Origin of the sequence: Flavobacterium seoulense (genome assembly GCF_000695795.1) — a bacterium.
Taxonomy (GTDB): Bacteria; Bacteroidota; Bacteroidia; order Flavobacteriales; family Flavobacteriaceae; genus Flavobacterium; species Flavobacterium seoulense.
In genome coordinates, this window is record NZ_JNCA01000018.1 from 57,672 (window position 1) to 100,639 (window position 42,968).

Annotated in this window: 25 protein-coding genes (1 of these 25 only partly in view); 15 read left to right on the forward strand and 10 right to left on the reverse strand. The window is 34.0% G+C overall.

The window, feature by feature from the left end; genetic code table 11:
* The 3 genes from FEM21_RS10285 to FEM21_RS10295 form a co-directional block, all read left to right on the forward strand.
* Positions 1-119, forward strand: partial view of a mevalonate kinase family protein gene (locus FEM21_RS10285; protein WP_035660161.1) — the 3' portion only. The gene continues 820 nt to the left of window position 1, outside the view; the window shows 119 of its 939 coding nt (coding positions 821-939); its start codon lies beyond the left edge, outside the window; its stop codon occupies positions 117-119.
* Between the two features lie 38 nt (positions 120-157).
* On the forward strand, positions 158-1,114 hold the full coding sequence (locus FEM21_RS10290) for a geranylgeranylglycerol-phosphate geranylgeranyltransferase (RefSeq protein WP_035660163.1): 957 nt from the start codon (positions 158-160) through the stop codon (positions 1,112-1,114).
* Positions 1,115-1,228: 114 nt separating this feature from the next.
* The gene (locus FEM21_RS10295; RefSeq protein ID WP_035660165.1) at positions 1,229-2,137 is read left to right on the forward strand and encodes a pseudouridine synthase; all 909 of its coding nucleotides are present in this window, start codon (positions 1,229-1,231) and stop codon (positions 2,135-2,137) included.
* A 151-nt stretch (positions 2,138-2,288) separates the two neighbouring features.
* Here FEM21_RS10295 and FEM21_RS10300 read toward each other — a convergent pair whose 3' ends face one another.
* The 7 genes from FEM21_RS10300 to FEM21_RS10330 are packed head-to-tail and all read right to left on the reverse strand — an operon-like array spanning position 2,289 to position 17,528.
* Positions 2,289-4,040 carry a RagB/SusD family nutrient uptake outer membrane protein gene (locus tag FEM21_RS10300; protein WP_051627553.1) on the reverse strand — a complete coding sequence of 584 codons (1,752 nt, stop codon included), beginning with the start codon at positions 4,038-4,040 and terminating at the stop codon, positions 2,289-2,291.
* Positions 4,041-4,070: 30 nt separating this feature from the next.
* Positions 4,071-7,256: a SusC/RagA family TonB-linked outer membrane protein gene (locus FEM21_RS10305; protein ID WP_035660166.1), complete on the reverse strand. Its 3,186-nt coding sequence runs from the start codon at positions 7,254-7,256 to the stop codon at positions 4,071-4,073.
* Between the two features lie 23 nt (positions 7,257-7,279).
* Positions 7,280-8,743, reverse strand: a complete 1,464-nt coding sequence (locus FEM21_RS10310) for a fasciclin domain-containing protein (RefSeq protein WP_160171313.1) — start codon at positions 8,741-8,743, stop codon at positions 7,280-7,282.
* Between the two features lie 42 nt (positions 8,744-8,785).
* Entirely contained in the window at positions 8,786-10,504 is a 1,719-nt protein-coding gene (locus FEM21_RS10315) for a fasciclin domain-containing protein (RefSeq protein ID WP_035660170.1), read from the reverse strand.
* Between the two features lie 11 nt (positions 10,505-10,515).
* Positions 10,516-12,012, reverse strand: coding sequence for a RagB/SusD family nutrient uptake outer membrane protein (locus FEM21_RS10320; protein WP_035660171.1), 1,497 nt, complete (start codon positions 12,010-12,012; stop codon positions 10,516-10,518).
* 19 nt (positions 12,013-12,031) lie between these two features.
* Positions 12,032-15,307, reverse strand: coding sequence for a SusC/RagA family TonB-linked outer membrane protein (locus FEM21_RS10325; protein WP_035660172.1), 3,276 nt, complete (start codon positions 15,305-15,307; stop codon positions 12,032-12,034).
* A gap of 1 nt (position 15,308) precedes the next feature.
* A complete protein-coding gene (locus FEM21_RS10330; RefSeq protein WP_035660173.1) occupies positions 15,309-17,528 on the reverse strand; it encodes a fasciclin domain-containing protein in 2,220 nt (739 codons plus the stop codon).
* Positions 17,529-18,167: 639 nt separating this feature from the next.
* Between FEM21_RS10330 and FEM21_RS10335 the strand changes: the two genes are divergently transcribed.
* The 12 genes from FEM21_RS10335 (at position 18,168) to FEM21_RS10390 (ending at position 37,562) form a co-directional block, all read left to right on the forward strand.
* Complete coding sequence (locus FEM21_RS10335) at positions 18,168-18,905, forward strand: SDR family NAD(P)-dependent oxidoreductase (protein ID WP_035660175.1); 738 nt, start codon at positions 18,168-18,170, stop codon at positions 18,903-18,905.
* Between the two features lie 162 nt (positions 18,906-19,067).
* Entirely contained in the window at positions 19,068-20,066 is a 999-nt protein-coding gene (locus FEM21_RS10340) for a GntR family transcriptional regulator (RefSeq protein WP_035660177.1), read from the forward strand.
* 3 nt (positions 20,067-20,069) lie between these two features.
* Positions 20,070-21,551 carry a xylulokinase gene (locus FEM21_RS10345; protein WP_035660180.1) on the forward strand — a complete coding sequence of 494 codons (1,482 nt, stop codon included), beginning with the start codon at positions 20,070-20,072 and terminating at the stop codon, positions 21,549-21,551.
* 15 nt (positions 21,552-21,566) lie between these two features.
* Entirely contained in the window at positions 21,567-22,892 is a 1,326-nt protein-coding gene (gene xylA, locus FEM21_RS10350; RefSeq protein ID WP_035660183.1) for a xylose isomerase, read from the forward strand.
* Between the two features lie 385 nt (positions 22,893-23,277).
* A complete protein-coding gene (locus tag FEM21_RS10355) occupies positions 23,278-24,384 on the forward strand; it encodes a PKD domain-containing protein (protein ID WP_051627554.1) in 1,107 nt (368 codons plus the stop codon).
* A gap of 24 nt (positions 24,385-24,408) precedes the next feature.
* Positions 24,409-25,776: a glycoside hydrolase family 88/105 protein gene (locus FEM21_RS10360; protein WP_035660185.1), complete on the forward strand. Its 1,368-nt coding sequence runs from the start codon at positions 24,409-24,411 to the stop codon at positions 25,774-25,776.
* A 20-nt stretch (positions 25,777-25,796) separates the two neighbouring features.
* On the forward strand, positions 25,797-27,167 hold the full coding sequence (locus FEM21_RS10365) for a sulfatase-like hydrolase/transferase (protein ID WP_035660187.1): 1,371 nt from the start codon (positions 25,797-25,799) through the stop codon (positions 27,165-27,167).
* Positions 27,168-27,223: 56 nt separating this feature from the next.
* Positions 27,224-28,681, forward strand: coding sequence for a glycoside hydrolase family 28 protein (locus FEM21_RS10370; RefSeq protein WP_035660188.1), 1,458 nt, complete (start codon positions 27,224-27,226; stop codon positions 28,679-28,681).
* An 18-nt stretch (positions 28,682-28,699) separates the two neighbouring features.
* Entirely contained in the window at positions 28,700-32,329 is a 3,630-nt protein-coding gene (locus FEM21_RS10375; RefSeq protein ID WP_035660190.1) for a DUF4450 domain-containing protein, read from the forward strand.
* A gap of 8 nt (positions 32,330-32,337) precedes the next feature.
* Entirely contained in the window at positions 32,338-33,411 is a 1,074-nt protein-coding gene (locus FEM21_RS10380) for a glycoside hydrolase family protein (RefSeq protein ID WP_051627555.1), read from the forward strand.
* A 10-nt stretch (positions 33,412-33,421) separates the two neighbouring features.
* Positions 33,422-35,554, forward strand: a complete 2,133-nt coding sequence (locus FEM21_RS10385) for a hypothetical protein (RefSeq protein ID WP_035660194.1) — start codon at positions 33,422-33,424, stop codon at positions 35,552-35,554.
* A gap of 229 nt (positions 35,555-35,783) precedes the next feature.
* Entirely contained in the window at positions 35,784-37,562 is a 1,779-nt protein-coding gene (locus FEM21_RS10390; protein WP_201448288.1) for a rhamnogalacturonan lyase, read from the forward strand.
* A gap of 117 nt (positions 37,563-37,679) precedes the next feature.
* Here FEM21_RS10390 and FEM21_RS10395 read toward each other — a convergent pair whose 3' ends face one another.
* The 3 genes from FEM21_RS10395 to FEM21_RS10405 all read right to left on the reverse strand — a co-directional run bounded on the left by FEM21_RS10395 (position 37,680) and on the right by FEM21_RS10405 (position 42,882).
* Complete coding sequence (locus tag FEM21_RS10395) at positions 37,680-39,101, reverse strand: PepSY-associated TM helix domain-containing protein (RefSeq protein ID WP_035660199.1); 1,422 nt, start codon at positions 39,099-39,101, stop codon at positions 37,680-37,682.
* Between the two features lie 74 nt (positions 39,102-39,175).
* Positions 39,176-40,417 carry a DUF4374 domain-containing protein gene (locus tag FEM21_RS10400; protein ID WP_035660212.1) on the reverse strand — a complete coding sequence of 414 codons (1,242 nt, stop codon included), beginning with the start codon at positions 40,415-40,417 and terminating at the stop codon, positions 39,176-39,178.
* A gap of 26 nt (positions 40,418-40,443) precedes the next feature.
* Positions 40,444-42,882, reverse strand: coding sequence for a TonB-dependent receptor (locus tag FEM21_RS10405; protein WP_035660201.1), 2,439 nt, complete (start codon positions 42,880-42,882; stop codon positions 40,444-40,446).
* Between the last annotated feature and the right edge of the window lie 86 nt (positions 42,883-42,968).

The window sequence follows — 42,968 nt, forward strand, 5'->3', positions numbered from 1 at the left end:
ATTATTTAAAATTGTGTGGTTCTGGCGGCGGTGGTTATATTTTAGGTTTTACCGAAGATTTAGATCGTGCTAAGACAGCCTTAAAAGATTACAAATTAGAAGTAGTTTACCAATTTTAAAAACACTTAAACAAGTATATAACTATAAGAATTGAAAAATGCTAAACAGAAAAAACAAACTCTTAGTGATGAAAATTATCAGTTTGTTCTCTGTAGTTAGAGGTTATAATATTCCGGTAATAATTTTAGCACAGTACTTATCAGCTATATTTATTCTTGCTCCGGAGATTAGAGCCTTAGATATTATACTTGATTTCAATCTTTTTTTAATTGTTTTTGCTTCCTCTGTAACTATTGCTTCAGGTTACATTATCAATAATTTTTATGATAGTCAAAAAGACCTGATTAATAGACCTAACAAATCCATGCTAGACAGATTAGTAAGTCGAAGCACTAAATTAAAGGTTTACTTTTCATTAAATTTTCTAGTAGTTTTGATTGCCTCTTTTATATCATGGAGAGCTTTTTTGTTTTTTTCAACGTATATTTTCCTGATTTGGTTTTATTCTCATAAGGTAAAAAAGTATCCATTTATAGGAAATCTTATGGCTGCTTTTCTTGCCGTACTTCCTTTCTTTGCTATTTTATTATACTATTACACCAGACTTCCTTTATACGAAATAGAAAATTACAAAAACCAGTTCATGGTAATTTCAGCTCATGCTACTTTTTTATTCCTGTTATTACTCATTAGAGAAATGATTAAGGATTTGGAAAACATTACAGGAGATTTGGCAAACAATTACAGAACCATTCCGATACTTTTTAGCGAAAATGCATCTAAAAAGTTCATCACAGCATTAACCTTAGCCACTATCGTTCCCGTATATATTTTAATCGAAATATACGATGTGGGTTACATGGACATTTACTTTTATGTATGTTTGATAGTGCTGATTTTCTTTTTATTGTATTTATGGAAATCAAATAAAAAAGCCCAGTTTTTACTATTACACAATGTATTAAAGTTTCTTATTGTTGCTGGTGTATTCTGTATTGTACTCATCAATCCGAGTATACTGTGGCATGGAAAAAAAATATTACTTTCTATTTGAAACAAAATTATCTCCAATAGAATCTTATTATTAATGAGTTAGTTCTGTTTTATAATTCGTAATTACTCATTCGCAAACATATAAATACTATCTTTGCAAAAATTATCAATTATTATGAATAATAAGGAAGGCAATAACAAAAGAGGAGGTTCTAGACCTAATAGTTCCAGACCAAGTTCTAACAAGCCAAAACCTGCGATGCCTAAAAGAGCTCAAGGACCTAAAAAAGCAAAAATAAATACTAAAGCCGCTGAAGAAGCTGCTAAAAAAATAGAGAAAAAGCCAAATCAGGCTCCTAAAAGAGCAAAGGCAAAAGACGAAATTCGTTTGAATAAATACATCGCTAATTCAGGTGTTTGTTCTCGTCGTGATGCCGACATTTACATTCAATCTGGGAACGTAAAAGTAAATGGCGTTCCTGTTACTGAAATGGGTTATTTAGTAAAACCAGGAGATGAGGTGAATTTTGATGGAGTAAAATTGACGCCAGAGAAAAAAGTATATATTTTACTAAACAAACCTAAAAACTTTACCACAGCTCTTGACGAAGGTCAGGAATTTAGAAACGTATTAGAATTAGTAAAAGGTTCTACTACTGCTAAAATTGCTGCTGTAGGAAGAATGGATAAAAATACTACCGGCCTTTTATTATTTACAAATGACACTGATTTAATTAGAAAGTTTTCATTGCCCAATCAAAAGTCATCTAAAATATATCAGGTCTCTTTAGACAAAAATTTAAAATTCGAAGATTTAGAGAAAATCAGTAAAGGAGTTGTTCTTGATGGACACCGCGTTTTTGTTGAAGAAGTAAGTTATATTGAAGGAGAAGCAAAAAGCGAAATTGGATTAAAACTAAAAACTTCCAATGTAAAAGTTGTACGTTCTATTTTTGAACATTTTGATTATGATGTTTTACGTATCGACCGAGTAGCTTTTGCAGGTTTAACTAAAAAGAATTTACCAAGAGGAAACTGGAGGTTACTTACTGAACAGGAAATTATTAACTTAAAGAATATCTAATTTTTTTAAAAAAATACTGAAATAATAAAAGCCGCTTCAAAACTAGGATTTGAAGCGGCTTTATTTTTGGTTGGTTAATTTGTTTTTTTTGACTTTACAAACCGTCTCAATTTTTATTGAAACGGTTCCTTTTTAAATATTATAATTAAAATTACCAGTTAAACGGTAAATACCAATTAGCTGGGTTCATTAATTTAGCTTTTACATTGTCTGCTTCAGCATTGCCTTCTTTGCTTAATTTATCATAGATTTTATTAGCTAAGTAAGAAGGATCGTTACGACGTCTTGCAATACGCACTAAATCTTCCCAACGGTTTCCTTCATAAGCTAATTCTAAAGCTGCTTCATTGATAATATTATTCTCTGTAGTAATGACATCATCACCTATTGCTCCAACTGATATTAATCTAGCACGTCCACGAACACCTACACTACGATGCCAAGGTGCTCTATAGTTAGGTGCATCTCCCTGACGGGCATCAAAATCATAAGGAAAACCTAATTTAGTTTGTTGAATATTAGTTACGTCTGTAGGAATTGTACCGTCAGGATTATATATTGTATAAGTTTCCTTAAGTCCTTGGTTTAAAACAGCAAAAGCAACTTTCTGTTGATTGTCTCTATTAGCCGCTTCTGCATAACGCAAATGTAATTTAGCAGCACGGTATAAAAACCAATCACCTTCTCTCTTAAATTGATCTGCTGCAGCCTCAAATTTGTAAATATATTTCATAATTACTGGATCAGTTCCTACCATCTTATAAGTAAACTTAGGTCCGCGCGCATCATAAGGATAACCAAATCTAGAAGTGTTAGAATTCCACCTATCCATTGCACTTTGAGATGGTTTAGCTAAATAATCCCCTGCTGTTTTAGAGAAAATAGCAATAAAAGGATTAGCCGGAGCAAAATCACTATCAAAAGGCAGAGACCAAATCCATTCAGTATTCCACATTATATCTCTATCTCTTGCGAAAATAGATCGCCAACCTTTAGTATTACTATCAACCAGACTGGTAGCATCAGTTTCATAATCTCTTCTGTAACCTACAGCTAAATCGTCGTTATTAACTACATCAGGAATTCTTACACGATAATAATCATAAGAATTTGCTCCGGAAGTAGGAGTGCTCTCCATTACATTTTTATAATGAGAAGCCGCTGATAAATAATTGCCCTTCCAAAGTTGTAAATCACCTAACAAACATTCTTTGTTGATAAAGAATTTCATAGTATCATATCCATCAACTGTAATTCGTAAACTACTTTGAGTATCATATATATCTTTATAAGTCAAAGACTCGGTAAATGTAACCAGTTTATCTAAAAGTTGATCGAATGGTAATCTTGGATATTTTGAAATATTTTTAACATCTTCCAGATTATTAATTGGCTCAGTGATGTAAGGAACACTTCCAAAGTGAATCCCTAATTGTAAATAAACCCACGAACGAAGACAGGCAACATCGGCATAACGTTGATCGTATTGCGATTGTGTAAATCTTTTTTTAGCTAACATCATATCAAAATTAGCCAGAGCATCATTACAATTTTGAATTACTACATAAAAATCCTTTGGACTGATGTATGGATTCGCAATTGAAACGTTGTGATTTGAAAGTTCTTTTAAAGCAGGACTTGAATTTCTTGTTGTAGTCATTAAGTCAGCACGCATTTCGTTAAGAATTACATACTTCTCAGCCAGACCCATAAATTTACCATAAATCCCTACTACGGCAGCATCAGCATCAAAAACATTACGATACATTTGCTCTCCTGATAATTTATCTTCAGGTTCTACATCCAGATAATCCTGACAAGAGCCCAGACTAAATAGTAGTATCACAGCCGAAACCATCGATACAATACTCTTTGTTTTTTTTGTTCTAATAGTTGTTATCATCTCTCTATTTCTTTCTATAATATAAAATAATTAAAGTCCTAAACGCAATCCTAATTGATAGGTTTTAAACTGTGGTGCTAACCCGATATCTGTTCCCTGACCAAATATAGACGAAGTTGCACTAAATTCAGGATCATAACCCAGATAATCAGTAAATGTGAATAAGTTTTCAGCACTAGCATAAAGCTTTATATATTTTATATAGTTATTCGTTATTGGAATATCATATCCTAATACCAGCGTTTTCAATCTTAAATAAGAACCATCTTCTATCCAACGATTAGAAAACTCAGCATTCCCCATTGGATCCCCCCAAGTCGCCTTAGGCATATCTGTTTGTTGTCCTTCTGCTCTCCAACGATTAGCAACTGCTTCACTTTGGTTTTCGTAACCACTCATTTTTTCTAAGTTATAGCGTACTCCGTTATAAATATCATTCCCAACTGAGAAAGTAAACAATCCTTGCAAATTGAAACGTTTGTATGTAAAATTAGCTGAAAAACTACCTGCTATATCCGGATTTGGATTTCCAATCACCATGCGGTCATTGTTATCAATAATATTATCGCCGTTAGTATCAACAAAACGCATATCTCCGGCAGTAAAAGGAACTAATTCGCCATTAGTCAAACGTCTGTTAAGTCCTGCAGCATTTGCTTCTGCAGTAGTACTATAAACACCATTAGATTTTAAACCATAGAATAAATTAGCATCTTTACCAACTGAAGTCAAATAAGTAGCTCCAGCAAATTGAGTTAAGATATCACCATTAGGCAAAGCCTGAATTTCATTTTTATAATGGCTTACATTTACTCCTAAATCTACATTAAAATCATTAGATTTAATTACTCTGGCATTCAAAGATAACTCAGCTCCTAAAGTACGCATAGCCCCGCTGTTAGATACTACATAATCAAAACCTGTTACATTAGGAACTGTTTCATAAACAACCATGTTTCTTGTTCTGTTATAATAAGTATCAAAAGAAGCATTAACACGTTCATTGAAAATTCCTAAATCAGCTCCTAAATTTAATCTCTTAACTGTTTCCCATTGCAAATTAGGATTACCAATATTACCACTTACTAAACCTTGCATTCCAAGCAAGTTTTGAGAAATATAATATTTTTGAGCTGTAAAATTCCCTATATCATCGTTTCCGCTGTGACCAATACTTGCTCTTAACTTAAGATAATCTATAGCTTTTAAATCTTTCATAAAACCTTCAGAAGAAACTAACCAGGCTCCAGTTAAAGAAGTCATCAAGGCTAATTTATTTTTTCCATTAGCTTTATCTCCAAAACGGCTTGAACCATCTACTGCATAACTGGCAGTCAGGAAATATTTATTACGATAATTATAATCTGCATTTGCATAAATATTTAACCAATTCCATTCTCCTAAAACTCCACCTACCTGACGTAATAAGTTAGAACCTGCTCCAACAGAAGTAAAATCATCAGTAGAAGAATTATAACCTAAACCTAAATCACTTTCTGATTTGTTAGTTTGTGTTCGAAGTCCAAAACGAACATCTAAGTTATGATTCTCAAAGAAATTTTTATTATAACTACCGTAAGTATCCGTATAAATACTTCTATACCCCTGAATCTCACTTCCGGAACGATTTTTCCCAATAGCTGTAGGTAATATTACATCCGCTACACCAGCATCAGGAATAAAAAAAGATTCTCTTTCTTTGTTTAAAGTCAAACCGAAAATTGTTCCAATATTCCATTCTTTATTTAAAGCATAATTAAATTTTAAATTACCAAAAAAACGATAATTATTATTTCTACCAAAACCATTAGCAAAAATAGCCATAGGGTTACTTACATTAAAATAATCTACATCTGCGTAGTTTGGAGAAAACTCTCCGGCATCATTAACATCATTAACTGCTAAAAATGGTGATTTAGTCAAAGCTAGATATAGCGGACTTGTTTTGTATGCAAATCCTTGATCCCATTGATTTTGAACATTATTGATAAAAGACAAATTAGCATCAACTGTCATTCTTTCTGTTAAACGTAAAGCTGCATTTAAACGGGTACTATAACGTTTAGTGTCAGTTCCATCAATAATTCCTTTACTGTCTAAATAACCAACAGATAAACCAAACTTAGCAATTTCATCCCCTCCACGAATTTTAAGAAAATAATTTTGATTTACACTTGATTTAAAAATTTTATTTTGCCAATTGGTATTATTATGAAATTTATAATAACCTGGAGTATTTACGTCATCATTCATATAAGGCAAATTAGAAATTTGAGCCCCCGATAAACCACGAGTAGCCTCTAATTGAGATAAATGAGTACGATAAGCGTTGGCACTCAATAACGGTAACTCATCAGGTGTTTGATTAACACCTCCAAACATTGTAAAATCAATTTTAGTGGTTAACTCTGTTGGACGAATAGTTGTAATTTTAATTACCCCATTAGCACCTTTTGTACCATAAAGAGAAGATCCATCCTTAATTACAGTAATATCTTCAATATCCTTCACATCAATATTAGTTAAAGGAGATGAAACATTGTTTTGTAAAATCCCTGAACCATAATCTTCATCATCATATATCATTCCATCAACTATAATTAAAGGCTTATTAGTTGCATATAATGAATTAAAACCTCTTAGAGTTAAATAAGCACCAGCTGCAGGAGTACCTGAATTTCTAACAAAATTCAAACCTGCTACTTTACCTTGTAAAAAACTACCAACTGATTGATTAACTGGGTTAGACCATTGATCTTTATCAAAATTAACTACTGTTGCACTATTTGCATTATTATATTGCATTTTATCCCCTGTTGCCATATCAGCCATTTGATAGGTCTGAGAATAATTAGCTTCTTTTAAGAATATTTCAATTCCCGATGTACGCTTCTTTAAAGCATATACTTTAGTTTGAAAACCTTCTCCGCTAACCTGAAGTAGTGCCTCTTCATTAGGTACTCTAATTTCAAAACTACCATCATCATTTGAAATTACTCCCGAAAAATCTTTAACAGCGATGTTAATCCCTGATAAAGCTTTAAAAGTTTTGGCATCTTTAACAACACCTTTAACTAAAATTCCTTTTGTTATTACTTTTTTGGTTGAAATTGCGGTTGAAGTTGAATCCTGAGTCTTCTGAGCATATAATGGCGCATAAAGTTCCCCAGCAAAAAAAAGACTCACTAAGCAGCTTAGTTTTATAATTTTTAGCATAACTATTTTTTTATAGAATATTATTATTTTGTTTGAGGAACGAATCTTAAATAATCAAGGGTAAGCTCACTAGTACTACTTGTACCTGCTATTAGAGAAATCAAGTCAATATTACCCGCTTTAGCTAAAGTAAATTCTCCTAAATACAATTCTTCATATGAATTAGCTGGTACATTCATATAAGCAAATTCTTTTATTACTCCTTGCATAACACCATTTAGAAACACATTGCTTCCTCCAACTCGTAATTTTTGCGAAACTACTACACTTCTATCATTATAGGCTTTCCAATAAACTTTATAAGTAGTACTAAATAAATCTTTAGCATTGTAATTTAATGTAAAAAGACTCACTCCTGGATTTTGGACCCTAATATCATTAAAAAATATTCCCGAAGCATCAACCCTGTCTCTAAACAAAACTCTGGATCTTAAATTTGAAGGACTAAAACTTGTAATGCTTTCACCTTCAATTTTTGTTGTAACTAAGCGTTTCCCTAGATCAACATCAACTTTTTTCATTATATAAACAATCCCGTTACTTAAACGAACTTGTTGTACAATTTGTGTTTTATCCACTGGAATTTGCACACCAAATCTTGAAGTTAAAGTTGCTGGTAATTCATTTAACTCATATTCTTTAGCAAAAGCCATATCCCTTAATGTAAAATATTTAGAATAAATAGCTGTTGAATCTTTCGACGGATCATTAGATGTTTTAATCAAATACGGTTTTAACTTATTTACTTCAGCATTATAACCATCATTTTGCATTAAAAAAACGGTGTACAGATTATTCTCGTTATTCAAATTATACACATTTTTTAGGTATGAATTTGTCAACGAATCTGAAAGATAACCCGCACCGTTAGTCTCTGAAACGGCCTTTCCAATACTATCTGATTTATAGATATTGAATTCTTTTAAACTTAACAAATAATCACTTATCCCAGAAGCTCCTGCTTGCGATTTAATGAATTGCCAAATATTTAATTTTGGAGTTAATGCTTTATCAATTATATGAAACACCCCATTTTTTGCATAGTTATCAGGACTAACGATAGTAGCCTCATCAATAGTTGTGCTTCCTTTAAATGTTACATATTTATTAGTAAACATTTTAATTCTTTCTTCTTGTTTTTCACGTATCGAAGAATAAGTTGTAAAAGTAATATGATTACGTATAAATGCTATCAGACTTGCCGGATCATTCAGTATTGCATCATCTACTTGATTGATTGCTTCATTAGTTGGAACAAAAACAGTAAAAGTTTTTGATTGTTCTAAAACTTTATCGTACCCTGTTTGCTCTAATAACTGAGCAAATTCAGATCCTTCAGGCCTACTTTCAATAGCTTCTTTAAGATTAACCGTTAGATTTTCATCGCCATTATCCAGACGGTCATCCCAAGGGTTAGAACAAGAGATTATTGCTAGCATTAAAACACTAGCAAATAATCTTTTATAATTGAATTTTAATTGGGTCATTTTTACGTGATTAAATTTGTAATTGTTTTGTGTCATGAATAACTACTGATAAATTAAACCAGAGCCACCTGCTTGAAATTTAGGATACAACTGATTCATTTCTACTGGACGAAACTCAACTAAATCAAACCAAGCGGAATCTCCAGCATTAAATTGACTTTGTAATGTTAAAGTATGTCTTGCTGTAGTGGTCACATCAATTGTACCCACTAATCTACAATTTACTCTATTAGACCAAGGTTGAGCATAACGTTTATAGCCTTGAGATTCTAATACTGTTTCAGGTGTACCTGCAGTATCCGTATTACCTCCTTCATGTAAGTTTATCTGTCTTGGGAGTTCTACCCCATCAAAAAACACTTTTACATTTCCTAATTTACTAGCTTTCTGTCTGTAAGAAATCCAAACCTTATATTTCCCTTTAATAATAACCGGTGTTTTGAAAGCGATATTCTGACAGGTAGCATCCCTAAATCTATAAATTTCAAGAACATCTGCTCCCCAACATCCAGCTACTCCATTTGTTATAGCAGTTCCATTAGCAGCTTTATTATAAGAAATACGAGAAGCTCCATCCGTTGTTTTTCCATCCCAAGTAACATCAATACCTGCTTCACTTAGAGGTACATCTTGAAAAGCAGCTCCTGGTTTTCTCCATATAGAAGTTAATCTTCTAAACTCGGCTATATCAGTAAATTCAAAATATACTGGAGCTGGTAAACGTTTCTTAATAGCAAAATTTCCTTCAACAAAATGCAATACTCCATTTGAAGCAGTAACATCGCTCACTGCTCTGTCAATAGCAACTCCTTTTTCCAGAATTCCATTGAAAATATCATCGTTTAACAAGATAGTATCTTTACTTAATTTTGCACTAATTACTTCAAGAGGAGCCTTAGTTACCAATGCAGGAGATACTGCTATATCAGCTAAATACTGTAAGCCAGGTAAAATTCTATAACTAATAAAAAGATTCAAACTATCTTTCTTATCCATAGGATTATTTAAATGGCTATATCGGGCTTTCAATTGATCTAAAGTAGTATAACCTGCCTCAGCAAATACCTCATTTGTTTGTGCTAAAACAGATAAATAACTAGATACATTATTTTCATCCTTAGTCAAAGGCTTATTCAATTCATCAAACCATCCAGTAGCCTTTAAAGCTTCGGTGAATAAAGATAAATTTGGATTTTCTGCAATAGTTTGTGCCAATGTTTTATTAGCCACAAGCAATACTTTATCAATAATATGAACTACTCCGTTTCCTAATTCAATATTTGAAGCTACAATACTGGCTGATTTATTTACAGTTACACTAGAAACTCCATTTTTATTAGATGCTCCTGTAATTAAATACTGTCCGTGCAAACTAGGAGTTGCTATTTTACCATCAGTAAAAGAAGTAGTAGTTACTTTTTGATCTAAAATATGCAGTCTAGCTATATTTTGTAAATCTTCTAATGGGATTTCACTCAATGAAGTAGCTCCTACATCAGTTAAATATTGTTTAACCGCTTCGTTTGTCGGAATAAAAACGGTATAAGTACCGTAAGTATTCATAAAGGAAGCATAATTAGTCATATCTAATATCTCTAAAAACATCGAATAATCAGAGTTAGCTCTTAAATATTCCGTAATATTTAGAGTTTCATCAGTTTTTTCTTTAATCTTTTCTTGTGAACAATTTTGAAACGCAATAGCGATAAAAAACACTAAAGTAAGTCTCAACAGGCTAGGTAATCTTAGAATTCTTTTCATGACTTATTTTTTTATTTATAAAATGGGTTTTGTACAAGCGCTTTATTAGTAAAAAGTTCGAAAGTATTAATAGGTAAATAGTGACTGTTTGGATCTCTTAATTTTGCAAGTACCGATTGTTGTTGTTCAGGAAGTGCTCCTGAAATTCCTGCCTCAAGTAAAATATCTAATCTTGCATAATTATTTCTTTTTGCATTACGTAGTAAATCAAACCAACGTTTTCCTTCATAAGCAAATTCACGGGCACGTTCATCTAAAAGATAATCAGTTATCTGAACCTTAGCTCCACCACTTAGGTCTTCAGCAGTTAAGTCAAGAGCGTTACGGTTTAAACGTAAATTAGCAATAATATCAAGAGCTTCCTGACCTTGCTCTAACTCATTGAGTGCTTCGGCTTTCATTAATAGCACATCGGCAAAACGATAAATAAACCAGTGCGTATCAGCATCCTGCAAAGCTTTAAATTCGTTGAAATCAAAACCTATATATTTATAAATCAAATTAGCACCCGGAACTACTGAAGCACGTTCACCACGAACATCTCTGTTTGTTGGATTATCAAGATCAATCCCAAAAACATCTTCTAAAACTAAATCACCAGCTAAAAATTCTGGCCTTTGTCTAAAGATATTATAAAATGGTCCTAAATTAGTTTTTGTATATTGTAACTCCAAAATACTTTCAGCTGAATTACCATTTGCATATACCGTAGTAAACCAGTTGCTGGAAGCAGGTATCAATCTAAACCTTGGAGAAGCAATTACTTTATTTGCCGCATTAACTGCCTCTTGAAACTTATCAGTCCATAAATAAACATCGGCTTGCATAGCATTAATAGCATAAGTAGTAATACGTCCTCTGTTTGAGGCATTATCACCATAATCTTCTACACCATATTGTTCAGCTAACTCTAAATCTTTTATTACCTGAGCAAAAACTTCAGCTTGGGTTGAAACAGGTATTTGAAAATTATCGGCATCACTCTTAGTTGCATCTAATTTCAAAGGAACATCTCTAAAAGTACGTGCCAATGTAAAATACAAATAAGCTCTAATAGCTAATGCCTCAGAAAGGAAATTATTCAGTTTAGTTTGAGTTAAAGTTGGATCCAGATCTTTAACAGCAGGTGCCAAATCAATTACTGTATTACAATAATTAATAGTGCGGTAAAAAGCTGCCCAGCTTGTTAATTCATTAGATGCAATAATATTAGAGTTCATAATATCTCTTTCATCCTCAGTAACATTTCCTCCCGGAGCAATCATATCGGCTCTTAATTCACCATACATAAATAAGTATTGAGACATTGTTAAATCACTCACTCCTGGAGGCGAATTTAACATAGAAGAATAAATCCCTATTACAGCAGCCTGAATATCTTCTTTTGTTTTCCAGAAGTCTTCACGCACAATTCCGTCTTGAGGTCGTAAATCTAAATAATTATCGCACGAACTTGCCGAAACGAAAAGTATGAAGATTGCTAATATTGTTTTTATTTTAGTTTGCATAAATCAGATATATATTTTATTAAAAACGAGTTGTTAGACCAAATGAAAAACGTTTTGTAGGTGGTGTGCTAGCATTATCAATTGACATACCAAAAGCACCTCTTCCCATACTTACTTCAGGATCCTGACCTCTGTACTTTGTAAAAGTATACAGGTTATCAGCGATTACATTAATCCTTACATCATCTAAATTCAATTTTTTCAATAGATTTTTACCAAAACTATAACTAAGACTCACTGAACGAAGACGAACAAAAGAAGCATCTTCAACATAACGATCTGAACCCAACCAGTTGTATCCTGCTCCATAAACCGCTCTAGGCATATTAGTGACATCTCCTGGATTACGCCATCTCGCTAAAACGGCTGTACTTTGATTACTCCAACCATACATGTTAGTAGTATTCATATCTGTACCATTAACAATATCAAAATCAAAACGATACGTAAAGAAAAGATTTAACCTCCATTGTTTGTCAAAAATTATATTTGGACCAAAACCTCCTGAAAATTTAGGATTGCTATTTCCTAAATACACTACGTCACGACTATCAATATTACCATCTTTGTTAATATCTTCATAAATAGCATCTCCTGGTTGAAATGTATAATCAGTAACCGGATAGTTAAAACGCATAAATACTTCCTGACCATTAGGACCTATAATTACATTGCCACTGGCATCTCTTGCCTTTGTAGCTTCAAGATCAGTATATACTCCTTTAAAGCGATAGCCATAAAAAGAACCAAAAGGATTGTCTACTTGAAGAAAACGTTTAAATTGTCCATTTCTATCTATGTTTCCACTTTCAGTGGGAACATATTCAGATATTTCGGTAATCATATTTTTATTATTCGAAATATTGAAATTGAAATCTACTTGCCATTTTCCTGACTTATATGGAGTAGAATTAATTCCAATTTCCCATCCTTTGTTTTTCAAAGTTCCTACGTTTTGATCCGATAAAGTTGTATAACCCGAAACTGAAGTAATATCAAGGTCTTCAAAACGAAGATCTTTAGTTACGGTTTCATATATTTCGGCATCCACACTCAAACGTTTATTGAACATTTGAAGGTTGAATCCTAAGTTTTTACCAATTTTTGTCTCCCATCGTAAATTAGCTAACTCCATATTTCCAGGAACAACACCGTTTAGACCAAGATACTGTGTTTGATAATTATTATAAATATTATAAAAAACATAATCATATTTAGGAGCTCCTCCCGATTGTCCATAACTCAATCGCATACTTAAGTCATCGATACTTGTAAACTTTTGCATAAAAGGCTCTCCTGAAATTCTCCAACGAGTAGAAATGGAAGGGAAATAACCATACTTATTTTTACCAGCAAATTTTGAATTACCATCACCACGCAAACCTACATTTATCAAATAGCGATCTAATAAACCATATTGAGCACTAAACACCGCTCCTACACTTCTGGCCTGAGTATTACTAGTATATAGTGTACCGTTTGGTGTTCTGGAAGGATTTGACGGATCAGTCAATAAAGACGAAGCCGTATTTGATGTCAATGCCTGATGAGAAGTATATTTAAAATCATTTGTTTGCAATGATACCAAAGCCTGAAAGGTTTGTTTTTCTCCTATGTTTGGCGTATAGATAAAATTGGTCTTTGTTATAATGCTTGACTGATCAGAATCAGCATCACCAGCTCTGTTTACAACTGTTTCAGTAAAAGGACGACCTGTAGCATTTTGAGGCAGGAAAGACTTGTTTTTTCTGGACAAATAATCAAACTGTAAATCAAAAGTTGACATAAACACCTTAGGAACAATACTTACATTCAAATTAAAGTGAGGAACAATACGATCTTCTGATATATCATTAGTGGCAAGCTCAGCCATAGCAAGTGGATTGTATGTACCACCATAAGTTCCCTGAACGTTAGCAGCCGGTGTAAAATAATTAGGTGTAAGATTTCCTAGCTCATCATACTCATAAATACTCATATTAGGCATTTTAGTATAAGCAACCCCTCTTAATTTGTCCTGACTATCATTTGAATTCACATAATTGCGTTGAGTATCTGTATGAGTATAAGACAAATCGGTTTTAAATTTAATACGGTCAGACACTACATAATCCAGGTTCAAACGAGCATTTAATCTTTCTAATCCGGTACCTATAGTAACCCCTTTTTGTTTATAATATCCTACTGATGTAAAATATCTTGCTTTTTGGCCTCCTCCCTGTAAAGAAAGGTTATGATCTCCTGTCAAACCAACTTGAGTAATTGCATCTACCCAATTAGTATTTTGACTATAATTTTTATAATAATAAACATCCTGTGGATCGTATTGAAATTCTTTAACTGTCAAAGTATTCAAAGGCACTCCATTTCTATTCATAAATTCTTCAGGTATCAATTGCGAGTATTGATCACCATTCAACATAGGAATAGTAGGTGGCAATTTAGAGTAAGTTCCTCTAAAAGTATATGTAATTTTTGGAGCTCCTACAGATCCACGTTTAGTAGTTATTAATAAAACCCCTGCAGCCGCACGAGAACCCCAAATAGCGGTAGCAGCAGCATCTTTTAATATCGTTATAGTTTCAATATCGGATGGTGCAATATTAATTAAGGCGGCATATCCTTGCTCATCAGCTGATCCAAAGTTAAAATCATCAGGTACTGAAGTCTCATAAGGCATTCCATCAACTACAATCAAAGGATCAGAAGAACCAGTAATAGAAGATGTACCACGAATACGAATTTGCATTCCCGCTCCTGGATCCCCACTACTAGCAACAATGTCCACCCCTGATAAACGTCCTTGCAAAGCTTCATCGATTGAAGCCGCTTGTGTACCTTCTAAATCAGCCGCATTAATACTAACCGAACTCGTTGTACGGTCTCGATCTGCAATACGCATTAATCCATTATCAGACGATTTAGCTGAAGTAACAACAATCTCTTTTAACGATTCAACACTTGAAACTAACGTTACCTTAATAGATACTTTCCCATTAATAGCAACAGTCTTAGATTTGTAACCAATTGTAGATATTAACAATTTGTTATTAGGATTTTTAACTTTAATAGCAAAATTTCCATCAATATCCGTTACAGTACTTCCTACTGTACGATTTTCCCCATCTTGCTCAGCAATCGAAGCCATAGGAATTGTTTGGTTATCTGAAGCATCAAATACCTGTCCTCTTACTATATAAGGAGCATTGGCTTGTTGTGCTAATGCAGGTAAAGTTGCCAGAAGAATAAAGGCAAAAGTAAAACTGCGTAATATATTTATAATTTGTTGTTTCATTTTATTCCGGAAGTTTAAGATAGTTATCTACTAAATGAATTAAGGATCTATCAGCTAAATTGTTACTTTGAGCTTTAACATAGTTTGCTGTTCTCATACTATTTAAATCTCTAAATGATAAAGTACCTGAAGTACTCGCAACATTAACATAGGTTTTTTCTCCCAAACCATCTTTTCTAAGTGTTTCAAATTGACCAGTTGTTAACCCATCATCAGAAGCTGTCTTATCGACCAAAATGTGAAAACTAATAAAATCGGCAACCTTATCCTTATCTCCTTGTAAAGCAGGATTATCTGATGCAGGTAAAACACCATCTAATTTAGCTTGAGCTATTGCAGCATTATTTGGAATAATAAAAGTATATGAGGTACCTAAAGCAACTCCCTGAATAGCATCTGTAGCGGCATTATAAAGTGTCGAATTCTTAAGATAATTATAGAATGCAGAAAATTGAGAACCGGCTACTCCGGCTAATGCCTTAATTTTTTTACCTTGTGGGTCTTCTGCAAACTGAGGGATATTATCGATATAATAAGTTACACCATTTTGTTGAATATCCTTACCTGTTATTGTAACTTGAGTTCCCTTTTCTTCATTACCTGCAGCAAATATTTTACCATTATTCCATTTAATATATTCTCCTGGGAAATCCAAATCTCCTGTACGAATAATACCTGAAGTAGTCATTATATTATCTAACTCACCGTTAGGCGTTGCTACAATACAATTATATAGTACACGATATAAACGTGCTCTGGCAGGACCGGCTGTTATTCTTTGTTGTGTAGTTGGGTTAGTATACACCCATATTGAACTATTAACATCATAATCAAATCCTAAAGAACGAAGTAAAGAATCTGAAGGTAAAAACAAAACAAATTTACCTCTGATATTACTTACCATTTCTTTAATCCCTGAACCATCATTAAACAATCTGGTTGCAAGCATATAATTAGGATCTAAATAAGCCGAAGTATAAACACTATAAAATAAATTAGACTTTTGTACTTTATTAGTTCCATAAAAGAAACCATTACTTAAGATTTTTTTATCAGTGATATCCGAATTAAAATCAAACCTTAGATCCTCACCTACCCCATTATCATAACTTGTAGCTTTTGAAGGCCAAACTGCATTTTGAACCATATGTGCATTAACAAAATCCTGAAACACATATAATGGAAGTTTATCTAATGAAGTGTAGTGCTTAAGCAAAACCTGATTAACAAATGTTTGCAAAGGTGCATTTTCAGGCACAATCAATGTATAAGCATCTGATTGTCCATCGTTATCAGCTTGTTTAATATAATTTTCATTATTAGGAGAGAAAACTAATGAAGGATTATAAAATTTAACATAAACATCATCAGTCTTTCCTGTAAAATTATAGTAACTGGCTTTTACATTTTCGTTAAAAACATAAGAAACTAAATTATTTTCAAGAATACTACGGAAAAGACTGTATTTACTGTTTGATTTTTCACTATCCTGTTCCAAATATTGACCAATACTCAATAATGGAAGACTAACTTTATCTACTTCATGAATAATACCATTCTCAGCAATAATATCAGCCTCTTTTACTTTACCTTCAAACAGATTAAATCCTGTGTAATCACTAGTTGGATAGAAGTAATTAAAATCAGCAGAGCTTAAATTTGCGGCAGCAAAATGCTCATCAGTAAAATAAGTAACATACTTATTATTATAATCTCCTATAACATAAGCTCCATTACGATTAGCATCTACTATCACTCTTGGAGTTCCATCTATTATTTTATTTTGAAATCCATCATAATATGCAGTTCTTCTCCTAAACGCATTATCTTTTACCCATCCTTGTCCGCTTTGATAATCCGAAAGCTGATCTTCTCTAAAAGCATTATAAACAAGTGCATATTTAACAATCTTAGAAGCTGTCGCATCATCAATCTTACTTACATCTGATATATTTTGTTCTTGAAAATATTTCGTAAAAGCCTCATCATTTGGAGCAAATATTGTCCAGTAGCCTGATTTACTCAAGATATCTTTGTAACCGGCTTTTTCAATTAGGACTAAGAAATTTTTAAAATTACCTCTTACATCTAATTGCTGATAAATTGGATCTTCAAGATAATCTGGGCGCCCATAGTATTCATCAAATACATCTCGACTACAACTGGCAAATAGCACCAGAAGGGGTAGAATTAATAAATAATAGTTAATTTTTCTCTTCATTGTTGGTTAGCGTATAAAGTGGTGAATAAATTAATTTGTGTTTTTTTTAACTCTTTTTTATCAAGTTTTAACTTTTCAAATGTATATGTTAAGCTTAATACATGTATCCTGCTCTATCCTGTTATTTCACATATATATAAAAAAAAAGCAAATTAAATACACATATCACATTCTATTAACGAATAAATTATTGATGAAAAATTTATTGTATTCATTGGGATTATCTCAATTATTACACATTAAATACACCTAACAAAATTCATATATATCAATTTAACATATATTTTGTAATTTTAAAAAAATATTGTTATTAAAAATGTTTGTTTATCTAACCTTAAAAAAAACACGCTTTTTATCAAGATTTTTCGATCAATTACTATAAAAAAACACTTTTAATGAACACTAATTATTAAAAAAAATATTTTCAATGATACAATTTCGAAAAAAGCCAATTAAAGATACGAAATAAACTATGCTAGCTTTCAAAACAGACTACAAAATAATTTAACATTTACCATTAACAATAAATCAATCTATTAAAACTTCTTTATAATAATTCTTCATAATGCAGTATAAAAGAAGATTAGAAAAACCATTACTTTTGATTTTCTAAATTTGACACACATTAAACAAAATACAATGAATACAAAAACTGCAATTGTTACTGGAGGAAATTCAGGCTTAGGTTTTGCCACAGCAAAAAAATTATGTGATAACGGAATCAAGACTTATATAATAGGTCGCTCTAAAGATAAAACCGAAGAAGCCTGTGCAGAAATCGGCCCAAATGCCATTCCGGTTATTTTTGATTTAAATAATCTGAAAGGAATTCCTGCCATGATTGCGGAGTTAACCAAAGAAGCTCCAATAGACATTTTAGTAAACAATGCGGGAATTAATTCAAAAAAAGAATTTGCAGATGTAACTGACGAAGATTTCTTATCCATCATACACACTAATCTTCTAAGTGTTTTTGCAGTAAGCAGAGAAGTTGTAAAAAACATGAAAGAACATAAAAACGGAAGCATCGTTAATATTAGCTCTATGGCTTCTCAATACGGAATTCCAAAAGTGATTGCCTACACTGCCAGCAAAGGTGCCATCGAAGCAATGACCCGAGCTATGGCTGTGGAATTAGCAAATTTCGGGATTCGTGTTAATTGCATTGCTCCTGGATTTATCAAAACTAAAATGTCGGCAACAGCATTAGATAACGATCCGGAAAGAAAAAACAAAGTTTTAGGAAGAACACCGATGGGTTATTTAGGTGAACCAGAAGATGTCGCGGATGCAGCTTATTTTTATGCAACAACCGAATCAAAATATGTAACAGGAACCGTTTTACCTGTAGACGGAGGAAACAGCATTGGATTTTAATTCAAACCAAAGCTCTTCAAAACAAAATATTTTATAATAAAGAAATCCATTTTCAGATATTCGAAAATGGATTTTTTGGTTTTTAAAAAAAAATAAAATATTTTTTTTTGGGCAGAACTATTTTTATATATATTTGCATACCGGAACAGAACAGTATAAAAAATGGAACGCAATTTTACTTTCAAAATCAATCACGAAAGCGATACCCCAAAATATCAGCAATTAGTCAATTCAATAAACAATGCCATTGCCGAAAACATCCTGGCAAAAGGCGAGCAATTACCTTCAGTGAATAGTATTTGTCAAAAAAACAAATTATCAAGAGATACTGTTTTTAAGGCTTATTCGATATTAAAAGAACAAAAATTAATTGATTCTGTACCTAATAAAGGATATTTTGTTGCGGCCGAAACTCGAAAAGTATTATTAGTACTGGATACTTTCAAAGCCTACAAAGAAGTCCTTTACCACTCTTTTGTTGACAATCTAGCAGACAATATTATTGTCGATGTACAATTTCACCATTACAATATAGACAATTTTAAAACTATAATTAACAATAGTTTTGGTAAATATTACAAATATGTAGTGATGACTTTTGATGATAAAGAAGTTGCTACAACTTTGAATTCGATTTCAAACGAAAAATTACTATTAATAGACTGGAATATTCATTCGAAATCAAAAAACAATTACGTATTTCAGGATTTTGGAAAGGCATTTTATGAAGCTTTACAACAAGGAGACGATTTATTCCGAAAATATAACGAAGTAGTTTTTGTTTATCCTCCATTTACAAATCACCCGAAAGAAACATTAGACTATTTTAAAAAATATTGTTCAGATGCTAATCTTAAACATAAAATCATTTACAAACTAAGTGATTTTAATATCCAAAAAAACATCGCTTACATCAGTGTGAGTGATCGAATTTTGGGAATGTTTTTAGAACAATGTCGTGAGAAAGACTTAGAACCAGGAAAAGACGTTGGTTTTTTATCTTATAATGAAACACCAATGAAGAAATTTATCTACAAAGGAATTTCGGTAGTTACAACTGACTTCAAAGAACTTGGTGTCAAAGCAGCCGAATTTGTAACAAGAGAACAAGCTATAAAAACTTACATACCAACCAAATTAATCATTAGAGAATCATTATAAGTTATGTATTACATAGGATATGACATAGGCAGTTCCTCAGTCAAAGTTGCTATAGTAGCATCGGCAACAGGAAAAAACATCATTACACTGCATGAACCTGCTAACGAAATGGCAATTACTGCGCACCATAAAGACTGGGCCGAACAAGATCCGGAAATGTGGTGGAAGTATGCCTGTATCGCCACTAAAAGAGCAATTAAAGAAGCTAATATTGATGCATCAAAAATAACCGGAGTTGGTATTTCGTACCAAATGCACGGCTTAGTTGTTGTTGACAAAGAAGGTAAATCATTGCGAAATTCTATCATCTGGTGTGATAGCCGTGCAGTTGAAATTGGTGATAAAGCTTTTGAAGACTTAGGCGAAGAGCAATGTGCCTCTCACCTACTCAATTCTCCCGGAAATTTCACAGCTTCCAAATTAACCTGGGTTAAAGAAAATGAACCTGAAATTTACAGTCAGATTTACAAATACATGTTACCTGGCGATTTTATTGCATATAAATTAACAGGTGAAATAAATACTACCAAAAACGGTTTATCAGAAGGAATGCTTTGGGATTACAAAGAAAACGAAGTCGCTGATTGGTTACTAAAATATTACGGAATAGACGCATCATTAACACCCGCAATTGTAGACAATTTCACAAACCAAAGTTTCCTTAACGAAAAAGGTGCTCAAGAATCAGGACTTCCAGCAGGAATTCCTGTTGTGTACAGAGCGGGTGACCAACCCAATAATGCTTTATCACTAAACATTTTAAAACCTGGCGAAGTTGCTGCAACAGGAGGAACATCTGGAGTTATTTATGCCGTTACTGATAAATTAAAATCGAAAGAAACTTCCCGAATCAACAGTTTTGTACATGTTAATTATACCAATGAGAAACCAACTGTTGGAAAATTATTATGTATTAATGGAGCAGGAATACAATACCGCTGGCTACGCAATCATTGCGGAATGGATTCTTATGAAAACATGAATGTAAAAGCCGAAGAAGTTTCGGTAGGTTCTGACGGTGTGGTTGTGATTCCTTTTGGAAACGGAGCTGAAAGAATGTTTAACAATAAAAACATTGGTAGTCATTTCCTGAATTTAAACCTCAACAAACACGGACACGGACATTTATACCGCGCTACTCTAGAAGGCATTGCCTTTGCTTTTGTTTACGGAATGGAAATAATGAAAGACGATAATGCCCAAATAAATGTGATTCGTGCCGGAAACGACAATTTATTCCGTTCCGAAATTTTTTCGAATACTGTAGCCACATTAATTGGTCACGAAATAGAAATTTACAACACTACTGGAGCTGTTGGAGCTGCAAGAGCAGTCGGTTTAATCGATGGTGATTATGAAACTTTTGGTGATAATATTATCAAAAACGATCACGTCATGACCTATAAACCTTTAGAAGATAGCCGACCTTATTTAGAAGCATATCAAAATTGGAAAAAAGAACTAGAACTTATTATCAACAAATAAACTAAAAACAAAAAAATGGCAATCATTGGAAGTAAAGAATACTTTAAGGGTATTGGCGAAATTAAATTCGAAGGAAAAGAATCTGACAATCCGTTAGCATTCAAATATTATAATCCGGACCAAATCGTAGCTGGAAAAACAATGCGTGAGCATTTTAAATTTGCAATTGCTTACTGGCATACCTTCTGTGGTCAAGGCTCAGATCCATTTGGTCCAGGAACACAAACTTTTGCCTGGGATCAGTCGAATGATCCAATTCAGGCAGCAAAGGACAAAGCCGATGCAGCATTTGAATTCATCAGCAAAATGGGATTTGATTATTTCTGTTTTCACGATTACGATTTAGTTCAGGAAGGAGCAACATTTGCAGAATCAGAAAGCAGATTAGCAACTATTACTGAATATTTAAAACAAAAAAAGGCTGAGTCAGGAATTAAATTACTTTGGGGAACAGCAAACTGTTTTTCGAATGCACGTTACATGAATGGTGCTGCAACAAATCCTGATTTCAACGTGTTAGCCAGAGCGGGTGGACAAGTAAAATTAGCTTTGGATGCAACAATCGCTTTAGATGGTGAAAATTACGTTTTTTGGGGAGGACGTGAAGGTTACATGTCATTGTTAAACACTGATATGGGACGTGAATTAGACCACATGGGACAATTTTTAGTAAAAGCTAGAGATTATGCTCGTGCACAAGGTTTTAAAGGAAACTTTTTTATTGAGCCAAAACCAATGGAACCAATGAAACACCAGTACGATTTTGATTCGGCTACAGCTATTGGTTTCTTACATAAATATGGTTTAGAAAAAGATTTCAAAATTAACATCGAAGTTAATCACGCAACTCTGGCACAACATACTTTCCAACACGAAATTGAAGTAGCTGCCAATGCAGGAATGCTAGGAAGTTTAGACGCTAACCGTGGCGATTACCAAAACGGCTGGGATACTGACCAATTTCCTAACAACATTCAGGAAACAACTGAAGCCATGCTTGTTTTCTTAAAAGCAGGTGGTTTACAAGGTGGTGGAGTAAATTTTGATGCAAAAATCAGAAGAAACTCAACCGACTTAGAAGATGTATTCTTAGCTCACATTGGTGGTGCTGATACTTTTGCCAGAGCTTTACTAACTGCTGATAAAATTATCACTTCATCTTCTTACAACAAATTGAGAACAGAGAGATACAGCTCATTTGATGCCGGAAAAGGTAAAGATTTCGAAAACGGAAAATTAGGTTTAGAAGATTTATACAAAATCGCTTTAGAAAATGGTGAATTAGAATTAAAAAGTGGTAAACAAGAACTTTTTGAAAACATCATCAATCAATATATCTAAAAATTGGATTTTTACTTAGTAAGTTAATATTTTAAAGCAGCCAACAACATGATTATTATGTTGTTGGCTGCTTTTTTTGTATTCAATTTTTTTATTCCTAAAAGAACAGGACAGTACAGGATTCTAAAACAAAAAAAGTATTGTAATATTGAGATATCAAAGAGGTTTTTCCCTTTAAAAATAAACAAAATTGCTCGGTTAAAAAAAGTAGTTTTAAACAAATAAAGACAATCAAGGCCAATTTATTTGGCAAACAATAATTTAGTTTTTAGTTTAGTTTTAGTGTGAGTTTTTAGTTTTGAGCCCTGGCATCTTGTTAGGGCTTTTTCAACATAAACTCATTTGATATCAAAACACTTTAAACCAACTCATTGACACAGAATTTATGATTTCTAAAATTAAATCCTTTTTCAATTTCAAAACAAAACAGAGCTTAGTTTTAGTACTATTAGTGCTTATTGGAACAAAAATTAATGCCCAAGACAACAGAAGTTTTCAAATTTTTCAATTTCCCGCTAATAAAATCCCAACAATTGATGGAAACAGTGACGATTGGAAAATCGTGCCTAAAAATTACGCCGTGGGAATGGATCAATTATGGGACGACAGCGGAAAGCAACCTAAGGCTGACCCGAAAAATCTGGATGTTAGTGTAAAAGTGGGCTGGGTAAAAGGACTTAACCGTTTGTATTTTCTTTATGAAGCGTATGATAATTATTGGGATTTTTCACAACCGGGATTACACAATGACACCTTCGAACTTATCGTAGACGCCGACCAGTCTGGTGGTCCGTTTATTGATCGTTTTCATCCTAATCCAAGCCTTACAAATACTATGGATGCCTATTTTTCCTATCACGGAGTTCATGCTCAAAACTACCATATTTTTACTCCTGCAGTAGATAAAGACTGGACTATGGTTTGGGGAAGTCAACCCTGGATTAAAAATTTGCCCTATGCAAATGCATCGTATCATTATGATTTTAAACCCGGACAAGCTGGAAAATTGACTTTAGAATTCTGGATTACTCCTTTTGATTATGCAGGAAATGATCCTTCGAGAGCGATAGAATCTATTCTGAAAGAAAACAGAAACATTGGTCTTTGCTGGGCAATTATCGATTATGATGACGTTAATAAAACAGAAAACAACGGCTTTTGGAATCTTTCAAAAGAGCACAAAATGTACGGAAATGCTTCATATAGCTTGCCATTTAAGTTGATGCCTTTAGAAAAACAATTCAAAAAAGAAATCGAAGCTAAATGGGATTTTAAAGTAGTCAATATGACTAAAAGAGAAGTCGCTTTCATCGATGAATCTGAAGGCGAAATTAGCACTTGGAATTGGGATTTTGGTGACGGAACCACCTCAACACAACAAAATCCAACACATCAGTATAAAGAAGCTGGTAAATATGTTGTAATTTTAAAAATTCTAGGACCAAAAGGTACTTCCCAGCTATCAAAAGTTTGGGATGTTGCCGTAAAATAAAATTAACAACCAAAATTTTATAAAATGAAAACTAACCCATTCAAAACTGGAATTAAAGTAAGTGTAGCAGCAGCAATAATGGCGCTTCCGTCTCAGGTAAATGCACAACAGCCTGCAAACGATGTCACTGCACCTTTACATCTTCTAAAAGCTGATTATCCAACTCCTTATGGAGCAAAATCAGCACAGGAAATCAAAGCTACTATTGACAAAATATATACTTTTCTTGAAAAAACTACACCGGCGGGCCTGGTTGACAGCAAAACAAAACAAGCGGTTACTAATCTAAAAAAACTAGATGAGAACACTATTTTTGCTCCTGGAACTTTTAGATTAACCAGTTACGAATGGGGAGTAACTTATGCTGCTATGCTTTTAGCGACTGAAGCAACTGGCGATCAAAAATATGCCAATTATACCAACGAACGCTTAAAATTAATAGCAGACATTGCTCCTTTTTACAAAAAAGAACTTCAAAAAAATAATAAATCCCAATCACCAATACGTGGCTTTTTAAATCCGCATGCTTTGGATGATGGTGGTGCTGTTACAGCCTCAATGATTAAAGCGCAAAGAGCAGGACTAAAAGCTGATTTGAAACCATTAATTGATGATTTTATGAGCTATATTAGCAATAAAGAATTTCGTCTTACCGATGGAACTTTAGCTAGAAACAGACCGCAGCCTAACACTTTATGGCTGGATGATTTATTTATGGCTGTTCCTGCCCTGGCACAAATGGGTAAATTAACAGGAGATGTTAAATACTATGATGACGCGGTTAAACAGGTAAAACAATTCTCAGAGCGAATGTACAACAGTCAAAAAAACTTATACATGCACGGCTGGGTTCAGTCGATGGAAGAGCATCCACAATTTCATTGGGCTCGCGCCAATGGTTGGGCAGTAATGACTATGGTCGAATTATTAGAAGTTTTACCTAAAGATCATCCTGGATATAATGAAGTTTTAAATCAGTTAAAAGCGCATATCAAAGGACTTGTTGCTTATCAGGACGGTACTGGATTCTGGCACCAATTAATTGACCGAAACGATACTTATTTAGAAACATCGGCAACTGCTATTTATGCTTTTTCTATTACTCGTGCTATCAACAGAGGCTATATTGACAAAGCAGCTTATGCTCCAGCGGCTTTACTGGCGTGGAATGCCGTTGCAACAAAAGTGAATGATAAAGGAGAAGTTGAAGGAACTTGTGTAGGAACTGGGATGGGGTTTGATCCCGCTTTTTACTATTATCGTCCAATAAACGTTTTTGCAGCTCATGGTTATGGCCCGGTTATTTTAGCCGGATCAGAAATCATTATGATGCTTAAAAACAATGAATTCGAAATTAACGATAGCTCATTACAATTAAAAACCCGTAAATAATATTTTTTAAAACACAATTCATGAACAGCCTTATCATCAACAGCGTAGCAACGCTATTTGTATGTTTTTCTTCTTTTGCTAATGCAACAGATAAAAAAACAGATCCACCTACCACACCTAATTTTGTTGTTATCGTTGCTGATGATGCGGGCTGGAATGATGTTGGTTATAATGGCTCAGAAATCAAAACACCTAATATTGATTGGTTGGCTAAAAATGGTGCACAACTCAATCGTTTATACGCTGCTCCTACCTGTTCTCCATCCAGAGCTAGTTTTTTTACAGGAAGACCTTCGAGCCGTATGGGAATTGTAGCACCTATAAGTGATAAAAGTAATTTAAGTTTACCTGGCGATGTTATCACTTTGCCACAAGCCTTACACCAGCAAAACTACCAAACGGCTTTGTTTGGAAAATGGCATTTAGGTTTAAATCCATCTAGTGGACCTAAAGCTTACGGTTTTGATTATTCCTATGGATTTTTACATGGTCAAATTGACCAATATTCTCATGAATATAAAAACGGAGATCCGAGTTGGCACCGAGAAGGAAAGTTCATTACCGAAAAAGGACATGTAACTGATTTAATTGAAAATGAAGCTATTAACTGGCTAAAAACCAAAAGAGACCCTTCTAAAAATTTCTATATTCAATTGAGTTACAGCGCTCCACACTTTCCATTACAAGAAGAAGACAAATGGAAAAAACCGTATTTAAAAACCATTAAAAATAATTCCCGAAGGGATTATGCCGCCGCTATGTCGCACTTAGATTATAGCATTGGGCAAATCATGAAAACCTTAAAAAAACAAAATTTAGACAAAAACACTATCATCATTTTCATGAGTGATAATGGTGCTATGGACAAATGGAATCCCGGAAATCAATACCAGGGAAGGCATGCAGCCAATGATGTTTTAGGTAACAATTTTCCACTTCGAGACTGGAAAACTTCAAACTATGAAGGCGGAATTAGAGTGCCAGGTTTTATCTATTGGAAAAACAAAACAAACAGTTCATTGAACAATAATTACATTTCGGTAACTGATTTAATGCCTACTATTTTGACTTTGGCCGGAGCCAAATCACTTCCTAAAACTATAGAGGGACAAAACATTTGGAATTCGATTATTACTAAAGATTCCATCCCAAATCAAGCCATCTACATTCGTGGTCATTTACAGGAAAGTATTATTGAAAAACCATGGAAATTAATTCGTACCAGACACAAAAACAAACCTACCGTTTTTGAACTTTTCAATATTGAAAAAGATCCTGAAGAAAAAAAGAATCTAGTAGAATCACATTCCATTATAACTGATAAATTAAAACAAGATTTAGAAATGCAATTTGCCAAAGATTCCAAAGAAGTGAATTCAGGAGGCGAATAATTGATAAATCACTATCGTTTTAAGATTACCCATAATACAATAATTATTTTTTTTAGATGAAACAATACCACATCATTTTAAGTTCCTTATTCTTTTTGCTGTTTTCATGCAAACAAACAGCGCAGGTAAACAGCCGTTCGGCTAATTTTGAACCCGAATGGATTAACAAAGTTGGTGCAAAAGAAAACAAATTCAAGTCCAAAATTTATTATGCCAATGATTTTGGAGCTATAAATGATGGTAAAACACTTTCGACTAAAAACATTCAAAAAGCCATAGATGAATGCAGTAAAAATGGCGGCGGAACATTGACTTTTAAACCCGGAAATTACTTAACAGGTTCGCTTTTTATCAAAGAAGGAGTTCATTTTAATGTCCCAAAAGGCGTCACTATTTTAGGCAGTGAAAACATTGCTGATTATCTTGAAATTGATACTCGTGTAGCAGGAATCGAAATGAAATGGCCAGCGGCTTTAATTAATGTTTTAGATCAAAAAAATGTAACTCTGGATGGTGAAGGAACAATTGACGGGCAAGGAAAAGTCTATTGGGATTATTACTGGAATTTACGCAAAGAATACGAAGCCAAAGACTTGCGATGGATTGTAGATTATGATGCAAAACGCCCAAGAACCATTTTAATTACCAATTCTAAAAACGTTTTTCTTAAAGATTTAAATGTTCAAAGAGCTGGATTCTGGACTGTTCAGGTATTGTACTCCGAATATGTTACCGTTGACGGAATCAAAATAAGAAATAACATTGGCGGACACGGACCAAGTACTGATGGTATCGATATTGATTCATCAAAATGGATATTAGTGCAAAACTGTGATATTGATTGCAACGATGATAATTTCTGTCTAAAAGCAGGTCGTGACTGGGACGGATTGAGAGTGAATCGTCCAACTGAATATGTGGTAGTACGCGATTGTATTGCCCGTCAGGGAGCCGGATTATTCACATTAGGAAGTGAAACTTCAGGAAGCATTCGCCATGTCTATGTTTCTAATATTGAAGGATACGGAACAAAAAACGGACTGAACATAAAATCAGCTACTAACCGTGGCGGAACGGTAGAAGATATTTATATGGAAAACATAAAAATGGAAAGTGTAGGCACTTTTATCACTATTTCTATGAACTGGAATCCTGCCTACAGCTATTCTAAACTGCCTGCCGGTTATACTGAGGAAACATTGCCTCCTCACTGGAAAAAAATGCTGACTAAGGTAGAACCAGAATCTAAAGGAATTCCGAGTTTTAGAAACATTTATTTAAAAAACATTGATGTTAAAGGAGCTAAAAAAGCGATTTCGGTAGCTGGTTTAGAACAATCCATTGTCGAAAATGTAAACCTTAAAAATGTACATATTACAGCCGAAACCGCTGGAAATATTTCTTATAGCAACAATTGGATTTTAGATAATGTAACTATTAATGCATTAGATAATTCTACTTTAAAAATTCAAAATGCTGAAAATGTAGATTTCTCAAAATCATCAGCCAAATAATAAAAAAACCAACTTATAATGAAATTTAAAATTCCTATTACTCTTCTTTGTTTTTCTTTTGCCGTACCCAATTTGACTGCGCAAAGTCAAAATTTATGGCATGGAGAACAACGAAAAATCCATTACGCACCCGAAGGCAAAAGTTTTGTTTTAAAAAACGGAACCAGAAAATTCAACCGCGCTTTATACGGAAGCAACACTGCTTTTAGAGTTGAAGCTGGTGATTTACCTGAATTTGCTACTTACATGCCGGGAATGGGCGGGAATTTAAAACTGGGAATTATAAATGGTAAAAACAGTAAATGGCTCACCGAATCTGATAAAATAAATACAAAATACACTCCCGGAATTATTGAATATCAAATCAATGATGTGTTACTTTCGAATGCTACTTTAACTGTTCAAATTGTTGCATTAAATGACAGCGATGGTTTTATTCTAAAAGTTATTGGGAATAATGTTCCTAAAAACGTTTCGCTTGTTTGGGCTTATGGTGGCGCAAGTGGTAAAAAATTCTCAAGAAACGGAGATATTGGTGGCGATCCGGAATCAGTATTTTATTTACATCCTGAATACTGTATCAACAATCAGTATCAAATTAATAAAAACAGTTTCACACTTTCTTATGGTTCTGAAACCAATAAAAAAGAGAATAAAAACACTCAGTTAATTAATGCTGTTTTTCCTGATTCGAAAACGCAATTATCCAGTGCTAATTTCCTAAAAACACCTTTAGAAAATTATGCTTCAAAAGTAGATGCAGCTCCAATGATTATTGGACAATTGAATCAATTTTCGAAAGAAGGAAATTATTGGTTATTCGAAAATACGAGCAAAATTGACAATGTAAGTCAAAAAGCAGTAGCCGAAAAGTTCAAAAAAGCACTTGCTCAAAGCGAACAATTAGCTAACCGAATTAAAGTAAACACACCTGATCCTTACATCAATACTTTAGGCGGTGCACTGGCTATGGCAGCCGATGCCATCTGGGAAAACCCAGCGTATTTACATGGTGCCGTAGCGTGGCGAATGTACTTAAATGCATGGCGTGGTGCTTATGCCGCTGATCCTTTGGGCTGGCACGACAGAGCAAAAACGCATTTTGAAAGTTATGGGAATTCACAGGTTACAGCACCTGAAACGGGTCCAGTTGTTCCTGATACTACCCGAAATTATGCCCGTCAATTAGAAAAAATCGGTACTTCAATGTTTAGTAGCGGATACATTAGCCGTAATCCAAACAGGAATGATATCGCCCATCATTATGACATGAATTTGGTTTTCATCGACCAGTTAGTGCGTCATTTTAAATGGACAGGCGATGTGGATTTCCTAAAAAAAATGTGGCCGGTAATCAAGAGGCATTTGGCCTGGGAAAAAAGAAATTATGATGTCGATGGCGACGGACTGTATGATGCTTATGCAGCAATCTGGGCAAGTGACGGATTAGGTTATAGCGGCGGAGGCGTAACCTATACTTCGGCATATAATTATTATGCGAATAAAATGGCTGCCGAATTAGCTCAAATCATCGGTGAAGACGGAACTTCTTATGCAAAAGAAGCTGCAAAAATTCATCAAGCCATTCAGGAAAAATTATGGAAAAACAACAAAGGTACATTTGCAGAATACAAAGACCTTTTAGGAAATAAATTAACGCATGACACACCTGGAATCTGGACTATTTACCATGCTTTAGACAGCGAAATTGCGAATCCTTTTCAAGCTTACCAGGCTTTAAAATACATAGATAACGAAATTCCTCATATCCCTGTTACAGCCGAAGGTTTAGACAGAGAAAATCTCGAATTAATTTCTACCACTAACTGGCAGCCTTACACTTGGTCTGTCAACAATGTGGCTCTTGCCGAAGTTTTACACACCGCACTAGCCTACTGGCAGGGAGGGCAATCGGAAAAAGCATACCAACTTTGGGAAAGCGGTTTAATCGAAAGTATGTATTTAGGCGCTTCGCCAGGAGCATTCGAACAATTATTATTTCAGGATGCTATTCGTGGCGAATTGTATCGTGATTTTGCTGATCCGGTAGGAATGGCAGGAAGAAGTTTAGTAGAAGGACTTTTCGGAATTCAGCCTGATGCGCTTAAAAACACTTTGACTATTCAGCCGGGTTTACCAAAATCCTGGGATCATGCTTCGCTTGAAGTTCCCGATGTAGCTTTTGCTTTCGAAAGAACAAAAAACACTGATGTTTACCAAATTACACCTCATTTTTCAACAAAAATGAATTTGCAATTAATAGTCAACGCTACTTATGAAAACATCAGTAAAGTGACTGTTAATGGAAAAGAAGTACAATGGAAAATGATTGACGGAACCGTTGGAAGTCCAAAAATAAGCATCGAAAGTCCATATGCTGATTCATATCAAATTGACATCGTTTGGAGCGATGCTGCTTTAGAACAAATTGCCGGCATTTCGTCTATTTGCGAAGGCGAAAAAATCAATATTAAAACGACCAAAGCAAGTATTTTAGAAATAAAAGATACTCAAAACGCATTAAAAAATACGGTAATTAATGCTAACGAAATCAATGCGGTGGCGAATAGTACTGGCAAGAAATCATTTTTTGTAAAACTAAAACAAAAGGAAATGATTTGGTGGCAGGCTATTGATATCAACATCAAACCGAACATTATTATAAGCACGTGTTCAATCGATGGAAATAATGCTATTGTAACATTTAGAAACAATACTGAAAAAGCGGTAAATGGGTTCTTAATTCCGAATCAAAAGAACAAGAAAACAGCAATTAGTTTCAAAGCTAATACTGAAAACAATGTCGCAATTCCTTTAGACCAATTGGTTTCGGGAACTAATACTATTGAAATTACTAACGAAAATGGTATTAATACAAAATTGAGTTTCACCAACTGGGACATTACAAGCAATGTAAAAACAAAATGGGAAACGGTAAAACTAGATGGTATTTTTAATGACAAAATCAACAATATTTTTGAAAACAAATACCTTAGCCCGAGAGCGCAATCGCCAAGTCTTCAAATCCCAACACAGGGAATTGGAAACTGGTGTTATCCGTTTATAAAACCTGTAATTGATGATGCTGGATTGAGAGCAAAAGCAGGATCAAATAATCAAATTAGCAGTCCGCAAGGAGTTCCATTTGCCACACCGTCAAATGCTGAACAAAAAAATATTGCCTTTGTTTCGCAATGGGATAATTTTCCTAACTCACTTTCGATTCCCCTTTCGGGAAAAGCTTCTCAGGCATATTTGATGATGGCGGGTACCACAAACCCAATGCAAAGCCGATTCACCAATGGGGAAATTATAGTAAATTACACCGATGGAGCCACCGAAAAACTGGAACTAAAAAATCCTGAAAACTGGTGGCCTATAGAACAGGATTATTATACTGACGGTTACGCATTTACCACCAATGCTCAAAAACCACCAAGAGTTTATCTAAAAACGGGAACCATTAGCCGTGACTTTAACGATTTTAAAACTATTAAAGGATTCAGTGATTTTGGTGTCGAAAATGGAGCAGCAACAATTCTTGACATTCCTTTAAATAAAAATAAAACACTAAAAAACCTAACAGTAAAAGCAGTTGCCAATGAAGTAATCATTGGGATTATGAGCTTAACATTGAACCGTGAATAATAAAAACGATGAATAGAAAAGAATTTATAAGCACCACATTCATGGCTTCTTTAGCAGCCATGCTTCCTGTGCATGCTCATGATTTTTTTACTACTACTGAAGAACCTAAACTATCTGACTTTGAAAAAAGCTTATCTCCTGTTGGACGTGCTTTAGAATTCGAAGATTATTACGTTTGGTGCAATAGTCCTATTGAAGGACCAGATGGTAAAATTCATGTGTTTTTTTCCCGTTGGCCAAAAGCCAAAGGTATGAGCGGATGGATCAACAGTTCAGAAATTGCTCATGCTGTAGCAGATAATCCTGAAGGTCCTTATGAATATATCAGCACTGTACTTTCGCCAAGAGGTACTGGTTATTGGGATGCCACAACTTGTCATAACCCAAGTATTCATTTTGTAGATGGAAAATATGCCTTATTCTTTTTAGGAAATTCTAATGGAAAAATGGATACGAAGCGTATTGGTTTGGCCACAGCCGATTCCCTTTACGGTCCCTGGAAAAGACCAGACGAGCCTTTATTATTACCCGGAAAAATTGGAGAATGGGATGATTTACTGACTACTAATCCTTCGTTTATAAAACATCCTAATGGCGAATATTGGCTGTATTACAAATCATTAGATACGGAAGAATATGTTCATCCAAAATTTGAAATTAAAGGAAATCGAAAATATGGTTTGGCTGTAGCCAAATCACTTGAAGGTCCATACACAAAATACGAAGGAAATCCGGTTGTCGATTTTCACAATATGGGCAACAACCAGCAATGTGAAGATGCTTATGTTTGGTACGAAAACAAGAAATTTAAAATGCTAGCCCGAGACATGGGCGTTTACGGAATTGACAAAGGATTGTATATGGAATCCAAAGATGGAAAACATTGGTCAAAACCATTAATTGGTTATCAGGAACTTAGCAAATATATAAATCAGCCAGCTGCTCCAAAACATTTAAACCGTTACGGAAGAATGGAAAGACCGCAGTTATTATTTCAAAACGGCAAACCTACTTATCTATTTACCGCTTCTCAAGGCGGTAAATATGAAACAGCTTCTGGCTTTATCTTTAAAATCACCTAAATTATAATATATGAAAAAAGTATTTATCGCACTCTCTTTGTGTTTGTTACTAACCACAACAAAAGCACAGGAAAAAATTGACCGAAAAGCAGTTGTCACCAGGCACAATGTTAATATTACAAAAATTGACACCTTAGGTTCTTTATCGGTTGGAAATGGAACATTCGCTTATACTGTTGACGCAACAGGTTTACAAACTTTTCCTGATTATTATCAGGCTGGTGTTCCATTAGGAACGCAATCAGAATGGGGATGGAACGCAGTACCCAATACCGAAAATTACACGATCGAAGAAACCTTAAAAGACTTTGACCAAAATGGCAGAAAAGTTTCTTATTCGGTACAACAAAAATCACCGGAACATGCTGTAAAAGCGGTAGAATATTTCCGTGCCAATGCACACAGATTACAGTTAGGAAATTTAGGATTTGAATTCTATAAAAAAGACGGCACTTTGGCTAAGCCATCAGATATTAAAAACATTAAACAGACACTTAACGTTTGGACTGGAGAGATTGAAAGTAACTTTACATTTGAAGGAATTCCTGTAAAAGTATGGACGGCTTCACATCAGGAAAAAGACGTTATTGGTGTTAGAGTTGTTTCTGATTTAATTAAAAAAGGACAATTAAAAATTCGTGTGCGTATTCCTTTCCCAACAATGAAATGGGGTGATAATGGTAATTTATGGAAAGCTAATTTTGCTCATACAAGCACACTCTCGAACAACGGAAAAAACGAAGCCATCATTGCACACAAAATGGATTCGATTACCTATAATATTGGTCTAAAATGGAAAGGAAATGCAGCTATAGCTCAAAAAGAAGCGCATTATTTTCTGTTGGCACCATCAAAGAACAGTACTTTTGAATTCAGTTGCCAGTTTGCTCCTGCTCACAAAGGAAAAATGAACATTCCTGATGTAACAGCAGTACAATCAAGCAGTATTGCCGGATGGGAAAAATTCTGGAAAAGTGGCGGTGCTGTAGATTTTTCTCAATGTACTGATTCCAGAGCTTTTGAATTAGAGCGCAGAGTAATTCTATCTCAATATTTAACCAAATTACAATGTACCGGAAACGAGCCTCCACAAGAAACCGGTTTAACTTACAACAGCTGGTACGGAAAACCACACTTAGAAATGCATTGGTGGCATGGTGTTCATTTTCCGCTTTGGGGAAGAACTAACTTACTCGAAAAAAGTTTACCATGGTATGAAAAAGTATATGAGAATGCTAAAAAAATTGCCGAAAGACAAGGTTTTGAAGGAGTAAGATGGCAAAAAATGACTGATCCGGATGGTAATGAATCGCCTTCTTCTGTAGGAGCATTATTAATTTGGCAACAACCACATTTTATTACTTATGCCGAATTAATGTATCGAGATCACAAAGACAAAGCGACTTTAGACTTATACAAAAAACGTGTTTTTGCTACTGCCGATTTTATGGCTTCTTTTGCTTATTTCGACAAAGAAAAGAAAAGATACATTTTAGGACCTGGCGTTATTCCTGCTCAGGAACGTTTTAAAGCAGCGGAAACTTTTAATCCAACTTACGAATTGGCTTATTGGAATTGGGCTTTAAATACAGCTCTAGAATGGAAAAAACGTCTGGGCGAACCAGAAGTAGCTAAATGGAAAGATGTTGTTGCTCAATTATCGAAATTACCTGTTCAGGAAAATGTGTATTTAGCTACCGAAAGCGCTACCGATTCTTATACTAATCCTGAGTACAAAACCGATCATCCATCTGTTTTTGGAACCTACGGAATGTTACCGGAAACAACACTTTTGGATAAAAAAATCATGAGAAATACTTTTGATTTAATCTGGAAAACCTGGTCTTGGAATGAAACCTGGGGTTGGGATTTCCCTATGACTGCAATGACTGCAGCACGTTTAGGAATGCCTGAAAAAGCAGTTGATGCCTTATTTATGAAAGTTCAAAAAAACACCTATTTAGTAAACGGACATAATTATCAGGAAGACCGCTTACCTATATATTTACCTGGAAATGGAGGTGTACTCACCACAGTAGCAATGATGTGCGCCGGCTGGGACGGAACTACCGAAAAAAATCCTGGTTTCCCTAAAGACGGTACCTGGAATGTACGCTGGGAAGGTCTTGAAAAGATGTTTTAATATCAAAATCCTGAGAGTTTTTTAATTCTCAGGATTTTTTTTTTAACAAAAAAGATGCTACCTCATTAAACATCTTTACATTTTTAGAGTCAAATGGTATAAAAATTGATAAATACAGTTTTTTCTATAACCAAACCAACAAAAAACCATGAAAACCCTTTGGAATAAAAACCTCATCCTGTTATTCATTTTTCAACTATCCAGTGCTTTATTATTCAGCCAAAGGCAAATGGAATCGCTCGATAGAGGACTAATTGCTGTAAAAGAAAAAAATCATTTTTATATTGGCTGGAGAGTTTTAGGCACAGATGCTGATGATTTAGCCTTCAATTTATATCGAAAAAGCGGAACAAAACCAGCCGTTCTTGTCAATGAAAAACCTATCACTGGAGCTACAAATGTTTTCGATGAAAAAGCTAATCCCAAAGAAGACAATACCTGGTTTGTAAAAACAGTTGTAAATGGTGTCGAAAAAGAAACCAAAGGAAGTTTTACTATAACTGCTAATAGTGACGATAAAAATTATTTATCTATTCCACTAAAAAAAGTAACAGGTTATACTCCAAATGACATTTCAGTAGGTGATTTAGACGGTGATGGACGTTATGAATTGATCGTTCACATGACAGGAAGAGGAGCCGATAATTCATTCAAAGGACTAACCGATCCTCCTATTTTTCAGGCGTATACCTTGGATGGAAAATTTTTATGGGAAATTAATTTGGGTAAAAACATTCGCGAAGGCGCTCATTATACCCAATTTATGGTGTATGATTTAGATGGCGATGGTATAGCCGAATTGGTTTGTAAAACTGCCGATGGAACTACTGATAGTCAAAATAACGTTGTGGGAGATGCTACAAAAGACTGGAGAGATACCGATCAAAAGTCGGCTACTTTTGGTAAAATTTTACAGGGTCCGGAATACCTGACTGTTTTTGATGGAAAAACAGGGAAACTAGTCAATACCGTTCCTTATATTCCAGAAAGAGGAGACATTGGAAAATGGGGAGGAAGAGGCGGAAACGGTAAAAATGACAATACAGGAAACAGAGTCGATCGTTTTACGGCTTGTGTTGCCTATCTTGATGGTATCCATCCAAGTGTAGTGATGTGTCGAGGTTATTACGGCCGAATTGTTATCGCTGCTTTTGATTTCAAAGATAAAAAACTAAGTTCACGATGGGTATTTGATACTAAAGACGGAAAAAATCCATTTTCAGGAATGGGAAATCACGGACTCTCGGTTGCTGATGTAGATAACGACGGTAAAGACGAAATCATCTTTGGTTCTATGGTTGTAGATGATGACGGAAAAGGACTGTACACTACTGGATTTAGACACGGCGATGCATTACATGTGAGCGATTTAGATCCTGAACTTCCGGGTCAGGAAGTTTTTGGGGTACACGAAATTGAAGAAGGTACTAAAGGTCCGGGAGTGGCTTTATTTTCGGCTGCTAATGGAAAAGTATTATTTACCGCTATGGACGATGAAGACGTAGGAAGAGGTGTTGCCGATAACGTTGATTCAACTAGAATTGGCGCTCAAATGTGGTGGTCAGGATCTAATGGTTTATATGACATTAAAGGAAATAAAATTGGCGAAGCTCCAAAATCGACTAACTTTTTGATTTATTGGGATGGCGATACTTCGCGGGAAATTCTAAATTCAAATTATATCGATAAATATGGAAAAGGCAGAATATTTACTGCCGAAGGTGCAAGCTCTAATAATGGAACCAAATCAACTCCTGCTCTATCTGCTGATATTTTAGGTGACTGGAGAGAAGAATTAATTTTAAGAAGTGCTGATAATAGTGAATTACGTATTTATTCGACAAAAATTCCAACAACGATTAGACAATATACTCTAATGCATGATTCACAATACCGATTAGCCATTGCATGGCAAAATGTAGGCTACAATCAGCCGCCACATACTAGTTTTTATATGGGAACAGGAATGAAGCCTGCTCCAAAACCTAATATTAAATTGGTTCCTTAAGAGTCCTTTATTTATATTAAGAAAGCCATTAATTCTGCATTGAATTAATGGCTTTTTCTTTTTGTCCATTTTGGTTGTATCAAATAATAAATCTGCTAATGGAAAAAATAGTTCAATTTACATTACCAATTCTTTTTCTTCAACTTTTTTGACAGTAGGAATTACTTTTTGAACTGGTTTAGGCTTAGCAGCAGACTTCTTTTTGCCAAATTTTTTCCCCCACCAAATAATAAATCCTGTAATAGGCAAACTCGCAGAAATTAAACTGGCAAAAAAAGCAATAAATTTCCCTGTTAACCCAAGAACGCTTCCCACATGAATATCGTAGTTCATTCTACGGATTTTATCCGGTAAGTTAGCTTCAACATATTTTCCTGAAAAAGGTGTTTTTATAGATATTTCTTTCAGTGTATGCTGGTCAAAACTATAACGATCCATATTGTAATAGGTATGCTTTTGTTTATAAACATAAGCACTAATAGCATCTGATGGTTTTTCAGGCATGTTAATCATAATACCTGAAGCCTGTGGATTCTCTTTTGATAGATTCTTTAAAACTCTATCTACTGTCGAAATATGAAAAGTAGCAAGATTAGTCGTGTCTGATTTTGGAGATTCACGATTTTCTGTTAATGGAGTTCCTCCAGAAGTGACCCAATATAAAGATTTACTCCACCATTCAAAACTCCAAACTAAACCCGTAACTGCTATAAAGAACAAAAAAATACAGCTGTAAAATCCAAAAACATTATGCAAGTCATAATTAACACGTTTAAAACTGGCATCCCATTTTATTTTAAAACTTTTGTCAAAAATTGATTTGTTCCATTTAACAGGCCACCATAAAACGATACCCGAAATTATTAAAACAACAAAAATTAAAACAGCAATACCCACGATTGGTCTACCTATATCATACGGAAGCCATAAGGCACGGTGTCCATTTAAAATCCATCTGAAAAAATCTGGAGATTCTCCTCTTGAGAAACTTTTTACATTTAATATATCTCCCGTATACGGATTCATATAAACACTTATAAAAGTTCCACCTCTTCTCCCCCCTTTACCTTTCTTTCCTTTTTCTTTGACTTTACCTTTTTCGGTTGTCTGAGGTTTTTGTGTAGGTTTTAGGTTATCGTTTTTAGCAACAGCTAAATTTTTATCTCCTCTTTTTTGTTGTCCTGTCTTATTCTCGGCTTTTTCTCCCTCTTCTTTTTTCTCCACAAAATAACCTACAATAGCGGCTTCATCTTTTGAACCAAAAGTCACGCTGGTAGCTTTCTTGTCTTTCATTTCTTTGTCGGCAATTGCTACCAATTGTGATGGCAGTAAAAAGGCTTTTTCCTGAGGCTTAACAAAGCGCCAGTCTTCGATAAAATCTTTAATTTCACCTTCAAAAACATAAATACAGCCTGTAAGACTGACAATTACTACAATTATTCCAGATGCTAAGCCAAGCCATAAATGCAACCAGGCCATGATGCGCTTAAATAACGATTTTTTACTTTTTTTCTTATTTGCTTTTGAAGAAGAAAACATAATTAGATAGATAAATTGGATAAATAAAAAAAACCGCAAGTCACCGAAATAACTTGCGGTAAAAAAAATTTAGTTTAGTATTTTAATTTCTGGATTGCAGTAATAGTACCTCCTTCAACTTTCATACCTCTTGTAGCTACAGCAGTAGTTCCGTTGATTGAGTAAATCCAGTTTCCATCAGGAGTATTAACTCCAAGTATTCCTGAATTCCCATCTTCAGATGTAATGTTATAACGAGTTGTAGCATTTGTTAAAGTAGCCGGCATACCTGTAACCCATTTAAATGTTTTATTGTACACATCAGCAACTGCTAATTTTACAGCTCCAGTGTTAGTTCCAGCATTTCCATACATTAACAACAAGAATTTTCCTTTTGATATATAACTTGTAGAAGATATTTTATGTCCTCCTGAAGCTTGCTCTACATTAAAGAAATACGATTGATCAAATTCAGTAGTTCCTTTTTTAATTTTAACAATAGCCGATGGTTTTGTAGAAGTTAAAACACCATTAAGAGTACCTATTGCACCAGAGAAACCATAAGCATCTCCATTTTCATCCTGGAATAATCCATTAGTAAAATAAGCTCCTAAATAACTTGTACGGTTATCTTTGATTACTTTTTCTAATTTTAACTCCGGATAACTGTATACAGCAACCCAAGTACTATCAGCATGTCTTGATCCAAAAGTATCAGGAGAAGCACCTGCAATTTTCATATAGGGCATCATTACTTTATCTCCCACCTGAGTTGCCCAGGTAAAGTGAGCTCTCTCTGCGAAATCAGGATTTTTGTTTCCAACTAAAAGTCTTGTATCATGTTGTACCGTTCCTGTAAGCAGTGATTTTTCTGCATCAACTTTATACATATAAGAAATTGAAGCGCCACTTCTAGGAACTTTTACCATTACAATATCCTTGTTAACTGGTGCAAAAACCTGTACTGTTTCTGACTGAAAATTTGAAGTTTTTGTTAATTGTCCAGCTGTAGTTAAACCATAAGTAGTAACCGCTCCCGGATTTCCCTGACCATAAAGGAAGCTAAAAAACTTGTTTTGAGTTGTCAAATAATAGCGATATGTACCGTCTTGTTCTAAACCGTTTCCTGCTGTCGTTATTGATCCTGTTGAAACATCATCAGCAGTTAATAAATAATCCGCAACCCCTGACGCTCCTGTTGTAACAGTAACTACATATTTTGTTTTTCCTGTTTCCCCACTAACTTCTCCGTTCTGATCACTTGCAGAATCCTCACAAGAAACTAATAATGAAGCTATTATAGCTAAAAATAACGACAATTTGCTAATTGTTTTCATAGTATTCATATTTATATATATTAAAATTATTTTGATTTATTAAAGAAGTACCTAAACTTTATGTAGAATGCACGACCTGGTTTTGGAAGCGAAAAATTATCTACAAGTTCATTATCCATTAAATTTTGACACTCTAATGCCAGATTATATTTTCCATTAGCCATAGTATAAACAATATTTAAATCGTGTTTAAGCTGTACAGGGATGTCATGCTTACCATATGCTATTCCCCTAGCTGGCCAATATAGATAATAACCATGTACGTAAAGAAGATTATAACCTACCGATAGATTATTACCTTTTTTAAATACGTCATTATAAAAAAGAGTTGCGTCCAGATTACCAAATAAATAAGGAATATTCGGCATTCTATCTTTATAAATATCAGATACGTAATTTTGCTCTGGTTGATATTTATTCATATTACGAATATCCTGATAAGTCATATTAATACCTGATGTAAATCGCTTCTTGTACGAATATCGAATTTCACCATCAATACCTTTAGTTGTTACAGCATCTTGATTTACTGTTACGAGTCTATTTTGATTATTATTAAATTCTGAACGAATAAAATCAGTAGACTTACGATAGATACCATTAATATCAAATGACAAAGCATTAACAGTATTAAAACTAGTTTGATAACTAAAACCTAAATTAAAATTGTTACTTGATTCTGGTATTAAATCAGTATTACCTTGGATATTCTCGTTTACATTACCGAAAATTTCAATAGGTGTAGGTAATCTATAGGTCTTTTCATAAGATGCTTTTAGCTGTAAATTTTGCTTTACATAATAACTACTTGCTGCTCCATATCCTAAATAAGATCTGTTGTCATTGAAGTTCATATAAGCAACATCTCCCCAATTTCCAGAAGGATTATAACTCTTAGTATATGTAGTTTTTAAATTATAATCTTTTAAAAACACAGAAGTACTCCACTTTTCATTGTAATCAAATTTATAACCAGCAGCTAAAATATTTTTTTGTGTCTTTTGAGGTTGCTGATACGTTACAGATTCAGGAAAAAGTTCATCACTTTGTTTACGATCAAAAGTATTAAAGGTATTATTTAACAAAAAGGAATGACGTTCTCCAAGAGCATAAGTTGCATTAAACGTTGCCACTCCATTATTATTCTTCATTTTATTTAAGGACCTACCTGCCTCACCACCATCTCCTTGATTTTGAGTATATTGTCCAAACCAATTATATCTTCTGTTTACAGTATCTACTGTTTGCTCATAACCAAAATTAAAATTTCCGGTTACATTTACATTCAAGCCTTTTGTAAACAAGTCTTTCACCTGGTATTTTAAGGTAGGCATCAAAGTGTTCCCTCTTGTGTACCTTTCACCAAATACAGTTACAAGCCTAGCACCAGTTTGTATATCAGCTTTATTTTGTCCAGCTGTAAAACCAATCATTAATTTATCGGCATATTTTTTCCCTGTAATTCCTATATTAGCAATAACTGTTTCATTGTGATAGGTATCATGAAATCTTCTTACTCGTGTTTTAGGATAATATTGACCTGTTTCTAAATCATTAGTTTCAACATTTATCCAATAATTATTATCTGAATAATTTTGAAAGGCATTAATCTCTGCTGTAAAACCACTTTTGGATGTATAACCTGCATTTATGGCACTTTTATGAGTATTAAAAGATCCAAAAGAATAAGATGCATCAAAATAAGTTCTAGGTTTACTGTTTGTTACGATATTCACCGCTCCTCCTAAAGCATCACCACCAAGCCAGATAGGCACAACCCCTTTGTAAACTTCTACACGATCTGCAAGATTGATTGGAATATTATTCAATTGAAAAGAAGAACCAAAATTATCCATAGGCACTCCATCAATAAAAACTTTAATCTGATTACCCGAAAATCCATTGATAGAAAGTTCATTTCTAGATCCTACCCCACCTGCTTCACGAAAACGTACACCTGAAACCCTATCCAAAGCATGTGCTAAATCGAGTGTAGAATTATGTAGTTTTTTAGCATCAATTGCAGTAACATTATAAGCTTGTTTGTTTATCTGATTAACTGCTGAACGGCCTATAACTGTTACACTATTTAGTTCGTTTAATTCACTTTCTAATTTGAACGAAAGATTCAAATTTTTATCTACTACAGTAATTTGTTTTACTAGAGAAGAAAAACCCATTGCTGAAACTTTTAAAGTATAATTTCCCGGTTTAACATTGTGAAAAGAAAAATTTCCATTTTCATCAGAAGTAGTATTTTTTTCTTCGTTCCCCAAACTTACAGTTGCAAAGGGAATACTTTGCCCCGAACTTTCTTGTAATTTTCCTGATATTGAAACTCCCTCAACAGATTTATTACTATTTTTTGATATGATTACTGATTCTTTTACTTTATTAGTCTGACTATAAATGTTTGTTATTGTTAGTAAAATTGCTACTAAAACTATTACACTTTTTGCACGCATTATCTTAAAATTGATTTCGTTAAATTCGGCACAAAAGTATTATTTAAAAACATTCTAAACAATATTATATTAAATTATTCTAAATA

Coding starts and splice junctions, on each gene's coding strand:
- FEM21_RS10290 (WP_035660163.1), top strand. CDS start 158: ATGCTAAACAGAAAAAACAAACTCTTAGTGATGAAAATTATCAGTTTG.
- FEM21_RS10295 (WP_035660165.1), top strand. CDS start 1,229: ATGAATAATAAGGAAGGCAATAACAAAAGAGGAGGTTCTAGACCTAAT.
- FEM21_RS10300 (WP_051627553.1), bottom strand. CDS start 4,040: ATGATAACAACTATTAGAACAAAAAAAACAAAGAGTATTGTATCGATG.
- FEM21_RS10305 (WP_035660166.1), bottom strand. CDS start 7,256: ATGCTAAAAATTATAAAACTAAGCTGCTTAGTGAGTCTTTTTTTTGCT.
- FEM21_RS10310 (WP_160171313.1), bottom strand. CDS start 8,743: ATGACCCAATTAAAATTCAATTATAAAAGATTATTTGCTAGTGTTTTA.
- FEM21_RS10315 (WP_035660170.1), bottom strand. CDS start 10,504: ATGAAAAGAATTCTAAGATTACCTAGCCTGTTGAGACTTACTTTAGTG.
- FEM21_RS10320 (WP_035660171.1), bottom strand. CDS start 12,012: ATGCAAACTAAAATAAAAACAATATTAGCAATCTTCATACTTTTCGTT.
- FEM21_RS10325 (WP_035660172.1), bottom strand. CDS start 15,307: ATGAAACAACAAATTATAAATATATTACGCAGTTTTACTTTTGCCTTT.
- FEM21_RS10330 (WP_035660173.1), bottom strand. CDS start 17,528: ATGAAGAGAAAAATTAACTATTATTTATTAATTCTACCCCTTCTGGTG.
- FEM21_RS10335 (WP_035660175.1), top strand. CDS start 18,168: ATGAATACAAAAACTGCAATTGTTACTGGAGGAAATTCAGGCTTAGGT.
- FEM21_RS10340 (WP_035660177.1), top strand. CDS start 19,068: ATGGAACGCAATTTTACTTTCAAAATCAATCACGAAAGCGATACCCCA.
- FEM21_RS10345 (WP_035660180.1), top strand. CDS start 20,070: ATGTATTACATAGGATATGACATAGGCAGTTCCTCAGTCAAAGTTGCT.
- xylA (WP_035660183.1), top strand. CDS start 21,567: ATGGCAATCATTGGAAGTAAAGAATACTTTAAGGGTATTGGCGAAATT.
- FEM21_RS10355 (WP_051627554.1), top strand. CDS start 23,278: ATGATTTCTAAAATTAAATCCTTTTTCAATTTCAAAACAAAACAGAGC.
- FEM21_RS10360 (WP_035660185.1), top strand. CDS start 24,409: ATGAAAACTAACCCATTCAAAACTGGAATTAAAGTAAGTGTAGCAGCA.
- FEM21_RS10365 (WP_035660187.1), top strand. CDS start 25,797: ATGAACAGCCTTATCATCAACAGCGTAGCAACGCTATTTGTATGTTTT.
- FEM21_RS10370 (WP_035660188.1), top strand. CDS start 27,224: ATGAAACAATACCACATCATTTTAAGTTCCTTATTCTTTTTGCTGTTT.
- FEM21_RS10375 (WP_035660190.1), top strand. CDS start 28,700: ATGAAATTTAAAATTCCTATTACTCTTCTTTGTTTTTCTTTTGCCGTA.
- FEM21_RS10380 (WP_051627555.1), top strand. CDS start 32,338: ATGAATAGAAAAGAATTTATAAGCACCACATTCATGGCTTCTTTAGCA.
- FEM21_RS10385 (WP_035660194.1), top strand. CDS start 33,422: ATGAAAAAAGTATTTATCGCACTCTCTTTGTGTTTGTTACTAACCACA.
- FEM21_RS10390 (WP_201448288.1), top strand. CDS start 35,784: ATGGAATCGCTCGATAGAGGACTAATTGCTGTAAAAGAAAAAAATCAT.
- FEM21_RS10395 (WP_035660199.1), bottom strand. CDS start 39,101: ATGTTTTCTTCTTCAAAAGCAAATAAGAAAAAAAGTAAAAAATCGTTA.
- FEM21_RS10400 (WP_035660212.1), bottom strand. CDS start 40,417: ATGAAAACAATTAGCAAATTGTCGTTATTTTTAGCTATAATAGCTTCA.
- FEM21_RS10405 (WP_035660201.1), bottom strand. CDS start 42,882: ATGCGTGCAAAAAGTGTAATAGTTTTAGTAGCAATTTTACTAACAATA.